The sequence below is a fragment of the Phycicoccus sp. Root563 genome (assembly GCF_001427915.1).
Classification (GTDB): Bacteria; Actinomycetota; Actinomycetes; order Actinomycetales; family Dermatophilaceae; genus Pedococcus.
The window spans coordinates 3255951-3313621 of record NZ_LMGM01000001.1 but is presented as its reverse complement, the minus strand read 5'-3'; the positions used below and the strand labels follow the sequence as shown (position 1 = coordinate 3313621).

Sequence of the window (57671 nt, the reverse complement as noted above, 5' to 3'; positions counted from 1 at the left end):
TCGCACCGTGGATCGCCTCGCACCGCGACGTCAACGCCATCGACCTGGCCGGCGCGGCCGAGGCCGAGGGTGTCGTCTGGGGCGACCTGGAGCTCGCTGCCGCCGAGAACCTCAAGCGCGTGGTCCGCCCTGCGGGCGAGGGCACCGACGCGGTCGAGCCCGACTGGACCCGCACCCCGGACATGGCGCGGATGACGGCGTTCCTCGAGACCAAGACCGTCTGGCACCCCAAGGGTCGCTGACCTTGACGGCCGACCACCCCGGCGACCACACCGCCGCCCGGGTGGTCGTCCTCGCGGGACCCAGCGGGGCGGGCAAGTCCCGCCTCGCCCAGCGCCTGCACGCCGCGCACGGGTGGCCGATCGTCCGCCTCGACGACTTCTACCGCGACGAGGACGACCCGGCCATGCCGCGCAGCGCCGAGCTCGGCATCGTCGACTGGGACCACCCCGACTCGTGGAACCGCGCGGCCGCCGTCGACGCCCTGGCCACCCTGGTGACGACGGGGTCGGTCCGCACCCCCGTCTACGACATCTCGACCAGCCGGGCCGTCGACTCGACGACCGTCGAGGCCGGCGCCCACGACCTCGTGCTTGCCGAGGGCATCTTCGCGGCCGAGATCATCGGTGACCTGCGCGAGCGGGGCCTGCTCGCGGGTGCGTACTGCGTGCACCACCGGCCCTTCGTGACGTTCGTCCGGCGGCTGGCGCGTGACCTGCGCGAGCGCCGGAAGCCGCCGTGGACGCTGGTCCGCCGCGGCCTGGCCCTGATGCGGGTCGAACCAGCCGTCGTGGCGCGCCAGGAGTCGCTCGGCGCGACCCCGGCCCGTGCCAAGGACCTCGAACCCCTGCTCGCGGCGCTGGCCCGCTGACCGGTCCAACTCCGCACGGCGCCGGGTCCGACTTGGTAGGTTTCGGGGCACGCAGGGGTGGGACCTGTCGAGCGCGGGGAGGGGCACGGCCAGCATGAGCGACACCGACGGCGGAGCCGTCCCGCCGGACCCCTCGACGCCCCTACCGCCGTCGTGGTCGGCCCCCGGTTCGCCCCAGCCCCCTTCCCCTGGAGGCAGCGGGGCGCCAGCCCCTCCCGTGCCGCCCCCGGGCGGACCGACGTATGGCGCGAGCCCCGGGTACGGCGCAGGCGGACCTGCCTTCGGCGCGGGTGCCGGCCAACCGGCATACGGGCCCCCTGCAGGGACGCCGACCGGGACGCCCGGTGCGCCCGCCCCGCACTGGAGCACCGCCCTGACGGCCCACAAGCCGGGGATCGTGGCGCTGCGCCCGTTGGGTTTCGGCGACATCCTCGAGGGCTCCTTCGCGGCGATGCGCCGCAACCCGCGGACGTTCTTCGGCCTCGCCCTGCTCACCTCGCTGGTGATCCTGCTCATCCTGGCCGCGGTCGGAGCGCTGGGGTACCTCGCCGTCACCCAGATCGGCTCCTCGCAGGCCAACGACGTCCTGCTGGCGGTGGGGACCATCGGCGGCTTCACCCTCCTGTTCGTCGCGAGCAGCGTGACCTCCGTGGCGCTCACCGGGATGTTGTCCTACCCCGTCGCCGAGGCCGTCCTGGGGCGCAAGCCGTCCATCGGGGAGACGTGGCGCCGCACCCGCGGGATGCTCCTGCGGCTCGCCGGGCTGACGCTCGTCCTGTTCATCCCGGTGCTCGTCGTCATCGCGGGCCTCGTCGCGGTGGTGATCCTCGCCTTCGACCGGGGCTCCAACGTCCTGGGCACCCTCGGGATCTTCGCCATCCTCGGCACCGCCGTCGCGATGGGGTTCCTCGGCGTCCGCCTCGCCCTGTCGACCCCCGCCCTGGTGCTCGAGGACCTGGGCGCCATCGCCTCGTTGCGGCGCTCGTGGGCCCTGACCCGAGGACGCTTCTGGCGGACGCTCGGGGTGCTCTTCGTCTCGGGACTCATCGTCGGGGTGGTGCAGCAGGTCCTCGGAGTCGGGTTCCAGGTCGTGGGTGGCGCCGTCGGGTTCGGACTCGGTTCGACGATGAGCGGCCAGGCCGGGGAGATCGCGGGGACCGTGGTCGTCCTCGCCTTCACCCTCCTCGGTTCCCTGCTGGCGACCCTGCTGTCCCAGCCGTTCCAGGCCGCGGTCGGCACGCTCCTCTACACCGATGCCCGCATCCGCAAGGAAGGCTTCGACCTGGCCCTGGTCCGGGCGGCGACCGGCGCCAGGGTGTCCGGGTGACCGGTTCCGTCGTGCCGTCCCACGTCGTCGCCCTCCCTGCGCAGCTGGGGACGCTGCCGTCCCGCCTCGGGATCGTGCCGTCGCGGATCGACCCCGGCAACGACGAGGCGCGGACCTGGTTGCGGGACGAGCTGGCGAAGCCCGCCTACCGCGACACCCGCGACCCGCTGCAGCGCGCCGTGGACGCCTTCGAGCAATGGCTGACCGACCTCCTCAGCCGGGCCCACACCCCGTCCAACCCGCTGCCGACGATCGTCGCCGTCCTCGTGGCTCTCGCGCTGGTCGCCCTGGTCGCCTACTCGCTGCGCTTCGTCCGACGCACCGAGCGCCGAGCCGCCGACGGGCCCGGGACGGTGCTCGGTGACGAGCGGCTCACCGCCGCCCAGTACCGTGCGCGCGCCGAACAGGCGCTGGCCGAGCAGCGGCACGGCGACTGCGTCCTCGACGCGCTGCGAGCGATCGCGAGCGGTGCCGTCGAACGAACCCTCCTGGAGGACGCGCCGAGCCTCACCGCGCACGAGATCGCGGGACGCCTGGGCTCCACCTTCCCCGAGCAGGCCCAGGACCTGCGCGCAGCTGCGGACCGGTTCGACGCCGTGGCCTACGGCGACGAGCCGGCCTCGCGCGCCGACGCCGAGGACCTGCTGTCCCTCGACCGGGTCATCGCGGCGGCCCGGCCGCACCGCGCCCAGGTGGAGGCCTCGGCGAAGTCCGTCGTGGGGTCACCGTCGTGACCCTCCACGTCTGGGACCGCGCGGACACCGCAGCCGGTTCGGCCACCCGTCGCCGCCTGCTGTGGGCCGGCGTGCTCGTCGTCGTCGCCGTCCTCGTCGTGACGGCGGTCGTCGTGGGCATCCGGCGCAACGCCCACAAGGGCGAGTCGCTCGACCCGCAGAACCCCGGTCGCGAAGGCGCCCAGGCGCTGGCCTCGGTCCTGCGTGACCGCGGCGTCGACGTCCAGGTCGTTCGCGGCCAGCAGGAGCTCCTCGACGCCCCCGTCGACGCCGGGACGACCGTGCTGGTGACCGGCACCGGCGAGCTCTCCGACCAGACAGCCGCGACCATGGTCGAGCACGTGGCCGGCGCCGGCCGCCTGCTGCTCGTCGCCCCCGGCCAGTTCCTCCTCTCGGCGCTCGAGCTCCCCGTCGATGCCGCAGGTGACGCCGGGATCCCGTCGACCACGACAGCGGGGTGCCCGGTCGACGGCCTGTCGCCGGGTGACCGGGTCGTGCCGGCCCCGCAGACCTATGTCGCGACGGGTTCGGGACCGGTGGGCTGCTTCGCGCACGACGGGTCCTTCGAGCTCGTCGCGGTCCCCGCGAACGGCGATCAGCCCGAGGTCGTGCTGCTCGGCAACGCCGACCTCCTCGCCAACAGCCAGATCACGCAGGAGGACCACGCCGGGGTGGCGCTGCGCCTGCTCGGCCGGGGCGACCGGGTCGTGTGGTACCTCCCCACCTCGCTCGACATCAGCGACGATGACACGACGGCGACCTCCGAGATTCCGCGCGCCCTGGGCCCGCTGGTCTTCCTCTCGGTGTTCGGCCTGCTGGCGTTGATGCTGTGGCGCGGGCGCCGGTTCGGGCCGCTGGTCACCGAACCGCTCCCCGCCGTGGTCAAGGCGATCGAGACGACCCAGAGCCGCGGCCGGTTGTACCGCAAGGCTCGCGACACGCAACGGGCCGGCGGGGTCCTCCGGGCGCGCACGACCAAGCGGCTCGCCGCCTACCTCGGCCTGCCGACCGGGGCCGCGCCGGACGCGGTCGCGCGGGCCGCCGCCACGGCGACCGGACGCGACCCGCGGTCCGTCACCGACCTGTTCACCGCTGCACCACCCACCACCGAGGCGGCCCTGGTCGCCCTCGCCAACGACCTGACCGACCTCGAGAAGGAAGTGCGCCGCGCATGACCGAGCAGCCCCAGCCCACCGAGCCCCCGTCGGCACAGCCGACGAGCCACTCCCCGTATGCGGACCCGGCCTCCGTCGCCGGCCCGTCCGCCACGGCGGACGACCTGGCCCGCGCATCCCTCATGGCAGTCCGGACGGAGGTCGGGAAGGCCGTCGTGGGCCAGGATGCCGCCGTCGCCGGCATCCTCATCGCGCTGCTGTGCCGCGGCCACATCCTCCTCGAGGGGGTTCCAGGGGTGGCCAAGACGCTGCTGGTGCGCAGCGTGGCCGCTGCCCTCGACGTGCAGACCAAGCGCGTGCAGTTCACGCCGGACCTCATGCCCGGCGACGTGACCGGTTCGCTGGTCTACGACAACTCGACGTCGGAGTTCTCGTTCCGTGAAGGACCCGTCTTCACCAACCTGCTGCTCGCGGACGAGATCAACCGCACGCCCCCGAAGACCCAGGCGTCGTTGCTCGAGGCCATGGAGGAGCGGCAGGTCTCCGTCGAGGGCACACCTCGGCCGCTCCCGAGGCCGTTCCTCGTCGCCGCGACGCAGAACCCCGTGGAGTACGAGGGCACCTACCCCCTGCCCGAGGCCCAGCTCGACCGCTTCCTCCTCAAGGCGACGATGCCGCTGCCGCCGCGCGAGGACGAGATCGCCGTGATCACCCGCCACGCCTCCGGCTTCGACCCGCGCGACCTCGCCGCGGCGGGCCTCCGGCCGGTCGCCAGCGCCGCCGACATCGAGGCCGGGGCCGAGCAGGTCCGCCACGTGCAGATCTCGCCCGAGGTTACGGCATACATCGTGGACATCGCCCGGGCGACGCGTCACTCACCGTCCCTCGCGCTCGGCGTGAGCCCCCGTGGTGCCACCGCCCTGCTGGCCACCAGCCGCGCCTGGGCGTGGCTCAACGGGCGGTCCTTCGTCACCCCGGACGACGTCAAGTCGCTCGCGCAGGCGACGCTCGCCCACCGCCTGTCGCTTCGTCCCGAGGCCGAGCTCGAGGGCGTCGCCGTGTCGTCGGTGCTGGACGCCGCCATCGGTTCCGTCCCGGTCCCCCGCTGAGGTCGCTCCCGTGATCGTCAGTGGTCGCCTGGTCGGGCTCGTGCTCGCCGGAGCCGTGCCCGTGCTCGTGCGTCCCGAGACGGGCACGGTGTGGCTGTGGATGGGCATCGTCGTCGTGCTCGTAGCGGTCGACCTCCTGCTCGCGGGGTCGCCCACCGCTGTCGAGCTCACCCGCGTGCCGAGCGCCCAGGTGCGTCTGGGCGACGCGACGACGACCACCCTCCTGGTCACCAACCGGGGGCGGCGCACGTTCCGCGGACGGCTCCGCGACGCCTGGCAGCCCTCGGCCGGTGCAGGAACCAACCGGCACCGGATCATGCTCCCCCCGGGCGAGCGTCGCGCCGTCACGACGACCCTGCGGCCGACCCGGCGGGGCGACCGCCTCGCGGACCGGGTGACCCTGCGTCGCCTCGGCCCCCTCGGCCTCGCCGGTCGGCAGAAGTCGGTCGTCGTCCCCGGTCACGTGCGGGCACTGCCGCCGTTCGCCTCCCGCAAGCACCTGCCCTCACGACTGGCCCGCCTGCGCCAGCTCGACGGGCGCTCGGCCGTGCGCGTCCGTGGCCAGGGCACCGAGTTCGACTCGCTGCGCGACTACGTCGAGGGCGACGACGTCCGCAGCATCGACTGGCGCGCCACGGCCCGCCGCCGCTCCACGGTCGTCCGCACGTGGCAGCCCGAGAAGGACCGTCACATCATCCTCGTGCTGGACACGTCCCGGACCTCGGCCGGCCGGGTCGGCGACGTGCCCCGCCTCGACGCGGCCATGGACGCGGCTCTCCTCCTCGCGGCCCTGGCCTCCCGCGCGGGGGACCGCGTCGACCTGGTCGCCGGCGACCGTCGCGTCCACCGCAAGGTCGTCGGGTCGAGCCGGACGACGCTGCTCGGTGACCTCGTCACGGCGATGGCACCCCTCGAACCCGCCCTCCTCGAGGCGGACTGGAACCTGCTGGCCGCGGAGGTGTCACGGGTGAGCCGGCAGCGCGGACTCGTCGTCCTGCTGACACCGCTGGAGCCCTCGGCCATCGAGGAGTCGCTGCTCGCGCCGCTCGCCGTGCTCGCCGCCCGGCACCGCGTGGTCCTCGCCTCCGTCGCCGACCCGGCGCTCACCGCGATGGTCGAGGGCACCGGCGACTCGACTGTCGTCTACGACGCCGCCGCGGCCGCCCGCACCGTCGCGCTGCGCGAACGCACCGCTGCCGCCCTGGGCCAGCTGGGCGTGGACGTCCTCGATGCCGACCCCGAACAGCTCCCCGTCGCCCTCGCCGACCACTACCTCATGCTCAAGGCCCGCGGCCTGCTCTGAACCCGCGCGTTCCTGTGCCGCAGACCGTGGTCTGGGTACGGTCAGGTGACAGCCACCGAGCACCCGGGGAGAGCAACGGGATGAGACCGCTTCGCTACTCGATCAACATCACCCTCGACGGCTGCTGCCACCACGAGGCAGGGCTCCCGCCGGACGATGAGTCGATGCGTTACTGGACCACCGAGATGGAGCGGGCCGACGCCCTGCTGTTCGGTCGCGTGACCTACGAGATGATGGAGTCGGCGTGGCGCCGGCCGTCCACCGGCGGGTGGCCCGACTGGATGGGCGAGCGGGAGATCGCGTTCGCCGAGGCGATCGACAGGGCCGAGAAGCACGTCGTGTCGAGCACCCTGGGCGGGGTGGACTGGAACGCCGAGCTGGTGCGTGACGACCTGGCGCACGCGGTCCAGCGGCTCAAGCAGGAGCCGGGTGAGGGACTCTTCGTGGGTGGCGTGACGCTGCCCCTGGCGTTGGCAGAGCTGGGACTGATCGACGAGTACGCGTTCCTCGTCCAGCCGGTCATCGCCGGACACGGGCCGACGTTGCTCGCCGGTCTGCGCGAGCGCATCCAGCTCGAGCTCGTGGAGCGACGGGAGTTCCGGTCGGGGGCGGTGGCCCTGCACTACCGGCCCGCGCGGGCCACGGCCTAGCTGCGAGCATCGGAGGCGAGGTCCGCGGCATACGCCGCCTGCGCTTCTTCAGGGACGTCAGCCGGGACGTCAGCCGGAGTGTCAGCCGACAGTGTCAGCAGGGACGTCAGCCGGCGACCGGGGCCATGGCGCCGCGATCGGCCTCGGCGACGTCACCGGTCTCGCCGCGGTGGTGGGCCCACCGGCCGACGGTGAAGACGTAGGTGAAGAAGGCAGCCTCGACGGTGACCCCGATGCCGACCCGCGCCCAGGTGGGCAGCCCCGACGGGGTCACGAACGCCTCGATCAGGCCGGTGAGGAGCAGGAGCACGACGAGGCCGAGGGCGACGCCGAGAGCCGCTCGCCCCTCCTCGGCGAGCGCGCGGACCCGCGTCCGTGCACCGGGTGAGACCCAGGTCCAGAACAACCGCAGCCCCACCCCGGCCGCGACGAACAGGCAGGTCAGCTCGAGCATCCCGTGCGGCAGGATCAGCCCGAAGAACAGCCCGGCCCGGTCGTGGCGGACCATGATCGAGCCGATCACGGCGAGGTTGAGCATGTTGCCCGCGAGCATGAACACCACCGGGATGCAGAACACGCCGAGCGCGATGCAGACCGCCGACAGCCAGAAGTTGTTGGTCCACACGTGCAGCGCGAACGATGTCGCGGCGAACTCGCTGTAGTAGCCCTCGAAGTCGTTGTTCACGAGCTGGCGGATCTGCTCCGGCGAGGCCATCGACGACTCGATCCTCGGGTGGTCGAGCAGCCACCACCCCATGACGACAGCCAGCACCACGTTGACGACCAGGGTGGTGATCCACCACCAGCGCAGGCGGTAGAGGGCGGCAGGGAACGACACGGCGAAGAAGCGGCCGAGGTCGGCCCACGACGCGGTACGGGTACCCGCCGACCGGGTGCGGGCCCGCGCCAGCAGCATCGAGAGGTAGCCGACGAGCGAGGCGTCGGGGGCGGTCGACCGGATCATCGACAGGTGGGTCGCCACCCGCTGGTACCGGTCCAGGATCTCGTCGGCCTCGGCGCCGTCGAGACGTCGCTGGCGCGTCAGCTCCTCGAGCCGCTCCCAGTCCCCCCTGTGGGCTGCCACGAAGGCGTCCAGGTCCACATCGGCCACCCTAGCGGCGCGGCGCGGCTAGGGTGGCCGACATGAGCAGCAGCACCGTGGGGGTCGGTGCCGACGACCTCGTCACCGGCGAGGCGGTCGCCCTCGACCTCCCCCACGCGGGCATCGGTCTGCGCCTCGCATCCGGGCTGCTGGACCTGCTCGTGGGGTACGGGTTGCTCTACGGCCTGCAGCTCGCCGTCGGCTTCCTGATCGGCGGCGCCGACGACGCCATCCAGGCCGCGGTGTCGATCGCGGTCGTCATCGTCGCCTGGGTCGCGGTGCCCACGACGTTCGAGACGCTGACCCGCGGCAAGACCCTCGGGCACCTCGCCGTCGGGCTGCGCACCGTGCGCGACGACGCCGGCCCGATCGGGTTCCGGCATGCACTCACCCGCGCCCTGCTCGGTGTCATCGAGCTGTACTCCTGCGCCGGCGTCCCCGCCCTGATCTGCGCCGGCGTCTCCCAGCGTGGCAAACGACTCGGCGACCTCCTCGCCGGCACCTACGTCGTCCGCGACCGCCACCGGATCAGCCTGCCGCCACCCGTCCAGATGCCGCCGCACCTCGCCTCGTGGGCGCGCACGGCGGACGTCGCACCGCTGCCCGACCAGCTCGCGGTGGCGCTGCGCCAGTTCGTGGCCCGTGCGGCCACCTTCACCCCAGAGGTGCGCGAACAGCTCGGTCAGCGGCTCCTCGAGGAGACCCGCCCGTATGTCGCGCCCGCGCCTCCCGAGGGCAACCACCCGGAGTACGTGCTCATGGCGGTGCTGGCCGAGCGTCGTAGCCGCGACGCCGCTCGGCTCGAGCGGGAGGACGCGCTGCGGGCGCGCATCCTGCCCCCCGACCCGACCGCCTGAGCTCCCTTCCAGTCCGGTTCAGGCCTCGAGGGCTGCGTACCCCGGCTTCACGACGTCCTCGATGATGGCGAGCCGCTCGTCGAAGGGCAGGAACGCCGACTTCATCGCGTTGATGGTGACCCAGCGCAGGTCGTCCAGGGTCCAGCCCGCTTCGTTGACCAGCAGGCCCATCTCGCGCGACATCGACGTGCCGCTCATGAGCCGGTTGTCGGTGTTGACCGTGACACGGAACCGCAACCGCTTGAGAAGAGAGATCGGGTGCAGCGCAATGGATTCCGCAGCGCCGGTCTGGATGTTGCTGCTCGGGCACATCTCGAGCGGGATGCGGGTGTCACGGACGTAGGCCGCCAGCAGCCCGAGGTAGATGTCGGCCGGGTCGGCGTCGAGCGCCTTGGCCGGGTCGTCGGCGAAGGGCTTGTCGTGGACGAGGATGTCATCGACGATGCGCACTCCGTGCCCGAGCCGGTCGGCACCGCACCACTGGATCGCCTCCCAGATGCTCGGCAGCCCGAACGCCTCACCCGCGTGGATCGTGAAGTGGGCGTTCTCGCGCCGCAGGTACTCGAACGCGTCGAGGTGACGGGTGGGCGGGAAACCCGCCTCGGCCCCGGCGATGTCGAAGCCTGCGACCCCGTGGTCGCGGTAGCGGACCGCGAGCTCGGCGATCTCGGTGCTCTTCGCGGCGTGCCGCATCGCGGTCAGCAGGGCGGTGACGCGGATCGGCGTCCCGGCCGCGGCCGCCTCCTTCTCGCCCTCGCGGAAGCCCGCGTTCACGGCCTCGACGACGTCCTCGAGCGCGAGGCCGGCGGTCAGGTGCTGTTCGGGGGCGTACCGGCTCTCGGCGTAGACGACGCCGTCCGCGGCGAGGTCGAGCACGCACTCGCGCGCCACCCGGCGCAGACCGTCGGCCGTCTGCATGACGGCCAGCGTGTGGTCGAACGTCTCCAGGTACCGCACCAGCGAACCCGAGTCCGCACTCTCGCGGAACCACGTGCCGAGGCTCTCGGCGTCCTTCGCCGGCAACGCGTCATACCCGACCTCGTCGGCGATCTCCACGATCGTCTGCGGCCGCAGGCCACCGTCGAGGTGGTCGTGCAGGAGCGCCTTCGGCGCGCGCAGCACGAGGTCCTCGACCGAGCCCGGCTCCGGCGCGACGGTGGTGTCGTCGTTCTTGTCCTTGCGGCCGAAGATCATTCGCCCTCCTCCTCACGGCCGACGGTCTCCGGGGAGAACGCCGGCAGGCACACGGCGACGTACTCGGCCCCGTCCTCGCCCGTGGAGTAGCGGATCCGCTCCCCCGCCCTGGTGATGACGCTCTGGCCGGCCTCGACCCGCAGCCGGCCACCGTCGTGGTCGAGCAGGACCGCCCCCGCGAGGACGAGGGTGATCTCGTCGAACTGCGGTGTCTGGAACGGCTCGCTCCAGTCGGCCGGTGCCTTCATGTGGGCGACGGAGACGGCGTCGGTGCCGGTCGTGACACGACCGACGTGCTCGTCGATGACCTTGCCGCCGGGGACGGGGATGGTCGTGGGCGTGGTGATGAGCTGGGGCACGATGGGTCCTAGGAGATCTTCTCGATGACGAGCGGGAGCAGGTCGGGGCGGCTGCCCTCGGGGGCGATGGTGAACGAACCCTCGAGCGACTCGAGGGCGCGCTCGAAGCGCTCTGGGGTGTCGGTGTGGAGCGTGAGGAGCTTCTCGCCCGCACGGACGGCGGCCCCCGGCTTGGCGTGCATCTCGACGCCGGCGCCGGCCTGCACCGGGTCCTCCTTGCGGGCGCGTCCGGCACCGAGGCGCCAGGCGGCCACGCCGACCTTGAGGGCGTCGAGCTCGGTGAGGACACCGTCGGCCGGGGCGAGGACCTCGTGGGTCTCCCTGGCCACCGGCAGGGTCGCGTCCGGGTCGCCGCCCTGCGCGCGGATCATGGCCTTCCAGGCATCCATCGCCCGGCCGTCCTTCAACGCGTCGGCGGGGTCGACGTCACCACGACCGGCTGCTGCGAGCATCTCGCGCGCCAGGGCCAGGGTCAGCTCGACGACGTCCTCGGGCCCGCCACCGGCGAGCACCTCGACCGACTCGCGGACCTCGAGGGCGTTGCCGGCGGTGAGGCCGAGCGGCACCTGCATGTTGGTGAGCATCGCGACCGTCCTGACGCCGGCGTCGGTGCCGAGGTCGACCATGGTGCGGGCGAGCTCGCGGGCGTCCTCGACGTTCTTCATGAACGCACCGCTGCCGACCTTGACGTCGAGGACCAGCGCGCCGGTGCCCTCGGCGATCTTCTTGCTCATGATCGAGGACGCGATGAGCGGGATCGCCTCGACGGTGCCGGTGACGTCGCGCAGGGCGTACAGCTTCTTGTCGGCGGGGGCGAGACCGTCACCAGCCGCGCAGATGACGGCGCCGACGTCCTCGAGCTGGCGCATCATCTGCTCGTTGCTCATCCCCGCCTGCCACCCGGGGATCGCCTCGAGCTTGTCGAGGGTGCCGCCCGTGTGGCCGAGGCCGCGGCCGGACAGCTGCGGCACCGCGACCCCGCAGGCAGCCACGAGCGGGGCCAGCGGGAGGGTGATCTTGTCGCCGACGCCGCCGGTCGAGTGCTTGTCGGCGGTGGGTCGCGACAGGGACGAGAAGTCCATGCGCTCACCGCTGTTGATCATGGCGTTCGTCCAGCGCGAGATCTCGCGACGGTTCATGCCGTTGAGCAGGATCGCCATGGCCAGGCTGCTCATCTGCTCGTCGGCGACCGCGCCCCGGGTGTACGCGTCGATCACCCAGTCGATCTGGCCGTCGGACAGCTCGCCCCGGCCCCGCTTGGTGATGATGACGTCGACGGCATCGAAGCTCTCGCTCATGGCCTCATCGTGTCAGATCCCTACCGCGACCCGACACGGGGCAAACCTTGCTGGTTCCTGCACGAATGGCCCGGGCCTCACCGCTACCGGGGCGATTCGTGCAGGATCCGGCCCAGTGCGCCGTCAGCCGCGTCCCGGGAAGTGCCGTCGCCACTCCTGTGACCTGACGCGGGCCCGCATGCCACAGGCCCGCATCGCTGCCAGGACCCGTTCCAGGGTCCGCTCCGGGTCGCCGTACACCCCGTTCGCCAGGACGACCACGATCCGCCAACCCTCGGTGTCCAGCTCCTCGCGTCGGGCGACGTCACGCTCCCACTGTCTCGTGCTCTCGGCGTGCTGGCGACCGTCGTACTCGATCGCCAGCCGGTGGTCGGGGTAGGACAGGTCGAAGCGGCGCAGCCACCGCCCGTCCGTTCCGTACTCGATGTGGTTGACGACCGGTTCCGGCAGCCCGGCCAGCACGAGGAGCATTCGCAGCCGCGACTCCATCGGCGAGTCGACACCGGCCCGCACCAGCCCCGCGGCGCGCCTGGCCACCGTTGCCTGGAGACCTCGGCGCCCGCTGGCGGCCGCGACGAGTGCGTCCGGAGACGTGCGTCCACGACGGACGAGCGAGTCGCCGAGTACCACGAGGTCGACCACGGAGAGCTCACCGGTGAGGTCGAGGAACGTGTCCTCCGCGGTCGTGACCGGTATGCCGCCGACCCGAGCCTGGGCCTGTGGACCCGACCGAACCCGCGCCTGGACCTCGCGAAGCCGGAGCTGGCCGTGCGGCACACGTAGGTGGATGCGGTGGTCGGGAGGCACGATGCCACCCAGCAGCACGGCTGCCGTCGACCGGGCGACGACGGAACCGGCGGGCGCAAGCCGTAGCGCGGCCAACGCCCGCACCCGAAGGTCCACCTCGACCCCGGCGCGGACGTACGCGCCGTGCAGGACCCGTTGGACGCGGGGGCCGCGCAGCACCTTGTCGGTCAGGCCCGCGGACCGCGCCTCGGTACGCGTGAAGACGAACGGCAGGCCCTCCATACCGACAGGGTCGCCGACCGAGGCAGAGCCGACCGGCGGTTGTCCACAGGGGCGACCAAGGCCCGATCCTGCACGAATCGCCCCTCTCCGCGGCGGCGAGGGGCGATTCGTGCAGGAACCGGCGTGAGTGGGCCGAGCGACAGCCCGAGCGTCAGGCGGGTGGGGCGGCGATCGAGAGGTTGTCGGGGCCGAACGCCTGGGGCAGGACCTCGCTCATTGGCAGCACGCCCTGGGGGGTGAGGATGAGGCAGGTGGGCCCACCGTTCTCCCACAGCAGCTGGCGGCAGCGACCGCACGGCATGAGCGGTTCACCGTCACGCCCGACGCACGACACCGCGACGAGGCGGCCACCGCCCGTGGCGTGCAGGTGCGAGACCAGCCCGCACTCGGCGCACAGGCCCACGCCGTACGCCGCGTTCTCGACGTTGCAGCCCCAGACGAGCCGTCCGTCGTCCACGATCGCCGCGACCCCGACGGGGAAGCGGGAGTATGGCGCGTAGGCCTTGCCCATGATCTCGATCGCCTTGCCACGCAGGGCGTCCCAGTCGACCTCGTTCGCCACTAGTGACCCTCGCCCTTGCGGTAGATCTGACCGTCGGCCGCCGGCATGCGCAGGCGCTGCGAGGCGAACGCGAGCACGAGCAGCGTGGTGACGTACGGCGTGGTGCCGGTGAGCTCGGCGGGGACGGCGTCCGCGGCGAGGTACCACCAGCCGACGAGGACGCCCACGACGATCGCGAGGACACCCTGCACCATGCGACGGTTGCGCACGACCTGCCAGATGCCGACCGCGATGAGCAGCACCGCGAACAGCAGCAGGAAGGCGTGCACGGTCGCGCCACCGCGCAGCTGCACGGCGTCGGTGTAGCCGAACAGGGCGGCACCGGTGAGCAGGCCACCCGGGCGCCAGTTGCCGAAGATCATGGCGGCGAGGCCGATGTAGCCACGGCCACCGGTCTGCCCGTCGCGGTAGATGCTCGCCGCCACGAGGGCGAGGAACCCGCCACCGAGGCCGGCGAGGCCACCGGAGACGAGCACCGCGAGGAACTTGTAGCGGAGCACGTTGACACCGAGCGACTCGGCGGCCACCGGCGACTCACCGACGGAGCGCAGCCGCAGGCCGAACGACGTGCGCCACAGCACCCACCAGGTGCCGACGAACAGCAGGATCGCGATGATCGTCAGGATCGACAGGTTCGTGCAGATCGCCCGCAGCACCGCGGCGAGGTCGCTGACGAAGAACCAGTGCTTCTTCTCCAGGTCGCCCAGCGCCGGCGAGATCCCGGGCAGCGTGAACGACGGCAGCTCCTTGACCTGCGGCGACTGGGTTGGACCACCGCCGGGCAGGCCGTTGAAGAAGCGGGCGGCGAGGTACTTGGCGACACCGAGGCCGATGATGTTGATGGCGACACCGGAGACGATGTGGTCGACCCCGAAGGTCACGGTGGCGATCGCGTGGATGAGGCCACCGATCATGCCCATGAGGATCGCGCCGAGGACCCCGGCCCAGGGACCCATGTGGTAGCCGAAGAACCCGGCTCCCCAGGTACCGAGGATCATCATGCCCTCGAGGCCGATGTTGACCACGCCCGCGCGCTCGGACCACAGGCCACCGAGGCCGGCGAGGCCGATCGGGACGGCCAGGCCGATGGCCGCGGCCAGGGCGCCCGAGGACGCGATGTCGTTCGCACCGCTGACGACGCGCAGGACGGAGATGACGGCGAGCGCGCCGATCGCGATGACGGCCCACTCGCGGGGCCCGTAGCGACGCTTGCGCCGGGGGCTGTCGGGCACTGTACTGGTGCCGACCTCGAGTCCGGCGGCGCTCATGCCGGGGCTCCTTCCTTGGATGCGGGGGCAGGCCGCTGGGCGGCCAGCTCCCGGGCGACGCGGGTCTGTTCGAGCCGTTTGTCGGCCCGGCGGATCAGCTCGTAGGCGATGACGACGGCGAACAGGATGACGCCCTGGATGATGTTGACGAGCTCCTGGGCGACGTTGGCCTGGATCTGCAGCGCGTTCGACTGGACGTCGAGGAACGCCCACAGCAGCGCGGCGAAGGCGATGCCGACCGCGTTGTTGCGACCGAGCAGGGCGATGGCGATGCCGGCGAAGCCCAGGCCCGACTGGAATGTCGTGCCGTAGTTGTGGTCCTGCCCGAAGAGCAGCGGCATGCCGACCAGTCCGGCGAGCGCGCCCGAGGCGATCATGGCGGTCATCACCATGCGCGGGACCTTCACGCCGCTGGCGACGGCCGCGCTCTCGGAGCGCCCGGTGGCGCGCAGGTCGAACCCGAAGCGCGTCTTCCCCAGCACGAACCAGTAGAGGAACCCGACCAGCAGCGCCAGGATCAGCAGCGTGTAGACGCGGTTGGTGGCACCGGGGATGAGCTTGAAGCCCTCGAGCTGCGAGCTGTCCGGGATGGTCTTGGTCTCGATGCTGTTGCTGCCGGCCTTGCGGTCGGCGACCTTGAGGAGCAACCAGCTCACGATGCCGGTGGCGATCGCGTTGAGCATGATCGTCGAGATCACCTCGGAGACGCCGCGCTTGACCTTGAGGTATGCCGCGATGCTGGCCCACAGCCCGCCGGCCACCATCGCGATGAGGATGCTCACGACGATGTTGAGCCAGCCGGGCAACCACGCCTGGCCGGCGAAGACGGCGGCGGCGAACACGGCGACGCGGTACTGGCCGTCGACACCGATGTTGAACAGGTTCATGCGGAAGCCGACCGCGACGGCGATGGCCGACAGGTAGAACACGGCTGCGGCGTTGACGATGTTGACGGCCTGGCGGGGCTTGGGCACCGCGAGGATCGTCTTCCACACCTCCGCCACGGGGTCGCCGACGGCGACGAGCACGAGCGAGGTGACGACGAAGGCCACCACGAGCGCGAGGACCGGGGCTGCTGCGCTGAGCAGGATCCGGCGCGGGTTGAGGGCCTTCATCGGGTCTGCTCCTTCTCGCCGGCGCCGGTCATGGCGGCACCGAGGTCCTCGGCCGTCACCGCGTCCGGGTCGAATTCGCCGGACAGCTTGCCGCGCAGGATCACGCGGATGGTGTCGGACAGGCCGATCAGCTCCTCGAGGTCCGCGGAGATCAGCAGCACCGCGAGGCCCTCCCGGCGAGCGGCACGGATGTGGTCCCAGATGCTCGACTGGGCGCCGACGTCCACACCACGGGTGGGGTGGGCGGCGATGAGCACCTTCGGGTGGTGGCTCATCTCCCGGCCGATGATGAGCTTCTGCTGGTTGCCACCGGACAGGGAGCCGGCCGTGACGAAGATCGACGGCGTGCGCACGTCGTACTCCCCCACGATGCGCTGGGTGTCGGCCTTGGCCGCGGCGGCGTCGATGAGCTGGCCCTTGACGTTGGGCGACTCGGTCTGGTGGCCGAGGATGCGGTTCTCCCACAAGGGTGCCTCGAGGAGCAGCGCGTGGCGGTGGCGGTCCTCGGGGATGTACCCGACGCCCGCCTCACGGATCTCTCGCGTACCCCAGTCGGAGATGTCGGTGGTCTCGAGGTGCACGGTGCCCGAGGTGGGCTCGCGCATCCCCATGATGACCTCGACGAGCTCGGCCTGGCCGTTGCCCTCGACCCCGGCGATCCCCAGGACCTCCCCGGCGTGGATGGTCAACGAGATGCCGTCGAGCAGCGGGCGTCCCGAGCCGCCGCCCAGCACGAGGTCCTCGACCGACAGCAGGACGCGGTCGGTGACCGTGGACTCCTCCGTGGTGGGCGAGGGCAGCTCGGACCCGACCATGAGCTCGGCGAGCTGGCGGGCGTTGACCGACTTCGGGTCGACGGTGTCGATCGTGGTGCCACGTCGGATCACGGTGATCGAGTCGGCGACCTTGAGGACCTCGTCGAGCTTGTGCGAGATGAACAGGACGGTGAGGCCCTCGTCCTTGAGCTCGGCCAGCTGGTCGAACAGCTCGTCGACCTCCTGCGGGACGAGGACGGCGGTGGGTTCGTCGAGGATCAGGGTCTTCGCGCCGCGGTAGAGCACCTTGAGGATCTCGATGCGCTGACGGGCACCCACCCCCAGCTCGCTGACCAGGGCGTCGGGGTCGACGTCGAGCTTGTAGGCGTCGGAGATCCGCTGGATCTCGCGCCGGGCCTTGTCGCCGATGCCGTGCAGCTTCTCGGCACCGAGGACGACGTTCTCGAGGACGGTGAGGTTGTCGGCCAGCATGAAGTGCTGGAACACCATGCCGATACCGGCGGCGATGGCGTCGGACGGGGAGTGCAGGTTGACCAGCTGCCCACCCACCTTGATGGTGCCCTCGTCCGGGCGCTGCACGCCGTACAGGATCTTCATCAGGGTGGACTTGCCGGCGCCGTTCTCACCCACGATCGCGTGGACCGTGCCGCGGCGGACGGAGAAGGTCACGTCCTTGTTGGCGACGACACCGGGGAAGCGCTTGGTGATGCCCTCGAGCTCGACGGCTGGGGGGCCTGCGTCAGCGGTGGTCCGCGTCAGGGGTGGGGAGGCAGTGATGGCGACACTCCTGGTCCGGGCCCGCAACGGTGCAGGCAGTTTTCGGCGCATGATCTGGCAGACCCGGCATACGGGTCGAGGGGTCGGGCTGGTCGTGCGGGACATGCACACGGCCCGGGTGAGACGCTACCGCGCCGCCCGGGCCGTGTGGACCACCACAGGATCGATCTGGGGGTCGATCAGGGGGTGGTGGGAACCTTGATCTCGCCGGAGATGATCTTCTGCTTGTAGTCGTCCAGCTTGGACTTGATGTCGTCGATCTGGCCACCGGTCGTGGAGTAGTCCACGCCACCGGCCTTGAGGTCGTAGACGTTGTTGCCGGTCTTCTCGGTGCCGTCAGCGGCCGACTTGATGAAGTCGAACACCGCGACGTCGACCTTCTTGATCATCGAGGTCATGATGACGGAGCGGACGTCGGCCGGGGCCGTGAGCGCCTGGTCGGAGTCGACACCGATGGCCAGGCCACCAGCAGCCTTGGCCGCCGTGAAGACACCGCCACCGGAGCCACCAGCAGCGTGGTAGACGATGTCGGCGCCGCCCTGGAACATGCCCTCGGCAGCCGTCTTGCCCTTGGCCGGGTCACCGAAGCCGCTGAAGTCCGGCGGCTGGGTGAGGTACTGGCTGTCGACCTTGATGCTGGGGTTCACGGCCTTGGCGCCCGCGATGTACCCGGCCTCGAACTTCTTGATGAGGGGGACGTTGACGCCACCGACGAAGCCGATGTGCTTGGCCTTCGACTTCAGCGCGGCGGCCGCGCCCACGAGGAACGAGCCCTCGTTCTCGGCGAAGGTGATCTGGTCGACGTTGGCGCCCTTGGAGTCGTCGGACGCGTCGTCGACGATCGCGAAGTGCACGTCGGGGTTGGCCTTGGCGGCCTTGCCCACGGAGGCGGCGTAGGCGAAGCCCACCGCGACGACGTGGGTGTAGCCGGCGTCCACGAGCTGCTGGAGGCGCTCCTCGCGGGCGGCCTCGTTCTCACCGTTGACGGCTGCGGCTTCCTTGACCTCGACACCGAGGTCGCTCTTGGCCTTGTCGAGGCCGGCAGCGGCAGCGTCGTTGAACGACTGGTCGCCGCGCCCGCCCACGTCGTACGCCATACCGACCTTGATGTCGCTCTTCTTCGTCGAGCCCGAGCCCGAGCTCGAGGCGCTGCCGCTGGGCTGGTCGCTGCCCGAGTCACCACATGCGGCGAGCGTCAGTGCTGCCACCGACACGACCGCTGCAACCTTCATCGCGTGACGCAAGGCTGTCTCCTGTTCCTAGGTATGCATGAGGCGCTCTGGTGCGCCACTAGGGCGTGAGGATAGCCGCAAGAACTGCGGCTCCCGTCAGCCTTCTGGCGCAGTTCTTGCAAACCGTTACCGATCCGCGACTGTCCGTCCGGGACCGCTCTTGACCACACCAGCCACAGCAGCACCAGCCAGCAGGCGAGCGCCCTGGACCACCGACGTCTCGTCCACGACGAGGTCGCCCTGGTGCAGGTCGAAGGTCGTACCGCCAGGAGTGCGCGTCCCGAGCCGGGCCATCGCCCCGGGCACCTCACGCAGGTACCACGCGAAGTCCTCGCCGCCGAGGGACTGCGGCGTGCCCACCGCGGCCAGGCCCATCCCCTCCGCCGAGCGGCGGAACACCTCGATGGCCTCGGGCTCGTTGACGACGGGGGGCACGCCCTGGGCGTGCTCGAGCACGGCCGTCACGGCATACGGGGCCACGATGTGCTCCAGCGCCTGGGCGAGCAGGGGGCCGACGCTGGTCCACGCGGTGGCGTCGAGCATGCGAAGGGTGCCGGCGACGGTCCCGCTGGACGGGATCACGTTGGCCGCCTGGCCGGCGTGCAGCTCCCCCCACACCAGCGCGAACGCCGTCCGCGGGTCCAGGCGGCGCGACAGCACGGCCGGCAGCTCGGTGACGACCTTGGCCAGGGCGAAGGTGAGGTCCTCGGTGAGGTGCGGGCGGGACGTGTGGCCACCACGACCGCTCAGGTGGACGACGACCCGGTCGGCGGCGGCGGTGATCGCCCCGTCGCGCAGGCCGACGCTCCCGACGTCCAGGCTCGGGTCGCAGTGGACCGCGAAGATCGCGTCGACGCCCTCGAGGGCGCCCTGGGCGATGAGGTCGACGGCACCGCCGGGGATGACCTCCTCGGCGGGCTGGAAGAGGAGGCGGACCCCGATCCCCCGCTCACGGAGCTGCTCCTCGTGCTCCTTGAGGGCCAGGCCGGCGCCCAGCACAGCTGCTACGTGGACGTCGTGGCCGCACGCGTGGCAGATGCCCTCGGTGGTCGAGGCCCACGCCACCCCGGTGCGCTCCCCCACGGGCAGGGCGTCGAGGTCGGCGCGAAGGGCGACGCGGTAGGCCGGCTGCTCGGCACCGAGGTCGGCGACCAGCCCGGTGACGGGCAGGGCGCGGGTGCGGACGCCGGCACCGCGGAGCAGCTCCTCCACGCGGGCGGTGGTGCGCACCTCGCCTCGGGACAGCTCGGGGTGGGCGTGGACGTCGCGCTGGAGGGCCAGGAGCGCGGGGGCCAGGGCGTCGATGGACTCGCCGAGGTCGGTCAGCAGGTGGTTGTCGCTCATGTCCCGGCGCACTCTACTCGCGGGTCACGGCCCCGCCCGGCCACCCGCGGTCCTTGCGTGGCCCGACGGACCAGGACCCGTCGGATCACTCAACGGCTGCGGGGAGGACCCCGCCGGGGTGCCGTGGGGACCCCGGAATGGCGGGTGGTCGCGCCGGCGTCGGACGGCTCAGAAGGTCTCGCGCGGGACGTACTGGCCCCAGACGTCGCGCAGGGCGTGGCTGACCTCTCCGCCGGTGGCGCGCAGCCGCAGCGCCTCCCTCATGGGGTACAGCAGGTTGTCGGTGCCGCGGGCCGCCTCTCGGACCGCCTCGAGGGCACGCTCGACGGCCTCGTTGTCACGTTCGGCGCGCAGGGCGGCCAGCCGCTCCCGCTGGTCGTGCTCGATCTGCGGGTCGACGCGCAGTGGCTCGTACGGCTCCTCCTCGTCGAGGGCGAAGCGGTTGAGGCCGACGACGGTGCGTTGCTTGTTGTCGATCTCCAGCGCGATGCGGTAGGCCGAACGCTCGATCTCGGACTTCTGGAAACCCTGCTCGATCGCGGCCACGGCGCCGCCTCGGTCCTCGACGGCCTGGATCAGCTCGAGGGCAGCGGCCTCGACGTCGTCGGTCATGGACTCGACGACGTACGAGCCGGCGAACGGGTCGACCGTCTTCGTCACGTCGGTCTCGTAGGCGATGACCTGTTGGGTGCGCAGGGCCAGCCGGGCGGCCTTCTGCGTCGGCAGGGCGATCGCCTCGTCGAAGGAGTTGGTGTGCAGCGACTGGGTGCCACCCAGGACCGCGCCGAGGCCCTGCAGCGCGACGCGGACGAGGTTGACCTCGGGCTGCTGGGCGGTGAGCTGCACGCCGGCGGTCTGGGTGTGGAACCGGAGCATCAGGCTCTTGGGGTTCGTCGCCCCGAACTCCTCACGCATGATCCGCGCCCAGATCCGACGGGCCGCCCGGAACTTCGCGACCTCCTCGAGCAGGGTCGTGCGGGCGACGAAGAAGAAGGACAGCCGGGGCGCGAAGTCGTCGACGTCGAGGCCGGCGGCGATCGCCGCCCGGACGTACTCCTTGGCGTTCGCGAGGGTGAAGGCGATCTCCTGCGCGGGCGTCGCCCCCGCCTCGGCCATGTGGTAGCCGCTGATGGAGATGGTGTTCCAGCGCGGCATCTCCTTGGCGCAGTAGGCGAAGATGTCGCTGATGAGGCGCAGCGACTCCTTCGGCGGGTAGATGTAGGTGCCGCGCGCGATGTACTCCTTGAGCACGTCGTTCTGGATCGTCCCGGCGAGCTTCGCGCTGTCGGCGCCGCTCTCCTCCGCGACGAGCTGGTACATGAGCAGGAGCGTCGAGGCGGGTGCGTTGATGGTCATCGAGGTCGACAGCTCGCCGAGCGGGAGGCCGCCGAACAGGGTGCGCATGTCGTCGATCGAGTCGATCGCCACCCCGACCTTGCCGACCTCGCCGCTCGCGATCGCCTCGTCCGAGTCGTAGCCCATCTGGGTCGGCAGGTCGAACGCGACGGAGAGCCCGCCCGTGCCGTTCGCGACGAGCTCGTGGTAGCGCTCGTTGCTCTCCTTGGCGGTGCCGAACCCGGCGTACTGCCGCATCGTCCAGGGCCGTCCGGTGTACATGTTCGGGTAGACGCCGCGGGTGTACGGGAACTGCCCGGGCTCGCCCAGCTGCTCCGCCGGGTCGAAGTCCGCGAGGTCCTCCGCGCCATACACGGGCTTGATCGGGAGGTCGGACTCGGAGCGGGCTTCGGGGACGTCTGCGGCCATGCTGCGGAGCCTAACGGCGAGGTATGGCGCCCGCCCACGGCCCGTGGCCAACCTCACCAGGGGCGCATGCCGTGCCGGGCCGGTGCCGGGCCGGCCCCGTCAGGCGAGGTCGGCGCGGCGCTGCTCCCACCGCTCGGCGATGCCCTTCATCTCCTCCGTGATGAACTCCAGGAACTCGACGCTCAGGGCGAGCCGGTGGCCGGCGGCCGTCCGTCGCCCACCGACCAGGCCGACACCCTCGCGCAGGCTCGCCGTGATCGGGGCGTAGGTCGCCGCGGAGTTGATCATCACGTCGTGCCAGGCGTCGTCGGACACGACGAACACGTCCCGCCGCGACCCGGGCTCGCGCTCCCGGTGGATCATCCGCGTGGTCTCGAGGTAGCGGACCGCCCCGGAGACGGCGGCGGGGCTCACGGCGAGGGCCTCGCCCAGCTCCGCCGCGGTGAGGGTCCCGGTGTCGCGGGCGAGCAGGCACGCGAAGACGCGGGCGGGCAGGCGGGGGAAGCCCGCGGCCGTCAGGCTCGAGCCGAACCGTTCGACGAACCTCGACCGCTCGTCCTCCCCCACTGCATCGGGAGGCGAACCCGCCCGTGCCGAGCCGTTCCTGCGTGTGACCATGCAGTCACTTTAGAACATTCAGTATTTTCTGAAAACTGTGTACCGTGGACACCATGACCACCGTGATCCACGCGGCCGGGCTGCGCAAGGAGTTCGGCCGCACCAGAGCACTCGACGGGCTCGACCTGGAGGTCCAGCAGGGCGAGGTCCACGGCTTCCTCGGCCCCAACGGTTCGGGGAAGTCCACGACCATCAGGGTCCTGCTCGGTCTGCTGCGGGCCGACGGCGGCGACGTCAGCCTGCTGGGAGGCGACCCGTGGAGCCAGGCCGCGACCCTCCACCGCCGTCTCGCCTACGTCCCCGGCGACGTGGCCCTGTGGCCCAACCTCACGGGAGGAGAGGTGATCGACCTGCTGGGTCGGTTGCGCGGCCAGGCCGACGACCGCCACGCCGGGGGCCGGCGTGCGGAGCTGCTCGAGCGCTTCGACCTCGACCCCACGAAGAAGGGCCGCGCCTACTCCAAGGGCAACCGCCAGAAGGTGGCCCTCGTCGCGGCCCTGGCCTCCGACGCCGAGCTCCTCATCCTCGACGAGCCCACGTCCGGACTCGACCCCCTCATGGAGGAGGTCTTCCGCGAGTGCATCCGCGAGGTCCGGGACGAGGGCCGGACCGTGCTCCTGTCGAGCCACATCCTCAGCGAGGTGGAGCACCTCTGCGAGCGCCTGACGATCATCCGCGCCGGCCGCACCGTGCAGACCGGCAGCCTGGCCGACATGCGGCACCTGTCGCGCACCACCGTCGACGTCGAGCTGGACCGCGCCCCGGTCGCCCTCGAGTCGGCCCCCGGGGTGCACGACCTGCGGACGGAGGGCCGGCGAGTGCACCTCAGCGTCGATCCCGACGAGCTCGGCAGCGTGATGAACCTGTTGACGCAGTGCGGGATCCGTCGCATCACCAGCGCTCCCCCGAGCCTCGAGGAGCTGTTCATGGACCTCTACCGGCGCCCCGCCGACACCGCTCGCGAGGTCGGAGCACGGCCATGAGCCCCTCCGGCACCGGGACCCTGCTGCGGCTGGCGCTGCGGCGCGACCGGGTGCTGGCCCCGGTGGTCGTGCTGCTGCTGGGTCTCACGGCGTGGAGCACTGCGGCAGCGACCGTCGCCCTCTACCCCGACCCTGCGCAGGTGACCTCGGCGGCCGTCGCCGCCAACGCCTCGCCCGCCCTCGTCGCCCTGTACGGACCGGTCCACGCGTCCCTGGGGTCCCTGGCCAGCCTCAAGATGCTCTCGACCGGCGCCGTGGCCATCGCGCTGGCGGCCGTGTTCCTCCTGCGCCGCCACACCCGCACCGAGGAGGAGACCGGCCGCGTCGAGCTGCTCGGGGCCGGGGCCCTGTCACGGCACGCACCCCTCACCGCGGCGGTCCTGCACACCACGTTGGTGGTGCTGCTCGCCAGTGCGCTCTGCGCCCTGGGGTATGCCGCCTCCGGCCTGCCCGTCGCGGGCTCGGTCGCGTTGGGGCTGGCTTGGCTGGTCGCCGGCCTCGCGTTCACCGGGATCACGGCGGTGGCCGTGCAGCTCACCTCGAGCGCACGGACCGTCGCCGCCATCGCGGGAGGTGGTGTCGCGGCGGCATACCTGCTCCGTGCGGTGGGTGACGCGGCCGGCGACGGGCCGGCGCGCGTCCTCGTCTGGCTCTCCCCGCTCGGATGGGCCCAGCAGGTCCGCCCGTACGCCGGGGAGCGCTGGTGGGTGGGGCTGCTCGCCCTGGCGTTCACTGCGGCCACCACGGCACTCGCCTACGTCCTGCGCAGCCGTCGCGACCTCGGGTCGGGCCTCTTCGCGGACCGTGCGGGACCGGCCCACACGACGATGGGCTCGCCGCTCGCGCTGGCCTGGCGGCTGCAGCGCTCCGCCATCGTCGGCTGGTCGCTGGCGCTCGTCCTCATGGGAGCGGTGCTGGGCGGGTTCGCCTCGAGCGCCGCCACGCTGCTCGACTCGCCACAGGCGCGGGACATGATCCGCAGCCTCGGGGGCACCGGGTCCCTGACGGACGCGTTCATCTCCGCGGAGTTCGGCATCATGGCCGCGGTCGTGGCGGGCTTCGGCGTCGCGGCAGCACTCCGCATGCTGGGCGAGGAGACCTCCACCCGCGCGGAGCTGACCCTGTCGACGGCGACGTCTCGGTGGTCCTGGCTGATGAGCCACGTCGGCCTTGCCCTGGTCGGCAGCGCCGGGATCCTGGCCCTGCTCGGCGCCGGGGCCGCCGCCGCGGACGGGGCGACCCGCGGTGACCTCGGCGACTCGTTCGCCCGGGTCCTCCCGGCGGCGCTCGTGCAGGTGCCACCCGTCTGGGTCGTCATCGGCGTCGCCGTGCTGCTCTACGGCACCGCCTCGAGGCTGGCCGTCGGCGCCTGGGTGGTTCTCGCCGGCTGCCTGGTCATCGGCCAGCTCGGCGAGCTGCTCGCCCTGCCGACGGCAGTGCAGGGCCTCTCACCGTTCCGGCACGTGCCGATGCTGCCCGGTGCTGCGTTCGACCCGACGCCCGTCGTCGCGCTGGTGGCCGTCGCGGGGATCCTGGTCGTCGTCGGCGGCAGCCTGTTCCGCCGGCGCGACCTGCACTGATGATCCTCGGCACTCCTAAGTGAGGTCGGTGCGGCCCTGCGCCTTGAGGGCGTCGACGACGCCCTTGACGTCCTGGGCTCGTTCGCGAGACATGACGAGCAGCGCATCCGGGGTGTCGACGACCACGACGTCGTCGATGCCGACGAGCGCGACGACCCGGTCCGTCCCCGGCACCACGACACCGGTCGAGTCGAGGACGCGCACGCGCTCGGCGTCCCCGAGCACGCGAACCCCCGGCAGGCCGTCGGCATCCGTGAGCAGCGAGCCGAGGGACGCGAAGTCGCCCACGTCGTCCCAGCCGAACCCCCCGGGCACCACGGCGACCCGACCCTCGGCGGCAGCAGGCTCGGCGACGGCGTGGTCGATGGCGATCTTCTCCAGGCCCGGCCAGACCTCTTCGAGGCGGGAGGGGTCTGCGGCCAGGGTGCGCAGACCGGCAGCCAGCTCAGGGTGCCACCGGCCGAGGAGGTCGAGCAGCACCGAGGCCCGGACGACGAACATGCCGGCGTTCCAGCGGAACCGGCCGGTGGCGAGGTAGGCCTCCGCCCGCTCGCGGTCCGGCTTCTCCACGAACTGCGCCACCGCATGCGCCGGGCCGTCACCGAGCACCTCACCCAGCTCGACGTAGCCGAAACCCGTTGCGGCATGGGTGGGCTCGATGCCGATGGTCACGACATGACCGTCGGCCGCGGCGTCCACGGCCGCGGAGACGCACTCGCGGAACTGCGCCTCGTCACCGATGACGTGGTCGGCGGCGAACGAGCCGAGGACCGCCTCCGGGTCCCGGGCCTCGAGCACCGCTGCGGCCCAGCCGATGGCGGCCATCGAGTCGCGCGGCGAGGGTTCGGCGAGCAGCTGGTCGGCGGGCAGCCCCGGCAGCTGGCGAGCCACGGCCTCGGCGTGCGCCACCCCGGTGACGACGAGCACCTGCGGACCGGTCAACGGCTCCAACCGGTCCCAGGTGGCCTGCAGCAGCGAGCGCCCGGTGCCCGTGAGGTCGTGCAGGAACTTGGGCGACCCGGCGCGCGACAACGGCCAGAGCCTCGTCCCTGCCCCGCCTGCCGGGATGACGGCCCAGAAGTGCTCGTTCGACATGGCGCGAACGCTAGCCCACGGCCACCACGGCCCCTGGTGATCACCCTGCGCTCACCTGACACACCCCCGGGCGTCGCCGTCCCCTCACCCGCGGTCCGCACGCTGGTGGTGTGCGCATCGCCATCGTCACCGAGTCGTTCCTCCCGAACCTCAACGGCGTCACGACCAGCGTCTGCCGGGTGCTCGAGTGCCTGCGCGACGGCGGGCACGAGGTCGTGGTCATCGCCCCTCGGCCGGCACCGTCGAGCTGGGCCGGGTACCCCGTGCACGCCGTGGCCTCCGTCCCCGTCCGGCAGTTCCCCGTCGGACTGCCGACCGGCGAGGTCGAGGCCCTGCTGCGCCGCTTCGCCCCGGACGTGGTCCACGTCGCCTCGCCGTTCGTCCTCGGGGCCAGCGCGCTCGGCGCGGCGGCCAGGCTGGGCGTCCCCTCGGTCGCGGTCTACCAGACCGACATGCCCAGCTACCTCGGCCAGCACGCCCCACGCGCGCTCGGGCGCGGTGCGGCGACCGCTGCCTGGCGCTGGGTGCGACGGGTCCACGATCTCGCCGACCTGACCCTGGCCCCCTCGTCGGCGGCGCTCGCCGAGCTGGAGGCGCACGGCATACCGAGGGTGCGGGGCTGGGCGCGCGGCGTGGACGCGGCGACGTTCCGCCCGGAGTGGCGCACCGACGCCGGCACCCGCGCCCTGCGCCGCAGCCTCGCCCCCAGTGGTGAGGTGCTCGTGGGTTACGTCGGTCGGCTGGCACCCGAGAAGGAGCTGCACCGGTTCGCCTCCCTCGCCGGGCTCCCGGGAGTGCGGGTCGTCATCGTCGGCGACGGGCCGAGCCGCGCGGACGACTCGGCCCTGCTCGGGGCCGCCGGCCTCGATGTCGTCCTCCTCGGGCGGCGCGAGGGGGACGACCTGGCGAGGGCGTATGCCGCGTTGGACGTGTTCGCCCACACGGGGACCAGGGAGACCTTCGGGCAGACCCTCCAGGAGGCGGCCGCGACCAGCCTGCCGGTCGTCGCACCGGCACGGGGTGGACCGCTTGACCTGGTCGACCACAGCCGCACCGGCCTGCTCTTCGACCCCGACGACCCTGCAGCGCTGCGGGAGGCGGTCGCCCACCTCGCCGGTGACCGGACCAAGCGCGAGGCGATGGGAGCCGCCGGCCGGCTCCGGGTCGAGGGCCGGTCGTGGTCCGCCCTTACCGACGAGCTGGTCGGCCACTACGAGTCGGTCCGCCGGGCTGCGGTCCCCGCCGCCTGACCACCTCGCAGGGGTCGTCGGGTACCCGCCGGTAACCCCTCCTGTCTGGTTTCTCACAGCAGGGCCGTGCGCGCTCCACCTGCACGTACGGATAACCTGACGGTCGACGTACGGACAGCCAGGCCCAGCCATGTTCTGGTGCAGCTGCCGTGACAACTCTGCTTCGAAAGGGACGCGCAGTGGCGCAGGCAGCCAACGGGACCCTCTACCGCGGCCGTGAAGGCATGTGGACGTGGGTGGCCCACCGCATCAGCGGCGTACTGATCTTCCTCTTCCTCTTCGCGCACGTGCTCGACACGGCGCTGGTCCGGGTCTCCCCGGAGGCCTACAACGAGGTCATGGACGCCTACAAGAACCCCGTCGTGGGGCTCGCCGAGGCCGGCCTCGTGGCGGCGGTGATCTTCCACGCGCTCAACGGCCTGCGGATCATCGCGGTGGACTTCTGGGCCAAGGGCCCCAAGTACCAGAAGCAGATGTTCTGGGCCGTCCTCGTCGGGTTCGTGGTGCTCTTCGCGCCGTTCGCGATCCGCCACCTGACCATCGTCTTCACGCACTGAGAGGGCGGATCATGAGCACCACCACCAACTACCACGCCGGTCCCGACGCGGTCTCCGCGAAGACGTCGCGCTACCGCCGCGTCTCCAAGGGCCGGGGCAACTTCGAGCTGTGGTCCTGGGTCTTCATGCGTGCCAGCGGCGTCCTGCTGCTCGTCCTGGTCTTCGGGCACCTCTTCGTCAACCTCATGCTGGGCGAAGGCATCCACGGCGTTGACTTCGCGTTCGTCGCCGGCAAGTGGGCCAGCCCGTTCTGGCAGACCTGGGACATGCTGATGCTGTGGCTCGCGGAGCTGCACGGCTTCAACGGGGTCCGCACGATCATCAACGACTACACCGAGAAGGACCGCACCCGCTGGATCCTCAAGGGGCTGCTGGTCGCGAGCGCCCTGCTCGTCCTGGTCCTCGGCACGCTGGTCATCTTCACGTTCGACCCGTGCCTCGACCCGTCGTCCACCCTGTCCGTGTGCACGGCACGATGACCCCGCAACACCGAAGGAACCAATCCTGATGCAGACGCACAAGTACGACGTCGTCATCGTCGGTGCCGGCGGCGCCGGGATGCGCGCGGCCCTCGAGTCCTCGACGCGCACCCGCACCGCGGTGCTCACCAAGCTCTACCCGACGCGGTCCCACACCGGCGCGGCCCAGGGCGGCATGTGCGCCGCCCTCGCCAACGTCGAGGAGGACAACTGGGAGTGGCACACCTTCGACACCGTCAAGGGCGGCGACTACCTCGTCGACCAGGACGCGGCCGAGATCATGTGCCGCGAGGCCATCGACGCGGTCATCGACCTCGAGAAGATGGGCCTGCCGTTCAACCGCACGCCCGAGGGCAAGATCGACCAGCGCCGGTTCGGGGGCCACACCCGCAACCACGGTGAGGCCGCGGTGCGCCGTTCGTGCTTCGCCGCCGACCGCACGGGTCACATGATCCTGCAGACCCTCTACCAGAACTGCGTCAAGCAGGGCGTCGAGTTCTTCAACGAGTTCTACGTCCTCGACCTGCTCATGAACACCGGCGCGGACGGCGTCGAGCGTGCTGCCGGCGTCGTGGCGTACGAGCTGTCCACCGGCGAGATCCACGTCTTCCAGGCCAAGTCGATCGTGTTCGCCACGGGCGGCACCGGCAAGGTCTTCAAGACCACCTCGAACGCCCACACCCTCACCGGCGACGGCATGGGTGTGGCCTTCCGCCGCGGGATCCCGTTGGAGGACATGGAGTTCTTCCAGTTCCACCCGACAGGCCTGGCCGGCCTCGGCATCCTGCTCTCGGAAGCCGCTCGCGGCGAGGGCGGCATCCTGCGCAACGCCGACGGCGAGCGCTTCATGGAGCGCTACGCCCCCACCATCAAGGACCTCGCGCCGCGCGACATCGTCGCCCGCTCGATGGCCAACGAGGTGCGCGAGGGCCGCGGCGCCGGGCCGAACAAGGACTACGTCCTGCTCGACCTCACCCACCTCGAGCCGGCCCACATCGACGCCAAGCTCCCCGACATCACCGAGTTCGCCCGCACCTACCTCGGCGTCGAGCCGTACACCGAGCCGGTGCCGGTCTACCCGACCGCGCACTACGCGATGGGCGGGGTGCCGACGAACGTCGAGACCGAGGTGCTGCGCAACAACACCGACGTCGTCCCCGGGCTGTACGCCGCCGGCGAGGTCGCCTGCGTGTCGGTGCACGGCTCCAACCGCCTGGGCACCAACAGCCTGCTCGACATCAACGTGTTCGGCCGCCGCGCCGGCATCGCCGCCGCGGAGTATGCCGCGAACGCCGCGTTCGTGGAGCTGCCGGCCAACCCCTCCTCGCTGGTCGACGGCATGGTCGAGGGCATCCGCGGCAGGGCCACCGGTGAGCGGGTCGCCGACCTCCGCAAGGAGCTGCAGGAGACCATGGACCGCAACGTCCAGGTGTTCCGCACGGAGGCCTCCATGAAGGAGGCCCTCGGCGTGATCGAGGAGCTCAAGGAGCGCTACGCGAACGTCGTGGTGCAGGACAAGGGCAAGCGGTACAACACCGACCTGCTCGAGGCCGTCGAGCTCGGCTTCCTCATCGAGCTGGCCGAGGTCATCACGATCGGCGCCCTGGCCCGCAAGGAGTCCCGCGGCGGTCACTTCCGTGAGGACTACGAGGCCCGCGACGACGTCAACTTCATGCGGCACACGATGGCCTACCGCGCGCCCGTCGCCGGCGAGGGCTTCGGGGCGGACAGCCCGCTGTTCTCGGACGAGGTGCGCCTCGACTACAAGCCCGTGACCGTGACCCGCTACCAGCCGATGGAGCGCAAGTACTGATGACTGCCACTGTCGAAGAGAAGACCGAGGGCAAGGTCGGCGCCGTGCCGACCTTCACCGTGACCATCCGCGTCGCGCGCTACAACCCCGAGGCCGACACCGAGCCGCACTTCGAGGACTACCAGGTCACGGCGCACGCGACCGACCGCGTGCTCGACGCCCTGCACCAGATCAAGTGGGAGCAGGACGGCTCCCTGAGCTTCCGGCGTTCGTGCGCGCACGGCGTGTGCGGCTCGGACGCCATGCGCATCAACGGCAAGAACCGGCTCGCCTGCAAGACGCTCATCAAGGACGTCAACCCCGACAAGCCGATCACGGTCGAGGCGATCAAGGGTCTTCCGCTCGAGAAGGACCTCATCGTCGACATGGAGCCGTTCTTCGACGCCTACCGCGAGGTCATGCCGTTCCTCGTGACCACGGGCAACGAGCCGACCCGCGAGCGCATCCAGAGCCAGAAGGACCGCGACCGGTTCGACGACACGACCAAGTGCATCCTGTGTGCCGCGTGCACGACGAGCTGCCCCGTCTTCTGGAACGACGGCCAGTACTTCGGCCCGGCCGCGATCGTCAACGCCCACCGCTTCATCTTCGACAGCCGTGACGAGGGTGGCAGCCAGCGCCTGGAGATCCTCAACGACAAGGAGGGCGTGTGGCGCTGCCGCACCACCTTCAACTGCACCGACGCCTGCCCGCGCGGCATCCAGGTGACCCAGGCGATCCAAGAGGTCAAGAGGGCACTGCTCACGAGCAGGTTCTAGGGCACACTCTTCGCGTGCCCCGACGACGTGCGTCCGCCGCCGCTGCCAGCCTCGTGCTGGCGGTCGGCGGCGCCGTCGTGTTCGGACCCACCGCGCCCGCGGTCGCCGGAGCGCCGGCCAGCGCCCCGGCGTCCCGGGGTGGGCTCACGTCGGCGCAGGTCGCCGCGGCGAAGCCCAGGCCCTCACCCAGCCCCCCGAAGCTCCCGGTCCCCAGGGCGTCGGTGCGTCCCGAGCTGTCGATCGGCGGGCCCAGGCTGGCCAGCACCGGTCTGGTCACCGACCTCCCTGCCGGGGTGCCTGCTCCCCCGGCGCTCAAGAACGTCGCCTGGCTGCTCGCCGACATGGACACCGGTGAGGTCGTCGCCGCCAAGGCACCGCACGCCCGCCTCCTGCCGGCCAGCACCCTGAAGACCCTCACCGCCCTGACGCTGATCCCCAAGGTCGGGCCGGACCGGGTGATCACGGCCACCGCTGCCGACGCGAACGCGGACGGCACCCGCGTCGGGATCGTGCCGGGTGCGACCTACACCTCGCGCCAGCTCTTCGAGGCGCTGCTCATGTCCTCCGGCAACGACGCGGCCTACGCCCTCGCCGGGGCCGGGGGCGGGCGGGCCGCGACGCTGGCGGCGATGAACGCCAAGGCGCGCTACCTCGGCGCCCACGACACGGTGGCCAAGGACCCGTCCGGGCTCGATGTCCGCGGCCAGACGTCCAGCGCCTACGACCTGGCCCTGATCGGGCGGGCCGCGATGCAGCTCCCCGAGTTCCGCCGCTACGTCACGACCAAGCAGGCGCAGTTCCCGGGACGCACCGACCCGAAGACCAAGAAGCGTGCGACCTACGTCATCAACAACCACAACAAGCTGCTCTACAACTACGACGGCACGATCGGCATCAAGAACGGCTACACCGTGGCGGCCCACCGCACCTTCATCTCGGCGGTCACCCGGGGTGGGAAGACCTACCTGCTGACCGAGATGTACGGCCTCGACGGGTCCTGGCGACCGCAGGCCGCGATGTACGACTGGGCGTTCCGGTACGGCTCCAGGGCGCGCCCCGTCGGCACCCTCGTCGCGCCGGGCACGGTGACCGCCCCTCCACGGCTCCCGCCGCTGAAGGACAACTCGACGGTGGCTCCCCTCGACGCCCCGCAGGACCAGGCGTCGCGCGCCACCGCGGCCGCGGCTGCCCTCCCCCGAGGGATCGACCACACGTCCGCACCCTGGGTCGGCATCGGCACCCTCGCGGTCATCGCGGGGCTCCTGCTGTGGCTGGGCTCGCGGGCAGCCTCGGCCCGCCGCCGCCGCGACGCCCGCCACTGACGTGCTGCACCTGCGCCTCGCCGTCCCGGGCGACCTGTCCGAACAGGTCCTGGCCGTCCTCGAACCCGACGACGCCGTCTGCAACCTCGCAGTCACGCGCGGCGGCAGCCTCAAGCCCGTGGGCGACCTCGTGGAGGCCGACATCGCCCGCGAGGCCACCGACGCGGTGCTCGGCCGGTTGCGCGACCTCGGGTTGCACGACCGGGGCGGCATCACCATCCTCACCATCGAGGCAGCTCCCTCGCGCAACGCCGTCGCGGCCGAACGCCACGCACCGGGTGCGCCCGACGACGCCGTCGTGTGGGACGCCGTGCTGGACGGCGCGGAGGGACAGTCGCACGGGTCGTGGTCGTACTACGCCTTCCTCTGCCTCGCCACGCTGATCGCGTCGGTCGCCGTGGTCACCGACTCGGCGATCCTCGTCGTGGGGGCCATGGTCGTGGGGCCGGAGTTCAGCGCGGTGGCTGCCCTGGCGGTCGGGCTCGCCCTCGGCCGGCCCCGGCTGTCGCTCCGCGCCATGGGCCTGCTCGTGCGCGGGTTCGCCCTGGCCATCGCCGTGACCACCCTGCTGTCGCTCCTCGCGGTGGCCGTCGGCTGGTTCGACGCGTCGACGGTGGCCGCGCCGCGCCCGCTGACCGGCTTCATCTGGCGCCCCGACCACTGGTCGGTCGTGGTGGCGGTGCTGGCCGGTGCGGCCGGGGTGCTCTCGACGACGGCCGGGCGCAGCAACGCGCTCGTCGGGGTGTTCATCTCGGTGACGACGGTTCCCGCCGCGGGCGACTTCTCCGTGGCGCTGGCCACCGGGGCGTGGAGCCAGCTCGGCGGCGCCGCGGCCCAGCTCGGCATCAACCTGCTCGGCATGACCGTCGCCGGCGTGCTGACCCTGCTCGCCCAGCGAGCCCTGTGGGGCCGCCTGCACCGACGGCGTCAGCCCACCCCGGCGTGAGCCAGGCCAGCTGACCACCGTGACGGGGTGGACCCCGGCTCGGTCAGCGGCGGCGGACGAGCGCCCGTATGCCGCGACCGAGCGACCCGACCGCGACCGCACCGACCGCGCCGAGCACCGCACCGGCGGCCACGGACGTCCGGTCCGCGGCGCGCTGCCCGAAGGTCGGCAACCCCGCGTCGGTACGCTCCCGGACGCTGTCCACCGGCTCCGGCGCAGGGCCCTCGATGAGCTTGTCCTTCTGCGCCGTGGTGAGCCCCTCGGTCGCGTGGTCGACGTCGTTGGCGGCCCACGCGGCGGCGACGAGCATGACGCGCGAGATGATGTTGAGCCACAGGAGCAGGCCGACGACGAGGGCGATCGAGGCGAAGAGCGGGTTGTTCGTGGTCCCGGCGATGAGCCGTGACCCGGCGACCTTCAGCACGGTCAGGCCGATGCCCCCGAACAGGGCGCCGTTGCGCAGCGCGGGCCACGGCATGGCGACCCCGCTGAGGACCCGCAGCATGAGGGCGACCAGACCGGTGTCGAGCACGACCCCGATGAGGAACCCGACGACGCCGACGATCCACGTCTGCGACCCCAGGCCGATCCACGACGACACCGTGTGGGTGATCCCCCCGGCGACGACGGTCACGGCTGCCGAGACCAGCACGCCCAGCCCGAGGACGACCATGACGCCGAGGTCGCGCAGCTTGAGCATGATGGGGTTGCCCGGCTCGCCGGGGACGCCGAAGACCGAGCGGATGCCGTCACGCAGCGCCGAGAGCCACCCCAGTCCGGCGAGCACCAGGCCGGCCAGGCCGACGAGGCCGGTGATGGTCAGGGCGTTCTTCTCGGGGATCGTGATCGGGATGATCCCCTTCTTGGTCTGCTCGTCGTACACGAACCCCGGGAGCGTCTGGTCGACGTACTGCCGCACGTTGTCGAGCAGGTCGGGCCGGTCGCGCAGCACGATCCCGCCGATGGTGAACGCGAGGGCGACCGCCGGGAAGATCGAGAAGAAGGCGAAGTAGCCCACCCCGCCGGCGAGGACGTTGCCCCGGGCGTCGCCGTAGCGCTTCCACGCCTGCCACGCGGTGGTGGCCTGCAGACGGGTCCACCACTGCTTGAGGGTCTGCACGCTCGTCAGCCGCCCAACGCGAAGGAGCGGACCGGGCGCCATACGCCGTCGGTGCCGTGCTCGTAGAGGTGGAACTGGTCGACGACGAACTCGCACTCGAAGTCGGAGAGCTCGCCGAAGGCCCGGTCGAGGGCCTCCTCGGGCACGTGGTGCGCCACCGTGACGTGCGGGTGGTAGTGGAACTCCAGGGTCCGGTCGAGCGGACCGCGGCGGATGGCCTTCTCCAGGAGCTCGCAGTCGGCCAGGCCGCCGGACACCTGGACGAAGACCACCGGGGAGATCGGCCGGAAGCTGCCGGTGCCGCGCAGCACCATCCGGAAGGACTCCTTGTCGGCGGCGACCTCCTCGAGGTGCTTCACCGCGACCGCGAGCTCCTCGTCGCCGACCCCGGTCGGGGGCAGCAGCGTGACGTGGGTCGGGATCGAGTCGGCGAGCGGGTCACCGAAGGAGGCCCGCTTGGCCTGGAGCATCTCCGCGTACGGCGAGGGGATGGCGATCGAGACGCCGATGGTGGGCACTGATCGACCCTATCGAACGCTCGGGAGCAGACCCACTCGGTCGCGGACCCGCGCCATGGTGGTCCGGGCGACCTCCCGTGCGCGGTCGGCGCCGTCGGCGAGGATGCGGTCGAGCTCGGCCGGGTCGTCGAGCAGCTCGGACATCCGCTGCTGGAACGGCGTCAGCGCGTCGACCACCACGTCCGCGACCTCCTTCTTGAGGTCGCCGTAACCACGGCCCGCGAACGAGGCGGCCACGTCCTCGACGGACTGGCCGGAGAGCACCGAGTGGATGACGAGCAGGTTGGACACCCCCGCCTTGGCCTCGGGGTCGTAGCGCACCTCGGCGTCGGTGTCGGTGACCGCGGAGCGGATGTTCTTGGCGATCCGCGCCGGGTCCTCCATGAGGTCGATGAGGCCCTTCGGGGAGGACCCCGTCTTGCTCATCTTCGAGGTGGGGTCCTGCAGGTCCATGATCTTGGCCGAGCCCTTGACGATGTAGGGCTCGGGCACGACCAGGGCCTCGCCGAACCGGTGGTTGAACCGCTCGGCGAGGTCACGGGTGATCTCGAGGTGCTGGCGCTGGTCCTCCCCCACCGGGACGTAGGCCGCGTCGTACATGAGGATGTCGGCCGCCATGAGCATGGGGTACGTGAGCAGCCCGACGTTGGCGTTCTGCCCCTTGGCCGTCTTGTCCTTGAACTGGGTCATCCGCCGGGCCTCGCCGTCGGCGGTGAGGCAGTTCATCACCCAGCCGAGCTCGGCGTGCTCGGTGACGTGGCTCTGGCAGAAGACCGCGGAACGCTTCGGGTCGACCCCACCGGCGAGGAACTGCGCCGCGGTGACGCGGGTGCGTTGGCGCAGCACCGCGGGGTCGGTGGGGACGGTCAGCGCGTGGAGGTCGGCGACGAAGTAGAAGGCGTCGAACTCGTCCTGCAGCTTCACCCAGTTGACCAGCGCCCCGAGGTAGTTGCCGAGGTGCAGGGAGTCACTGGTCGGCTGCATCCCGGACAGGATCCGGGGCAGCGCAGCGGGAGCGGGGGACGCAGACATGCCCGCCATTGTGTCAGGTGAGGTGGAGCAGGAATCCCTGGGCGGGGTCGAGCACCGGGAGCGCCAACCCGACCCGAGCGAGGACCGCGCCACTGACGCCGATCCCGTCACCGAGGGCCTGCTCCCACCACTGCGGACCGCGCACCTGGGTGACGGCGGGCAGGCCCGCCTCCGCCCGCACCCGCACCGTGTAGGTGCGCTCGGGGTCGAGCCCCGGGAGGGTGAGCAGGCCCGGCCGGACAGCTGGACCGGTGACGGTCCGCACGACGCTGTATGCCGCCTGCCCACCGTCCGCGGAGACGGTCCCCGTCACGAGCAGGCCCTGCTCCTCGGGGAGGTCGGCGCGCACGAGGTCGCCGGTGTGCAGCAGCGGGCGCAGCTCGCGGTACAGCGCGGACCAGGCGCGCAGGCTCTCCAGCTCCTCCGGGCTGCAGGTGGTGATGTCCCACTCCAGCCCGGCGTGGCCCTGCAGGGCCAGCAGCATGCGGAACGACAGGTCCAGGGTGCGGTGCGTCGTGTGGGCGGTCGCCGGACCGACGTGCGTGCCCATGAGCTCGGCGGGCACGAGCAACGAGGTCCACCGCTGGATGGCGGCCCGCTCGAGGGCGTCGTTGCAGTCGCTGGTCCAGATGCGGTCGGTCCGGGCGAGGACGCCGAGGTCGACGCGGGCACCACCGCTGGAGCAGGACTCGATCTCGAGGTCGGGGTGGGTGGCGCGCAGCCGGTCGAGCAGGGCGTAGAACGCCTCGGTCTGCAGGTGGACGGCAGGGCGGTCGGTGCCCGTGGCGTCGGACCGCACGGCCTCATGCAGGTCGCGGTTGTGGTCCCACTTGATGAAGTCGATCCCGAGCTCGGAGACCAGGGCGCTGATCTGGCCCTCGACGTGCGCCGCTGCGTCGGGGTTCGCGAGGTCGAGGACGTGCTGGTGCCGTGACGGGCGCGGCAGTCCGGCGCGCGGCCCCAGCACCCAGTCGGGGTGTGCCCGGACGACGTCGGAGTCGACGTTGACCATCTCCGGCTCGAACCAGAGGCCGAACTCCAGCCCGAGGCCCTTGACGTGGTCGACGATCGGCGCGAGACCCTGCGGCCACATGTCGGTCGACACCACCCAGTCGCCGAGGCCGCTGTGGTCGTCGCGACGGCTGCCGAACCAGCCGTCGTCGAGCACGAAGCGCTCGACGCCGATGGAGGCGGCGGTGTCGGCCAGGGCCTTGAGGCGGTCGAGGTCGTGGTCGAAGTAGACGGCCTCCCAGGTGTTGAGGACCAGGGGCCGGGGTTCGTTGGTGTGCAGTGCGGTCGCGCGCTGGCGACGGTGCAGGCGGCGCGAGATCCCGTCCAAGCCGTCGGCAGAGTGCACGAAGACGACGTCGGGCGCCGTGTAGGTCTCCCCCGCGGCGAGACGCACCTCGCCGGGTTCGAGCAGCTCGCCGCCACCCAGGACGGCGGAGTGGACGCCCGCCCCCTCGGGCAGCCGCTCGACCAGGTGCTCGTGGTTGCCGCTCCAGGCGACGTGGACCGACCAGACCTCGCCGGTGCGGAAGCCGAAGCCGGGCGTGCCGACGGTGAGCAGCAGGGTCGCGTCGTGGCCGGTACGACCGCGGCGTGAGGCACGCAGGTGGGTGCCGTCCTGCAGCGTCGAGCGCTGCGGTGAGCGCTCTCGGCACCAGCGACCGGTGAGGTCCAGGACCTCGGTGGCCCTGCTGGGCAGCGGCAGGATGGCGCGCAGCGCGCCGAGGTCGAGGGGGGTGGCGGCATCGCTTCCCTCCCCGACGTTCGTCACCGAGCTCGACACCCGGAGCACACCGTGCTCGTCCAGGGACCACGTGCCCCGCACTCGAGTGGGGCCGTCGACCGCCGTGACGGTGAGCGAGCGCTCGCCGTCCTGCTCGGTCGTGACCACCCAGCGAGGGGCGGCCGAACCACCGGCACGGTGTGCGGCATACGCCGGGGTACCGAGCCAGCCGTCGCCGCCCGTGGGGAGCACGGTGAGGGGCCACGGTTCGTCGAGGGCGTTGTGGGCCACGGGGCCGGTGGTGACGGTGGCCAGCTGGCCGGCCACCCCGTCAGGGAGGTCGCTCCCCCAGTGCAGCACACGGGGGAGCGCGCCCTCGGGGAGCTCGACGACCAGGCAGGTGCCTGCGGACCGGAGGGTGGTGGTGGGGATGGTCATCCCTTGGTGGCTCCCAGGGTGAGGCCTGCGACGAACTGCTTCTGCAGGAGGAAGAACACGAGGAGGGTGGGCAGGGCGATCACGACCGACCCGGCCGCCACGAGGTTGTTGTCGGTGAAGAACTGGCCACGCAGGTTGTTGATCGAGCTCGTCACGGGGAACTTGTCGCCGGACTGGAGCAGGACCGTCGCCCAGAAGAACTCGTTGTAGATCCAGGTGACCTCGAGCGTCGCCAGCGCTGCGAGCGGCGGCCGGCACAACGGCAGGGTCAGCGTGAAGAACTGGCGCAGGACGCCGGCTCCGTCGATCACGGCCGACTCGTAGAGCTCGCGCGGCAGCGTCTTCATGTAGTTCGAGAGGACGAAGGCGCAGAAGCCGGTCTGGAACGCCACGTTGACGAGGATCAGGCCCCAGTAGGAGTTGAGCAGGGTGCCCGAGTCGCTGAACCAGAAGGGCACCTCGATGGCGCGGAACATCCGGTAGACCGGGATGAGCAGGGCCTGCGGGGGAAGCAGGTTGGCCGCGGTGAACATGCCGAGCAGCGCGAGGTTGAACTTGAACGAGAAGCGCGACACGACGAAGGCCACGCAGCACGACAGGAACAGAGTCAGCAGCACCGCCGGGATGGTGATGTAGGCGGAGTTGAGCATCGTGTGGGAGAAGTTGGCCTGCTGCCAGGCGTTCTTGTAGTTGTCGAGGGTGAACCCGCCGAAGGACATGTACCCGTTCTTCGCGGTGTACGCGTAGTCACGGAAGCTGCCCAGCAGGGCGTAGCCGACGGGGAAGATCCAGACCAGGGCGACGATGGCCAGGAACACCTGGATGCCACGGTTGCGCTGCTTCTTCGCCCCGCTCGACTCGGCCCGCCGGCTGGCGAGCGGGTTCTTGGACCTGGGGACCGAGACCAGTGGAAGGTCGCTTCCGGCAGTCATCGCTGCTCCCTCATGACGATGCGTAGATAGATGACGATGAAGATCGAGGAGATGACGAGCATGAAGGTGGCCAGCGCCGAGCCGAAGCCGATCCGGCTGGCCTCACCGACGATGTTGCTCGTCACCAGGGTCGAGATGAGCTCGAGCCCGTTGCGCCCCTTGTTGATGACCCACACGAGGTCGAAGGCCCGCAGCGACTCGATCACGGTCACGACCAGGACGATGATGTTGATCGGGAACATCACCGGGAAGACGACCCTGAAGAAGGTCTGGCGCTCACTGGCGCCGTCCACCTTGGCGGCCTCGCGCAGCGTCGGGTCGACGCCCTTCAGCCCGGCCAGGTAGAGCAGCATGATGTAGCCGACGTGTCGCCAGCTCGACGCGATCAGGGCGGCCCAGAGGTTGTACCGCTGGTCGCCGTACCAGTCGATGCTGCTGCCCGTGACGCTGTTGATCAGGCCCTGGTCGCGGCTGTAGATGAGCTGCCAGATGAAGCCGACCAGGGCGAGGGACAGCACGACCGGGAGGTAGATGGCGGTCTGGTAGACCCGCGAGCCACGTACCTCCCGGTCGAGCAGGACGGCGAGGAACATCCCGATCGGGGTCGCGATGAGGAACATCACCGCGAGCCAGATCAGGTTGTGCTGCAGCGCCGGGACGAACGGCGGGTAGATCGTCAGGACGTCCGTGTAGTTCTTCAGGCCGACGTTCTTCGCCGAGGAGATCGGGCCGATCCCGTCCCAGTTCGTGAAGGACAGCAGGACCGACCCGATCGCCGGCACCCAGACCAGCCACAGCACCAACAGCGTCGGAACCGCGATCATCAGGCCGACCACCACCCGGTCGACAGGTGTCAGGTGGTCGATTCCCTTGTACTTGCGTGCCACGGGAGCTCCTCGGTGGGCGGGCGTCGTCGTCGTCGTCGTCGACGTCGGCGTGGTCGGTGCGTCAGCTCGCGAAGATGCTCTGCTTCTGCTTCTCGATGCCGTTGACGAGCCCGTCGATGTCCTTCGGGTTCTTGAGGAAGGACTGGATGGCCGGGATCATCACCGTGGAGGCGAAGTCCGGACGGGTGTCGCGGTCCATGAACTGCGCGATGGACTTGGCCTGGCTGACGAACTCCACCGACTTCTTCTGCAGCGAGGTGTATGCCGCCTGGTCGGCCTTGTCGTTCGTCGCGATGACGCTGGGGTCGGCCTTGACGACGATGTTCTGCGCGTCGGCGGAGCCCACGTAGGCGAGGAGCTTCTTGGCACCGGCCTCGTTCTTCGGACGCTTGGCCATCATGTAGCCGTCGATGGGCGCCTCGATGGCGTCCGCGCCGACGTTCGAGTCGATCTCGGGGAAGTTGAAGAACGTCAGGTCCTCCTGCTCCGCGCCCTTGCCGAACTGTTGGGCCACGAACGACCCGAGCAGGTAGGTGCCGGCCTTCTTCTGCTGGAGGGCCTGGGCGGCCTCCTGCCAGGTGCGACCGAGGGAGTCGGCCTGGTGGTAGTCCAGCAGCCCGGCCCAGGTGTCGAAGACGGCCTTGACCTTGGGGCTGTTCCAGGCTTCCTTGCCGGCCATCAGGTTGACGTGGAAGTCGTAGCCGTTGACGCGCAGGTTCAGCTGGTCGAAGGTGCCCATGGCGGGCCAGCCGTCCTTGTCGCCGAAGGCGATCGGGACGAGTCCGTCCTTCTTCATCTGCGTGCCGAGGGTCTTGAACTCGTCGAGGGTCTTGGGCTCGGTGTAGCCGTACTTCTCGAAGACGCTCTTGCGGTAGAACATCGCCCACGGGTAGTAGGTCGAGGGGACGAAGTACTGCTTGCCGTCGTCGCCGGTCGAGGACTTCTTGAGGGCGTCGGACATCCCGGCACCGGACAGGTCCTTCCAGACGTCGGAGACGTCGCCCGCGAGGCCCTTGGAGGCGAAGAACCGCATCCGGTAGCCGGCGAACCACATCCACACGTCGTCGGGCGAGCCCTGGAGGTAGTTGTTGATGTTCTCCTGGAAGGAGTTGTGGTCGATCGTGTTGATCTTGGTCGTCAGGCCGGAGTTGGCCTTCTGGAAGGCGTCCATGACCGACTGGATGGCCGCCTTCGGCACGGCGTCGGACTGGTTGGAGCCCACCGTCACGGTGCCGGTCGCGGCACCGCCGGAGGAAGAGGAGCCGCTGCCGCCGCCACCACACGCCGCGAGGAGCGAGGGGGCCGCGAGCAGGGTGCCGGCGCCCAGGGCGCCGCGCAGCAGGGTCCGACGGCTGACACCGCGGACAGAGGCAGGAACGAGGCTGGCGAGGTACTCGGCCTCAGAGGTCGGGCGGGTCATGACGGGTCTCCTTTGACACGGGTTGCACCGGCGCGATGGCCGAACCCATCATCCGACAGATTCGATCAAAAACCATCAACAAGTCCCGAGGATGGGCCTAGGAACCAACACCTGTCAAGAGTCTGGTCATCACGAAATGGTCGCGCATCCATCTGCCCTCCACCTAGCGGACGCCTCGCCCTCCGCGCACAGGCAGATGACGAATTCGGCTCAACCACGCCATACAGGCAGGACACAGGCTGTCGATCGAGGCGTCGGCTTCCCAGCCCACCCGGCGGAAGGGGCCACGGTCCGGAGGTCCTCCACGCGAGGCTGCAGCCATCTGTTGGTTTTTGTTGACATCTTCATCAAACCGGCGCAACACTGTCCGCCATGCGTTCATGGCCGAACCGTCGGATCGCCCTGGGTGGCGACTACAACCCCGAGCAGTGGCCGCGCGAGGTCTGGTCCGAGGACATGGAGCTCATGCGCGAGGCCGGGGTCTCCTTCGTCACCCTGGGGGTCTTTTCCTGGTCGTGGCTCGAGCCGGCGAAGGGCGAGTACGACTTCGCCTGGCTGGACGACATCATGGAGCTGCTCCACGCGAACGACATCGCGGTGGACCTCGCGACGGCGACGGCGACCCCTCCTCCGTGGCTGTCCGCCGCGCACCCGGAGATCCTGCCCGTCGACCACGAGGGGCACACCCTGTGGCCGGGCAGCCGCCAGGCCTGGTGCCCGAGCTCGCCCGTCTACCGCGACTACGCCCTCGCGCTCACGACTCAGCTGGCCCAGCGGTACCACGACCACCCCGCCCTGGCCATGTGGCACGTCTCGAACGAGTACGCCTGCCACAACATCCCCTGCTACTGCGACACGTGCGCGGCCGGTTTCCGCGTCTGGCTGGGTCGCCGCCACGAGACGCTGGAGCGACTCAACGACGCCTGGGGAACGGCCTTCTGGAGCCAGCGCTACACCGACTGGGAGCAGGTCCTCCCCCCGCGGCTGACCACGACGTTCGCCAACCCCACGCACGTGCTCGACTACAAGCGGTTCCAGTCCGACACGCTGCTGGACTTCTTCCGCAGCGAGAAGGCCATCCTCGAGGACCTGTCGCCCGGCATCCCCGTGACGACGAACTTCATGACGCTCGCGCACTTCGACCACCTCGACTACCACCAGTGGGCCGCCGAGCAGGACGTCGTCAGCACCGACCACTACGTGGTCGCGGCCCTCGAGCACCCGCAGGCCGAGCTGGCCTTCAGCGGTGACATCACCCGTGGCCTGGCCGGTGGCCGGCCGTGGCTGCTGATGGAGCACTCGACGAGCGCCGTGAACTGGCAGCCCGTCAACCCGGCGAAGCTCCCCGGCGGCACGCTGCGTGACAGCCTCGCCCACGTCGCCCGTGGCGCCGACACCCTCGGCTTCTTCCAGTGGCGTCAGTCGCTGTCCGGCTCGGAGAAGTTCCACTCCGCCCTCGTCCCCCACGCCGGCCGCGACAGCGCGCGCTTCCGCGAGGTCGTGGAGCTCGGTCAGGTCGCCGAGCGGCTCGGCGAGCTGCTCGGCTCCCGGGTCGAGGCGGACGTCGCCATCCTCTGGGACTACCAGGCCCAGTGGGCCGCCCACGGTCCGGCGATGCCGTCCAGCGAGCTGAGGTACCCCACGACCGCCCACGCGGTGCACCGCGTGCTGCGCGACCGCGGCATCACCGCGGACGTGGTGCACCCGAGCGCCGACCTCACGGCATACAAGGTCGTCGTCGTCCCGACGCTCTACCTCGTCACGGACGAGCACGCGGCAGCGGTCGCGGCGGCCGCGGAGGCCGGCGCGCAGGTCCTCGTCACGTTCTTCTCCGGCATCAGTGACAGCGACGACCACGTCCGCCTCGGGGGCTACCCGGGGGCGTTCCGCGACCTGCTCGGGGTCCGCGTCGAGGAGTTCTTCCCGCTCCTGGCGGACCAGCAGAGCATGCTCGAGGGCGGGGGCACCGGCACCCTGTGGAGCGAGGACGTCACGGCCGTCGACGCCGAGGTCCTCGACCGGTATGCCGCAGGTCCCCTCACGGGTCGGCCCGCCGTGACCCGGCGCCGCACGGGGACGGGCGCGGCGTGGTACCTCAGCACCCTCCTCGACGACGACGCGCTCGGCAGCCTCCTCGACCGCCTCACCGAGGCCGGCGGGGTCGCTCCCGCGGCAACGGTGCCGCCCGGTGTCGAGGCCGTCCGGCGTCGTGGCGAGAATGGCTCCTGGCTGTTCCTCGTCAACGACACGACGACCGACCAGCAGGTTCCCGTGACCGGGCACGACCTGGTCGCCGACCGCCCCTTCACCCCCGGGACCCCGCTCGCGGCGGGCGCCGTCGCCGTCATCAGGGAGGCCTAGTTGCTCGCCAGCCAGCGTCGCGCCACCATCCTCGGCCTCGTCGAGGACAACGGTGCGGTGCGCGTGTCCGAGCTCGTCGACCAGCTCGGCGTCTCGGACATGACGGTGCGGCGCGACATCGAGCAGCTGGCCACGGAGGGACTCGTCGAGCGCGTGCACGGTGGCGCACTCGCGGTCGGGAGCAGGAGCAGCGAGGAGCCGGGCTTCACCGCGAAGTCCGCCCTCATGCAGTCGCAGAAGAACGCCATCGCCCAGGCCGCCGCCCAGCTCGTCGAGCCGGGCGCCGCCATCGGCATCTCGGCCGGCACGACGACCTACGAGTTCGCCCGTGCCGTGCGCTCCGTCCCCGACCTCACCGTCGTCACCAACTCGGTGCCGGTCGCCCAGCTGCTGCACGAGTCCGGGACCCCCGGGCAGACGGTCGTCCTGACCGGTGGTGTCCGCACCCCCTCCGACGCGCTGGTCGGGCCGGTCGCGGTCGCGGCGCTGCGCATGCTGCACGTCGACCGGTTGTTCCTCGGTGTGCACGGCATGGACGCCCGGGCCGGCCTGACCACCCCCAACCTCGTCGAGGCGGAGACCAACCAGGCGCTGGTCCAGACCGCGCGCCAGGTCTGCGTCCTCGCCGACCACACCAAGTGGGGCACGGTCGGGCTCAGCACGATCATCCCGTTGTCGTCGGTCGACCTCCTGGTCACCGATGCAGGTCTCGGCCAACGGGCCCGCACCGCCGTGAGCGAAGCCGGGGTCGAGGTGGTGCTCGCCACCCCCGGCGTCGTCCGCACGGCCCGCACGAGCAGGAGCCACGCATGACGGTGCGGCGCACGAGCCGGCGGCTGGCCGACGGACGCGAGATCATCTACTTCGACGACTCCCCCGACGCGCCCGAGCGCACCGCCGAGGACACCCGCCCCCTCGGGGACCGGGCCGCCTCGGGCGAGATCCGCTACGACGCCCTCGTCGGCGACTGGGTAGCGGTGGCAGGCCACCGCAGCAACCGCACCTTCCTGCCCCCGAAGGACGAGTGCCCCCTGTGCCCCACCGGCACGGGCAGCGTGCCGTCGGAGGTGCCCGAGGCGGCCTACGACGTCGTGGTCTTCGAGAACCGCTTCCCCAGCTACGCCCCCGTCTCGGCGCACTCCCACGCGGAGCAGGAGGACGGCGACCTCATCCAGAGCAGGCCGGCCCTCGGCCGGTGCGAGGTCGTCTGCTTCACGAGCGACCACGAGTCCACGTTCGCCGACCTCACCCCCGATCGTGCGCGCACGGTCGTCGACGCGTGGGCCGACCGCACCGCGGAGCTCGGCGCCGTGGCCGAGGTGGAGCAGGTGTTCTGCTTCGAGAACCGCGGGCAGGAGATCGGCGTCACCCTGCACCACCCGCACGGCCAGATCTACGCCTACCCCTACCTGCCCGAGCGCAGTAGGACGATCCTCGAGCAGGCCACCGCGCACCACGCCCGCACCGGCCGGCTCCTCGGGGCCGACATCCTCGCGGCCGAGCTGCACGCCAAGGAGCGCGTGGTCATCGACACCGAGCACTGGGCGGCCTACGTCCCCTACGCCGCCCGCTGGCCGGTCGAGGTGCACCTGGCCCCCCACCGCGACGTGCCCGACCTCGCATCGCTGACCGACGACGAGCGCGACGACCTCGCCCGCGTCTACCTCGACCTGCTGCGCCGCCTCGACCGGTACTACGTCGCCAAGGACGGCGCGCCGATCCGGCTGCCGTACATCGCCGGCTGGCACCAGGCGCCGGCCAAGCAGGGGCGGGACGTCTCGCGCCTGCACCTCCAGGTGATGTCGGTCCTGCGCTCGCCCAAGAAGCTCAAGTACCTCGCCGGTTCCGAGTCCGGCGTCGGTGGCTGGGTGAACGACGTGCCACCGGAGCGCATCGCGGCGCGTCTGCGCGAGGTCGCCCCGTGACGGGGCCGGACACCGCGGCCCGCCTGTTCCGCGACACCTTCGGCGAGGAGCCGGACGGTGTCTGGTCGGCGCCCGGACGCGTCAACCTCATCGGCGAGCACACCGACTACAACGGTGGCCTGTGCATGCCCATCGCCCTCCCCCACCGGACGTATGCCGCGCTGCGGCGCCGCGACGACCGTCACCTGCGGATCGTCTCGGCCCAGGGCGACGGCGTGGTGGAGCTCGACCTGGACGACGTCGGCCCCGGCAGCCCACAGGGGTGGGCGGCGTACGTCGCCGGCGTCCCCTGGTCCCTTGAGCGGGCCGGCCACCCGGTGGGTGGGTTCGACGTGGCGGTGGAGGGCCGCGTGCCCCTCGGCGCCGGGCTGTCCAGCTCGGCAGCGCTCGAGTGCGCGGTCGCGGCAGCCCTGAGCGACGTGTTCGACCTCGTCCTGCTCGACTCCCCCGCCGGTCGCGTCGACCTCGCCGCCGTCTGCGTGGAGGCCGAGAACACCGTGGCCAAGGCGCCGACCGGCGGCATGGACCAGTCGGCCTCGCTCCTCGCCCAGCAAGGGCACGCGCTGCTGCTCGACTGCCGTGACTTCTCGACCGAGCAGGTGCCGTTCGACCTCGCCGCGCACGACCTGGCCCTGCTCGTCGTCGACACCCGTGCCGTCCACGAGCTGGTCGACGGGCAGTACGCCGAGCGTCGCGACTCGTGCGAGCAGGCGGCCCGCGAGCTCGGGGTCGAGACCCTGCGCGACGTCGACGTCGCAGACCTCGATGCGGCCCTGGAGCGCCTCTCCTCCGACCTGCTGCGTCGTCGCGCGCGGCACATCGTCACCGAGATCGCCCGGGTGGAGCAGGCGCGGGAGGCGCTGCGCGCTGACGACTTCGCCCGCCTCGGCGAGCTCTTCCTCGCCTCGCACGACTCCATGCGCGACGACTTCGAGATCTCCGTCGACGAGCTCGACACCGCCGTCACGTCGGCCACGTCGGCCGGCGCCCTGGGCGCCCGGATGACCGGCGGCGGGTTCGGCGGGTCCGCGATCGCCCTGGTGCGCCGCGAGTCCGCCGACGAGGTCCGGGCGGCCGTGGAGAAGTCGTTCGCCGACAAGGGGTTCCGGGCCCCGGAGTGCTTCGTCGTGTCCGCTGCCGGCCCGGCCGGGCGCGACCTCTAGACGGCGGGTCGCGTCCGACTGCCCCTGGCTCGGACGCGACCTGCTCCCCATCACGGCCATGTGCGCCGGATCCGTCACGAATCGCCCCTGCCCGACGAGGACCGGGGCGATTCGTGCAGCAAACGGCACCGATCGCCCCGCCGCCGCTCGCGCCGAACGCCCGCGCCGTCCGGCGGCCGCGGCCGGGGCCTGCCGTCAGCCGAGGTCGTAGTCGACGGTGACGGCCGCGTGGTCGGACCAGCGCTGCTCGTAGGACGCCGCGCGTCCGACGGTGGCCCGCACCGCCCGTCGGGCGAGGGGACGGCTCGCCAGCTGGTAGTCGATGCGCCACCCCGAGTCGTTGTCGAACGCCTTCCCCCGCCAGGACCACCAGGTGTACGGCCCGGGCCCCGGCCCGTGCAGGTCGCGATGGACGTCGACCCACGCCCCGTCCGCGAACCACTCGTCGAGGTGGGCCCGCTCCTGCGGAAGGAAGCCCGACTTCGTGAGGTTGCCCTTCCAGTTCTTGAGGTCGTGCTCGTGGTGGGCGACGTTGAGGTCGCCGGTCACCACGGCGAGCCGGCCGGCGGCGGACCACTCGCGCAGACGCGACCCCATGGCGTCGAGGAAGCGCAGCTTCTCCGCCTGGCGCTCGGTGCCCGCCTCACCGGTGTGGACGTACGTCGACGCCACCGTCACCGTCCCGGACGGCGTGGCGAGGTCCACCTCGACCCAACGGCCGGCCCCGTCGAACTCCGCGGCGCCGACCGTCGTCGACACCCGCGCCTGCGGTTCCCGGCTCAGGACGGCCACCCCGGCGCGTCCCTTGGCGGCAGCCTCCGTGTGGGCGACGTGCCAGTCGCCGAAGCCACCTTCGGCCAGGCACTGCGCGAGCTGGTCGTCGCTCGCCCGGACCTCCTGGAGGCACAGGACGTCCGCCTCCTGCTCGGCCAGCCACGCCACACCCCCGCGCCGGGCGGCGGCCCGAATGCCGTTGACGTTGGCCGTGATCAGACGCATCCAGCCATTCTGCCGACTGCCTCACACCTCGATTCGACCGCCCCCGGCCCGTCCCCACGCATAGGGTGACGCCATGGCCGACGAGTCCGCATCCACGACCAGCACGACCCCGCACACGCCCGAACCGGGCGAGACGGTGACGACGTCCACGGACACCACGACCGTGACGACCGCCCCGGCACCGCCCAAGGACGACCTGGTCGAGACCCAGCACACCCTCGTGATCGGGCGCCGTCGCCTGCGCTACACCGCGACCACGGGTCGGGTGGTGCTGCGTGAGGAGGTCTTCGAGGACCACGTCTTCAAGGGCCACCACGCCAAGGCGGAGCTGAGCATCACGTCATACGTGGTGGACACCCCGGGGACCACCCAGCGACCGGTGACGTTCGCCTTCAACGGCGGCCCGGGCTCGGCCTCGGTCTGGCTGCACCTCGGGCTGCTCGGGCCGCGGCGGGTCGACTCCGGCGACGCCCTCGCCCTCACCCCGCCGCCGTACGGCCTGCTCGACAACCCGCAGTCGCTGCTGGCGGTGTCGGACCTCGTCTTCATCGACCCGGTCTCCACCGGCTACTCGCGCGCGGTCGAGGGCGGCAAGGCGAACGACTACCACGGCTTCACCGCCGACATCGAGAGCGTCGGCGAGCTGATCCGGCTGTGGACGACCCGCCACAACCGTTGGCTGTCACCGAAGTTCATCGCCGGCGAGTCCTACGGCACGGTCCGTGCGGCCGCCCTGGCGGAGCACCTGCAGACGCGCCACGGCCTCTACCTCAACGGGCTCATGCTCATCAGCTCGGTGCTCGACCTCGCCACCGTGGACTTCGAGTTCAGCAACGACCGCGCCCACGTCGACTACCTCCCGACCTACGCCGCGACCGCGCACTTCCACGGCAAGCACGGGCGCAAGTCGCTCCAGACCGTGCTCGCGGAGGCGGAGGAGTATGCCGCCCGCGACTACCCGTGGGCGCTGTCCCGTGGCTCCCGGCTGACCTCGGAGGAACGGGCCGAGCACGTCACCCGGCTCGCCGCGCTGACCGGCCTCTCCGAGGCGTACGTCGACAGGGCGGACCTGCGGATCGAGCACGTGCGGTTCTTCACCGAGCTGCTGCGCGACCAGCAGCTCTCCGTCGGGAGGCTCGACAGCCGGTTCACCGGCCCGCTGGCCGCGGGCAACGCGGAGACGTGGGACGCCGACCCCTCCATGGACGCGATCCTCGGGCCCTACGCGTCGGCATGGAACCACTACGTCCGCGACGAGCTGGGCTACAGCAGCGACCTCCCCTACACGGTGCTCTCGCCACTGGCCTCGAAGGACTGGTCCTACAAGGAGTTCGAGGGCAAGCCGGTCGACGTCAGCGCCCAGCTGGCGCGCGCGATGCGGGCCAACCCGCACCTCAAGGTGCACGTGGCCTACGGGTACTTCGACGGAGCCACGCCCTACTACGGCGCCCAGGACGTCGTCGCGCACCTGCAGGTCCCCGTCTCGCTCCACGACAACCTCGAGCACGCCTACTACGAGGCCGGTCACATGATGTACGTCCACGAGCCGTCCCGGCTGCAGCAGAGCGCGGACCTCGCGGACTTCGTCACCAGGGCCAGCGGTCGGTCCTAGCGTCGGCGTGTCCCTCACCGTCCTGGCCCTCGGTGTCGGCGTCACCGTCGACGTGGGCGGCGACCGGGCCCAGGAGCTGCACGCAGCCCTCGCCGGACGATGGGCACCCTGCGTCGCTCCCCCCGGGACCGACGTCGTGGCGCGGGTCGGAGCGGTGCTCGACAGCGACCCTGCCGTCGGTGCGGCCGCCGAGGCTGGCGGGCTCGCGAGCCGACCGCGCCTGGACGACCTGCTGCAGGTCATCACCCGTGAGGTGACGGTCGCCGCCATCGACGCCGTGGGCGGGGACCACGTGCTGCTGCACGCTGCCTGCCTCGCCGACAGGGACACCGGCCGCGCGACGGCGTTCGTCGCGTCCGGGGGCACGGGCAAGACCACCCTCGCCCGGACGCTCGGACCGGGCCGCTGGTACGTCACCGACGAGACCGTCGCCGTGCGGTCGGACGGCACCGTGGTGCCCTACCCCAAGCCGTTGTCGCTGCGACGGTCCCCCGCGAGCGACCACAAGGACGAGACCTCACCACGGTCGCTGGGGCTCGACCCCGCCCCTGCCGCCGCTCGGCTCCCGCTGGCCCAGGTCCTCCTGCTCGAGCGGGAGGACGGTCCGCCCGGCCACCTCCACGTGTCACCGCTGGGGACCCTGGACGCCATCGACGCCTTGGTCCCCCACACCTCGCACCTCCTCGACCTCGACGAACCACTGCACCGGCTGGCCGCCCTGCTCGAACGCATCGGCGGGGCCGCGCGGGTGAGCTACTCGGAGGCGGCCGACCTCGCACCCCTCCTGGAGGCTGCGACGTGAGCGGCGGCCCACGCCATACCGGGGTCCGCGTCCGAGCCGTCCCGCCGAGGGAGCGGCTCGACCGCGACGGTGAGGCGATCGCGCTGGTCGGCACCTCGGTGCTGCGGCTCTCGGCCGTCGCCGTCGCCGTCCTCGACGGGTGCGCCGACACGTGGACCGACCCGGCTGAGCTCTCGGCGATGCTCCGCGCGCGGTTCGGGGCCCCCGACGGCGACGCCGACGTGGCCCTGCGGTCGCTGGTGGAGACGCTGGCCGGAGCAGGCCTGCTGGAGCTGGCGTGACGGCTCGTCGCCCGGTGGGTCCGCCCAGGACGCGGCCTGCCGCACGCCGGGTGGAACCCGTCGTGCCGACACCCCCGGCCGTCGCCTGAGCTGGCCCCCCGACCGTCCTCAGCCGCCCCCAGCGGCCGAGGACGGTCGTCCAGTGCGGAGTCCTCGACAACTTGCGATCCCGAGCCCCTGCGGCCCGCTCTGCACACCTGAAACGTAAAGGAACGACAGGTTTTGCACCAGTGTTCGGTCAAGTCGGGTGGTGCGCGTTTCCCGGGTCGTGAGCATTGCCGCTTTCGTGCAGTCGAACGGCTGAGTCCCACCTCGTCCGAACGGATGAGACCACGTCCATCCCGCCGCCCCACCGCCCACGGACGGGTCTTGCCCCGGTTGCCCGGTGCCTCCACCATGGAACGACCCGGGGGGCCTCCGACGCACCCCCATGCACCCAGGAGCGTCCGATGCGCACTCCCCCACTCCCGTCCCGGCTCGGCGCCGAGGCGCTCGGCACCTTCTGGCTCGTCTTCGGGGGCTGTGGCAGTGCCGTCTTCGCGGCGAAGTACCTGGCCCCCGACGTCCCGTCCGGCCAGTCGGTGCAGCTCGGCATCGGCTTCCTCGGCGTGGCCCTGGCGTTCGGGCTCACCGTGATGACGATGGCGTATGCCGTCGGGCACGTGTCCGGCGCGCACTTCAACCCCGCGGTGACCATCGGCGTCGCCGTGGCCAAGCGGTTCCCCTGGGCCGAGGTGCCGGCCTACGTCGTGGCCCAGGTGGTGGGCGGCCTGCTCGCCGGGCTGGCCCTGTGGGGCGTCGCGCGGGGCTCGGCAGGGTTCAAGGTCACCGGCAACCTGGCCGCCAACGGTTATGGCGACCACTCCCCGGGCGGGTACACCCTCGTCGCGGTCCTCGTCGCCGAGGCCATCCTCACCGCGTTCTTCCTCTACATCATCCTCGGAGCCACCGACGAGCGGGCGCCCGTCGGGTTCGCGCCCATCGCCATCGGCCTGGGCCTGACGCTGATCCACCTCATCTCCATCCCGATCAGCAACACGTCGGTGAACCCCGCCCGCTCCACCGCCGTGGCCTTCTTCAACGGCAACGGCGCGCCCGGACAGCTCTGGGCGTTCTGGGTCGCGCCCATCGTCGGCGCCGCGATCGCCGGGGCGACCTACCACCTCGTCACCGGCATCGACCGTCGCGACGAGGACATCACCGGCATGGTGGAGCCCGAGGACGCCCCCTCGCCCACCTGATCCCGACGCAGCCGTCCCGAGACGGCCACGGCCCACCCCATCGGGTCCTGGACGGTTCGATAGCCTGAGCAACGCTGCGCACGAACGCTGCGAGCACGACGAGCCCAGGGAGAGAGCCGCCGACATGGCCAAGATCATCTACACCCTCACCGACGAGGCGCCGATGCTGGCGACCTACTCCTTCCTGCCGGTGATCGAGGCCTTCGCGTCCACCGCGGGCGTCGACGTCGAGACCCGTGACATCTCCCTGTCGGGGCGCATCATCGCGGCCTTCGACGACCTCCTCCCCGAGGACCAGCGCATCGGCGACGCCCTCGGCGAGCTCGGGCAGCTCGCGACCACGCCCGAGGCCAACATCATCAAGCTCCCCAACATCTCGGCCTCCCTGCCGCAGCTCAAGGCAGCCATCGCCGAGCTCCGGTCGCAGGGCTACGACCTCCCCGCCTACCCCGACGAGCCGAGCAACGACGCGGAGAAGGACGCCCGTGCGCGGTACGACGGCGTCAAGGGCAGCGCAGTCAACCCCGTCCTGCGCGAGGGCAACTCCGACCGCCGGGCGCCTGCCGCCGTGAAGAACTACGCGCGCAAGCACCCGCACTCCATGGGCGCCTGGAGCCCCGACTCGCGCACCTCGGTGGCCACCATGGGCTCCGACGACTTCCGGTCCAACGAGCAGTCGGTCGTCCTCCCCACCGCTGACACCCTGACCATCCAGCTGGTCACCGACGCCGGCACCACGGTCCTCAAGGAGGGCCTGAAGGTCCTCGAGGGCGAGGTCGTCGACGCCACGGTGCTGAGCGCCGCCGCCCTCGACGCGTTCCTCACCGAGCAGATCGCCAGGGCCAAGGCTGACGGCGTGCTCTTCTCCGTGCACCTCAAGGCCACGATGATGAAGGTCTCCGACCCGATCATCTTCGGCCACGTCGTGCGGGCGTTCCTCCCGGACGTCTTCTCCCGGTATGGCGCCGAGCTCGCCGCTGCGGGCCTGTCCGCGAACAACGGCCTCGGCTCGATCCTCGACGGGCTCGACGCCCTCCCCGAGGGCACCCGCGACGAGGTCCGTGCGGCGATCCAGCAGGGTCTCGCCGACGGCCCGAAGCTCGCGATGGTCAACTCCGACAAGGGGATCACGAACCTCCACGTCCCGAGCGACGTCATCGTGGACGCCTCGATGCCGGCCATGATCCGCACCTCCGGCCACATGTGGGGCCCGGACGGCGAGGAGGCCGACACCCTCGCCGTCATCCCCGACAGCTCCTACGCCGGCGTCTACCAGGCCGTCATCGACGACTGCCGCGAGCACGGCGCCTACGACCCCACGACGATGGGCTCGGTCCCCAACGTCGGCCTGATGGCGCAGAAGGCCGAGGAGTACGGCAGCCACGACAAGACGTTCGAGATCGCCGAGGCGGGCACCGTCCAGGTCGTCGACAGCTCCGACGAGGTGCTGATGTCGCACGACGTGCAGCCCGGTGACATCTGGCGCGCCTGCCAGACCAAGGACGCCCCGATCCGCGACTGGGTCAAGCTCGCCGTCACTCGTGCCCGCGCCTCGAAGACCCCCGCGGTCTTCTGGCTCGACGCGACCCGTGCGCACGACCGCAACCTCATCGCGAAGGTCGAGGCCTACCTGCCCGAGCACGACACCGACGGGCTCGACCTCCAGGTGCTCTCGCCGGTCGAGGCGGCCAAGTTCTCCGTCGAGCGCATCCGCAAGGGCGAGGACACCATCTCCGTCACCGGGAACGTGCTGCGTGACTACAACACCGACCTCTTCCCGATCCTCGAGCTCGGTACCAGCGCCAAGATGCTCTCGGTGGTGCCGCTGATGAACGGTGGCGGCCTCTTCGAGACCGGCGCCGGTGGCTCCGCCCCGAAGCACGTGCAGCAGCTGCTCCAGGAGAACTACCTGCGCTGGGACAGCCTCGGCGAGTTCCTGGCCCTGGCCGAGAGCCTGCGCCACATGGCCACGACGACCGACAACGCGCGCGCCGCGCTGCTGGGCGAGGCGCTCGACAAGGCGACCGAGCGGCTGCTCAACGAGAACAAGGGCCCGGCCCGCAAGGTCGGCCAGATCGACAACCGCGGCAGCCACTTCTACCTCGCGCTGTTCTGGGCGAACGAGCTCGCGCAGCAGACCGAGGACGCCGCGCTGGCCGAGGCGTTCGGCCAGGTCTCCAAGACCCTCACCGAGCAGGAGGACGCCATCAACGCCGAGCTGCTCGCCGTCCAGGGCCACCCCGCGGACATCGGTGGCTACTACCGCCCGGACGAGGCCAAGGCGTCGGCGGTCATGCGCCCGAGCGCCACGTTCAACGAGGCGCTCGCCGCCCTGCGCTGAGCCACAAGGGCTGACGGGCCCGAGAGGCCGGTGCCGCAGGGGGATTCCCTTGCGGCACCGGCCTTTCCCGTCACGTCACGTCAGGTCAGGTCAGGTCAGGGAGCGTCTGTTCCCCTGGCCCGTTCCTGCTCGACGGTCGCCTCGAGGTCGGTGAGGCGGTGCCGCTGCTGGAGCGGACGCGCCATACGGGGGTTGCCCTCCAGGCGGTCGGCGGTGCGGTCCAGGTAGGCCCAGTAGCCGGCGGTGAACGGGCAGGCGTCCTCGCCGACCCTGACCGTGGGGCGGTAGCGGCAGCCTCCGCAGTAGTCCGACATCCGGTTCAGGTACGCGCCGCCGGACACGTAGGGCTTGGTCGTCATGGCGCCTCCGTCGGCGTACTGGCTCATGCCGACGACGTTCGCGGGCATGACCCAGTCGTAGCCGTCCACGAACCGCGTCTGGAACCACTCGGTCAACGCGTCGGGGTCGTACCCGCGCTCCGCCGCCCAGTTGCCGAGCACCATGAGCCGCGGGATGTGGTGCACCCACCCCCGGTCGCGCACACCGGCGAGGACGTCCTTGAGGCACGCGGCCTCCACCGCGTCGGCATCGAGCTCGTCGAACCACCGTGGCAGCGGCTCGCGGGCCGCGAGCGCGTTGCGGCTGCGGTACTGGCCCCCGAAGTGCCAGTAGAGGTGCCAGACGTACTCGCGCCACCCGACGACCTGCCGCACGAACCCCTCGACCGAGGCCAGCGGTGCGTCACCGTCGTGGTACGCGCGGACCGCCCGTTCGGCGACCTCCACGGGGTCGAGCAGCCCGAGGTTGAGGGGCACCGACAGGAGGCTGTGGGCCATCGCCCAGTCGCCGCGCAGCATGGCGTCCTCGTGCGGCCCGAACGCCCCGAGCCGGTGCGTGACGAACCGGTCGAGCGCCGCGAGCGCCTCGCGGCGGGTCACGGCGAACAGCCGCGGACCGTCCCTCCCCACGGTCACCAACCCGTCGTCGCGCTCCCACCGGTCGAGGTCCTCCCTCACCTGCGCGTCGACGTCGTCCTCGCGCGGCCGGTATGGCTCGGGCACGTCCAGGCGGTCCGCCCCCTTGGGCGGTGGCTCCCGGTTGTCCTCGTCGAACGACCACCGACCACCGACCGGGGTCCCGTCCCCCTCGACGAGCAGGTCGAGCCGCTGTCGCTGGAAGCGGTAGAAGTCCTCCATCCGCAACCGTCGCCGGTCACCCGCCCAGCGCTGGAAGTCTCTGCGGGGCAACGAGAACCCCGGTGTCGGGTCGACGGCCTCCACCCGGCCCGTCTCGAGCTGACGGGCGACGAAGTCGGCGGCGCTCCTCGAGGTCGGCTCGTAGACGCGGACGGGTTCGCCGAGCTCGCGCAGGGCCTGGCCGTAGGTGGCGGTGCGCAGGAGGACTGCCGAGTCGCCCGGCTCCGCCGCGCGGTGGCGCAGGGCGGACAGGACGAGGTGCAGCTTCTGCCGGTGGTAGCGGCGCCGGCCCAGGGCCTCGCGGCTCTCGACCAGCAGGACCCCGTCGCGGCCCACGTCGAAGTGCGGGCCGAGCTGGTCGGCGAACAGCCAGCGCCGCGTCACGGGTTCCCCACCGGCATCGTCACCCAGCCAGTCTGGGCGACCGCGCGTGCTGCGGCGAGCCGGGCGGTCCGGTGCCACGCCGCATACGGTGGCTGGGTGGACCCAGTCATCGGCGGCACCCAGACCTCGCACGTCCACGCACCGCCCGAGGTCCTGTGGCAGGTGGTGACCTCGGTCGGTGGGGACACCGGCTGGTTCACGCCCGAGGCCGTCTGGGCGGCACGCTGCGGGGTGGACCGGGTCCTCGGTGGCCCCGGCCGCCGCCGGGTGCGGCCGGACCGGCCGTTGCGTCTCGGCGACAAGGTCGACTTCTGGACGGTGACGGCGATCGAGGCGGGCCGGCACCTGGTGCTGTCACCGGACACCCGGCTGCCGGGCAGCGCGTTCCTCGAGCTGGACGTGGCGCCGGACCGGGACGGCTCCCGGCTCACGCTGCGGCACGGGTTCGTCCCCGACGGGGTGGCCGGTCGCCTCTACGGTGAGGCGACCCGCCTCGGGGACGTCGCGCTCTACGCCTGGATGCACCGACGGATGGTCCTCGCTGCCGAGGACCTCGCCGGCTGAGGGTCCCGCCGACCCAGGACCTCGGCCGACGAGCGCGGGTCAGATCGCGCGCATCCGGTTGTTGCGCGGCTGGTGCTCGACCTCGGCCAGGCCCAGCTCCTCGAGCAGAGGTGGCAGGTACATGCCGACCCGGCCGCGATAGCCCTTGCGCAGGCCGTACCACCCGCCCAGCGGGTTGCCCTCCGAGCGGGCCCAGGCCTCGACGGTCCCGTCCTTGGCCGGCTTCTGCTCGTCGGCCGAACCCAGCGGCACCCAGTCACCCTGCTCCCGCAACCAGGCGTGCAGGTCATCGATGACACGGGCGTCGTAGGTCAGACGCGTCGAACCGACCTGGCAGACCAGCTGGGGCGGGTCGGTGTCGTCGTCGCGGTACATCGTGTAGTCACCGCTGCCCGGTGGCGTCCTGAGCGTCCACGGGTCGTCCTTGGTGCCAGCACCCATCACGTCCACCTTCGTCCTCGGTCATGCGCCTGATCGTCCACCCGATCGACCACCCGATCGACCAGTCCAGTTCTACTCCCCTCCGGGGCTCCCGGGGTCGCCCAGGGCGAGCTTGAGGCCCTCGTGCGACCTGGCGAACCCCAGCCGCTCGACGTAGAACCGCTGGGCGTCGGTGCGCCGCTTGTCCGTGGTCAGCTGGACGACCGCACAGCCCCGTCGCCGGGACTCCTCGATCCCCCAGCGCAGCATGGCCTCCCCGAGGCCATGGCCGCGCTGGGAGGCGGCGACGCGCACCGCCTCGACCTGGCTGCGCCACGCACCCCCGCGCGACAACCCGGGCAGGAAGGTCAGCTGCATCGTCCCCACCACGGTGTCCCCCGACTCCAGGACGACGAGCACGTGGCCCCGGTCGGCGTCGATCGCGTCGAAGGCCGCGAGGTACCCCGTGAGGTCGTGGCCGTCTTCGCGACCGGCGCCGATCTCGTCGTCGGCGAGGAGGTTCACGATGGCCGGCACGTCGGTCCGGACGGCTCGGCGCAGGACCACCTCGCCGGCGCCGGCGGGCAGCGTCGCGAGCGGGCGCCGGGCTGGATCCCCCGGGCCGGGAACGGCGGCATACGGGTCCCCGGTCGTCCCTGCGGCACTCGTTGGCTCGTCGGTGTCGAACCACGTGGTGCCGTCGAAGGCCAGGGCCCGTTCGAGTCGGACGCGGGCCCGGTCCATGAGCGGCTCGGGCAGGGCGTCCACGGCGAACCAGCCCACCTCCAGCGACTCGTCGTCGTTGACCCTCGCCTCGCCGGAGAGGTGGCGGGCGAGGAAGCACAGGTCGAGGTACTGCGCACGGTCGCCGTTGGGGTAGCCCTGCTCCGGCAGCGTCCAGACCGAGGTCAGTGCCTCGATCCTGGCGACGACACCGGTCTCCTCCTCGATCTCGCGGGCGAGGCCCACCGCAGGCTGCTCGCCGGGCTCGAGGATGCCGCTCACCAGGGCCCACTGGCCGTTGTCGGCGCGGCGGCCGAGGAGCACCTCACCGCGGTCGTTGCGCACGACGGCAGTGACGCCGGTGAGCCAGAGGAGGTCGGTGCCGACCTTGTC

At 71.5% G+C, this 57671-nt stretch carries 53 protein-coding genes (2 of these 53 cut by a window edge); 28 read left to right on the top strand and 25 right to left on the bottom strand.

From position 1 onward, the window contains the following. The 8 genes from ASD62_RS15770 to ASD62_RS15735 form a co-directional block, all read left to right on the top strand. Positions 1-242, top strand: partial view of an aldehyde dehydrogenase family protein gene (locus ASD62_RS15770; RefSeq protein ID WP_056917457.1) — the 3' portion only. Its footprint begins 673 nt before the window's first position; the window shows 242 of its 915 coding nt (coding positions 674-915); the start codon falls outside the window, past its left edge; the stop codon is at positions 240-242. Positions 243-244: 2 nt separating this feature from the next. Beyond that, positions 245-871 carry a uridine kinase gene (locus tag ASD62_RS15765; protein ID WP_056916762.1) on the top strand — a complete coding sequence of 209 codons (627 nt, stop codon included), beginning with the start codon at positions 245-247 and terminating at the stop codon, positions 869-871. A 217-nt stretch (positions 872-1088) separates the two neighbouring features. Further along, complete coding sequence (locus ASD62_RS15760; protein ID WP_200956899.1) at positions 1089-2198, top strand: glycerophosphoryl diester phosphodiesterase membrane domain-containing protein; 1110 nt, start codon at positions 1089-1091, stop codon at positions 2196-2198. Further along, complete coding sequence (locus ASD62_RS15755) at positions 2195-2932, top strand: DUF4129 domain-containing protein (RefSeq protein ID WP_056916760.1); 738 nt, start codon at positions 2195-2197, stop codon at positions 2930-2932. Before ASD62_RS15760 ends, ASD62_RS15755 begins: the two co-directional genes overlap by 4 nt. Continuing rightward, a complete protein-coding gene (locus ASD62_RS15750; protein WP_056916759.1) occupies positions 2929-4107 on the top strand; it encodes a DUF4350 domain-containing protein in 1179 nt (392 codons plus the stop codon). Before ASD62_RS15755 ends, ASD62_RS15750 begins: the two co-directional genes overlap by 4 nt. Beyond that, complete coding sequence (locus tag ASD62_RS15745) at positions 4104-5156, top strand: MoxR family ATPase (protein ID WP_082580867.1); 1053 nt, start codon at positions 4104-4106, stop codon at positions 5154-5156. The genes ASD62_RS15750 and ASD62_RS15745 overlap by 4 nt, the downstream gene beginning before the upstream one ends. A gap of 10 nt (positions 5157-5166) precedes the next feature. Then, complete coding sequence (locus tag ASD62_RS15740; RefSeq protein WP_056916758.1) at positions 5167-6459, top strand: DUF58 domain-containing protein; 1293 nt, start codon at positions 5167-5169, stop codon at positions 6457-6459. Between the two features lie 80 nt (positions 6460-6539). Then, complete coding sequence (locus ASD62_RS15735) at positions 6540-7109, top strand: dihydrofolate reductase family protein (protein WP_056916757.1); 570 nt, start codon at positions 6540-6542, stop codon at positions 7107-7109. Positions 7110-7215: 106 nt separating this feature from the next. On the opposite strand, the gene ASD62_RS15730 is transcribed toward ASD62_RS15735, so the two are convergent. Then, a complete protein-coding gene (locus ASD62_RS15730) occupies positions 7216-8211 on the bottom strand; it encodes a stage II sporulation protein M (RefSeq protein WP_056916756.1) in 996 nt (331 codons plus the stop codon). A 41-nt stretch (positions 8212-8252) separates the two neighbouring features. Between ASD62_RS15730 and ASD62_RS15725 the strand changes: the two genes are divergently transcribed. Next, positions 8253-9068: an RDD family protein gene (locus ASD62_RS15725; RefSeq protein ID WP_056916755.1), complete on the top strand. Its 816-nt coding sequence runs from the start codon at positions 8253-8255 to the stop codon at positions 9066-9068. An 18-nt stretch (positions 9069-9086) separates the two neighbouring features. Here ASD62_RS15725 and ASD62_RS15720 read toward each other — a convergent pair whose 3' ends face one another. From ASD62_RS15720 to ASD62_RS15665, 12 genes are all read right to left on the bottom strand, one after another. Next, positions 9087-10262, bottom strand: coding sequence for an adenosine deaminase (locus ASD62_RS15720; protein WP_056916754.1), 1176 nt, complete (start codon positions 10260-10262; stop codon positions 9087-9089). Then, positions 10259-10621, bottom strand: coding sequence for a cupin (locus tag ASD62_RS15715; RefSeq protein ID WP_056916753.1), 363 nt, complete (start codon positions 10619-10621; stop codon positions 10259-10261). Before ASD62_RS15715 ends, ASD62_RS15720 begins: the two co-directional genes overlap by 4 nt. Positions 10622-10629: 8 nt before the next feature. Then, positions 10630-11919 (bottom strand): thymidine phosphorylase, encoded by a 1290-nt coding sequence (locus tag ASD62_RS15710; RefSeq protein WP_056916752.1) that lies wholly within the window; start codon positions 11917-11919, stop codon positions 10630-10632. Positions 11920-12042: 123 nt separating this feature from the next. Further along, complete coding sequence (locus ASD62_RS15705) at positions 12043-12948, bottom strand: endonuclease domain-containing protein (RefSeq protein WP_056916751.1); 906 nt, start codon at positions 12946-12948, stop codon at positions 12043-12045. Positions 12949-13099: 151 nt separating this feature from the next. Continuing rightward, the gene (locus ASD62_RS15700; protein WP_056916750.1) at positions 13100-13510 is read right to left on the bottom strand and encodes a cytidine deaminase; all 411 of its coding nucleotides are present in this window, start codon (positions 13508-13510) and stop codon (positions 13100-13102) included. Next, the gene (locus ASD62_RS15695; RefSeq protein ID WP_056916749.1) at positions 13510-14778 is read right to left on the bottom strand and encodes an ABC transporter permease; all 1269 of its coding nucleotides are present in this window, start codon (positions 14776-14778) and stop codon (positions 13510-13512) included. The genes ASD62_RS15700 and ASD62_RS15695 overlap by 1 nt, the downstream gene beginning before the upstream one ends. After that, positions 14775-15893, bottom strand: coding sequence for an ABC transporter permease (locus ASD62_RS15690; protein ID WP_056916748.1), 1119 nt, complete (start codon positions 15891-15893; stop codon positions 14775-14777). The genes ASD62_RS15695 and ASD62_RS15690 overlap by 4 nt, the downstream gene beginning before the upstream one ends. After that, positions 15890-17497 carry an ABC transporter ATP-binding protein gene (locus ASD62_RS15685; protein ID WP_082552999.1) on the bottom strand — a complete coding sequence of 536 codons (1608 nt, stop codon included), beginning with the start codon at positions 17495-17497 and terminating at the stop codon, positions 15890-15892. The genes ASD62_RS15690 and ASD62_RS15685 overlap by 4 nt, the downstream gene beginning before the upstream one ends. A gap of 128 nt (positions 17498-17625) precedes the next feature. Next, positions 17626-18678 carry a BMP family protein gene (locus ASD62_RS15680; RefSeq protein ID WP_082552998.1) on the bottom strand — a complete coding sequence of 351 codons (1053 nt, stop codon included), beginning with the start codon at positions 18676-18678 and terminating at the stop codon, positions 17626-17628. Between the two features lie 126 nt (positions 18679-18804). Then, on the bottom strand, positions 18805-20022 hold the full coding sequence (locus ASD62_RS15675; RefSeq protein WP_056916746.1) for an amidohydrolase: 1218 nt from the start codon (positions 20020-20022) through the stop codon (positions 18805-18807). Between the two features lie 168 nt (positions 20023-20190). Then, positions 20191-21786, bottom strand: a complete 1596-nt coding sequence (locus tag ASD62_RS15670) for a methylmalonyl-CoA mutase (protein ID WP_056916745.1) — start codon at positions 21784-21786, stop codon at positions 20191-20193. 99 nt (positions 21787-21885) lie between these two features. Next, a complete protein-coding gene (locus ASD62_RS15665; protein ID WP_056916744.1) occupies positions 21886-22404 on the bottom strand; it encodes a GbsR/MarR family transcriptional regulator in 519 nt (172 codons plus the stop codon). A gap of 53 nt (positions 22405-22457) precedes the next feature. Here ASD62_RS15665 and ASD62_RS15660 point away from each other — a divergent pair, with 53 nt between their 5' ends. Then, positions 22458-23387, top strand: coding sequence for an ABC transporter ATP-binding protein (locus ASD62_RS15660; RefSeq protein ID WP_056917454.1), 930 nt, complete (start codon positions 22458-22460; stop codon positions 23385-23387). Further along, positions 23384-24967 carry an ABC transporter permease gene (locus tag ASD62_RS15655; RefSeq protein WP_056916743.1) on the top strand — a complete coding sequence of 528 codons (1584 nt, stop codon included), beginning with the start codon at positions 23384-23386 and terminating at the stop codon, positions 24965-24967. Before ASD62_RS15660 ends, ASD62_RS15655 begins: the two co-directional genes overlap by 4 nt. 15 nt (positions 24968-24982) lie before the next feature. Here the strand turns inward: ASD62_RS15655 and ASD62_RS15650 are convergent, their stop codons facing one another. Beyond that, positions 24983-26062, bottom strand: coding sequence for a mannose-1-phosphate guanylyltransferase (locus tag ASD62_RS15650; RefSeq protein WP_056916742.1), 1080 nt, complete (start codon positions 26060-26062; stop codon positions 24983-24985). Positions 26063-26172: 110 nt separating this feature from the next. Between ASD62_RS15650 and ASD62_RS15645 the strand changes: the two genes are divergently transcribed. From ASD62_RS15645 to ASD62_RS15615, 7 genes are all read left to right on the top strand, one after another. Then, on the top strand, positions 26173-27312 hold the full coding sequence (locus ASD62_RS15645; RefSeq protein WP_056916741.1) for a glycosyltransferase family 1 protein: 1140 nt from the start codon (positions 26173-26175) through the stop codon (positions 27310-27312). 179 nt (positions 27313-27491) lie between these two features. Further along, entirely contained in the window at positions 27492-27869 is a 378-nt protein-coding gene (gene sdhC / locus ASD62_RS15640; protein WP_157581507.1) for a succinate dehydrogenase, cytochrome b556 subunit, read from the top strand. Positions 27870-27880: 11 nt separating this feature from the next. Then, the gene (locus tag ASD62_RS15635; RefSeq protein WP_056916740.1) at positions 27881-28348 is read left to right on the top strand and encodes a succinate dehydrogenase hydrophobic membrane anchor subunit; all 468 of its coding nucleotides are present in this window, start codon (positions 27881-27883) and stop codon (positions 28346-28348) included. 28 nt (positions 28349-28376) lie between these two features. After that, entirely contained in the window at positions 28377-30161 is a 1785-nt protein-coding gene (gene sdhA, locus ASD62_RS15630) for a succinate dehydrogenase flavoprotein subunit (RefSeq protein WP_056916739.1), read from the top strand. Beyond that, positions 30161-30919, top strand: a complete 759-nt coding sequence (locus ASD62_RS15625; protein WP_056916738.1) for a succinate dehydrogenase iron-sulfur subunit — start codon at positions 30161-30163, stop codon at positions 30917-30919. Before sdhA ends, ASD62_RS15625 begins: the two co-directional genes overlap by 1 nt. A 14-nt stretch (positions 30920-30933) precedes the next feature. Beyond that, positions 30934-32241 carry a D-alanyl-D-alanine carboxypeptidase family protein gene (locus ASD62_RS15620; protein WP_056916737.1) on the top strand — a complete coding sequence of 436 codons (1308 nt, stop codon included), beginning with the start codon at positions 30934-30936 and terminating at the stop codon, positions 32239-32241. Position 32242: 1 nt separating this feature from the next. Continuing rightward, the gene (locus tag ASD62_RS15615) at positions 32243-33187 is read left to right on the top strand and encodes a DUF389 domain-containing protein (RefSeq protein WP_056916736.1); all 945 of its coding nucleotides are present in this window, start codon (positions 32243-32245) and stop codon (positions 33185-33187) included. Between the two features lie 43 nt (positions 33188-33230). Here the strand turns inward: ASD62_RS15615 and ASD62_RS15610 are convergent, their stop codons facing one another. The 7 genes from ASD62_RS15610 to ASD62_RS15580 all read right to left on the bottom strand — a co-directional run bounded on the left by ASD62_RS15610 (position 33231) and on the right by ASD62_RS15580 (position 41266). After that, entirely contained in the window at positions 33231-34307 is a 1077-nt protein-coding gene (locus ASD62_RS15610) for a YihY/virulence factor BrkB family protein (protein WP_157581506.1), read from the bottom strand. 5 nt (positions 34308-34312) lie between these two features. Continuing rightward, entirely contained in the window at positions 34313-34825 is a 513-nt protein-coding gene (locus ASD62_RS15605; RefSeq protein ID WP_056916734.1) for a 2'-5' RNA ligase family protein, read from the bottom strand. Positions 34826-34834: 9 nt separating this feature from the next. Next, positions 34835-35866 (bottom strand): tryptophan--tRNA ligase, encoded by a 1032-nt coding sequence (trpS, locus tag ASD62_RS15600; RefSeq protein ID WP_056916733.1) that lies wholly within the window; start codon positions 35864-35866, stop codon positions 34835-34837. 4 nt (positions 35867-35870) lie between these two features. Beyond that, positions 35871-38027 carry an alpha-galactosidase gene (locus tag ASD62_RS15595; protein ID WP_056916732.1) on the bottom strand — a complete coding sequence of 719 codons (2157 nt, stop codon included), beginning with the start codon at positions 38025-38027 and terminating at the stop codon, positions 35871-35873. Further along, positions 38024-38959: a carbohydrate ABC transporter permease gene (locus ASD62_RS15590; protein ID WP_082552997.1), complete on the bottom strand. Its 936-nt coding sequence runs from the start codon at positions 38957-38959 to the stop codon at positions 38024-38026. Before ASD62_RS15590 ends, ASD62_RS15595 begins: the two co-directional genes overlap by 4 nt. Further along, complete coding sequence (locus ASD62_RS15585; protein ID WP_235529116.1) at positions 38956-39846, bottom strand: carbohydrate ABC transporter permease; 891 nt, start codon at positions 39844-39846, stop codon at positions 38956-38958. The genes ASD62_RS15590 and ASD62_RS15585 overlap by 4 nt, the downstream gene beginning before the upstream one ends. Before the next feature lie 61 nt (positions 39847-39907). Continuing rightward, complete coding sequence (locus ASD62_RS15580) at positions 39908-41266, bottom strand: ABC transporter substrate-binding protein (RefSeq protein ID WP_056916731.1); 1359 nt, start codon at positions 41264-41266, stop codon at positions 39908-39910. A gap of 372 nt (positions 41267-41638) precedes the next feature. Between ASD62_RS15580 and ASD62_RS15575 the strand changes: the two genes are divergently transcribed. From ASD62_RS15575 to galK, 4 genes are read left to right on the top strand one after another with little or no spacing between them, the layout of a single operon-like run. Next, positions 41639-43627, top strand: a complete 1989-nt coding sequence (locus ASD62_RS15575; RefSeq protein WP_056916730.1) for a beta-galactosidase — start codon at positions 41639-41641, stop codon at positions 43625-43627. Further along, complete coding sequence (locus ASD62_RS15570) at positions 43628-44440, top strand: DeoR/GlpR family DNA-binding transcription regulator (protein ID WP_056916729.1); 813 nt, start codon at positions 43628-43630, stop codon at positions 44438-44440. Further along, entirely contained in the window at positions 44437-45552 is a 1116-nt protein-coding gene (gene galT / locus ASD62_RS15565) for a galactose-1-phosphate uridylyltransferase (protein WP_200956898.1), read from the top strand. The genes ASD62_RS15570 and galT overlap by 4 nt, the downstream gene beginning before the upstream one ends. Continuing rightward, positions 45549-46715, top strand: coding sequence for a galactokinase (gene galK / locus ASD62_RS15560; RefSeq protein ID WP_056916728.1), 1167 nt, complete (start codon positions 45549-45551; stop codon positions 46713-46715). The genes galT and galK overlap by 4 nt, the downstream gene beginning before the upstream one ends. Before the next feature lie 195 nt (positions 46716-46910). Here the strand turns inward: galK and ASD62_RS15555 are convergent, their stop codons facing one another. Beyond that, positions 46911-47714, bottom strand: coding sequence for an exodeoxyribonuclease III (locus ASD62_RS15555; protein ID WP_056916727.1), 804 nt, complete (start codon positions 47712-47714; stop codon positions 46911-46913). A 73-nt stretch (positions 47715-47787) separates the two neighbouring features. On the opposite strand from ASD62_RS15555, the gene ASD62_RS15550 reads away from it, so the two are divergent. The 5 genes from ASD62_RS15550 to ASD62_RS15530 all read left to right on the top strand — a co-directional run bounded on the left by ASD62_RS15550 (position 47788) and on the right by ASD62_RS15530 (position 53991). Next, the gene (locus ASD62_RS15550) at positions 47788-49326 is read left to right on the top strand and encodes a S10 family peptidase (RefSeq protein WP_082580866.1); all 1539 of its coding nucleotides are present in this window, start codon (positions 47788-47790) and stop codon (positions 49324-49326) included. A 7-nt stretch (positions 49327-49333) separates the two neighbouring features. Beyond that, positions 49334-50128, top strand: a complete 795-nt coding sequence (locus ASD62_RS15545; RefSeq protein WP_056916726.1) for a hypothetical protein — start codon at positions 49334-49336, stop codon at positions 50126-50128. After that, entirely contained in the window at positions 50125-50409 is a 285-nt protein-coding gene (locus ASD62_RS15540; RefSeq protein WP_056916725.1) for a PqqD family protein, read from the top strand. Before ASD62_RS15545 ends, ASD62_RS15540 begins: the two co-directional genes overlap by 4 nt. A gap of 449 nt (positions 50410-50858) precedes the next feature. Next, positions 50859-51650 carry an aquaporin Z gene (aqpZ, locus tag ASD62_RS15535; RefSeq protein ID WP_056916724.1) on the top strand — a complete coding sequence of 264 codons (792 nt, stop codon included), beginning with the start codon at positions 50859-50861 and terminating at the stop codon, positions 51648-51650. A gap of 124 nt (positions 51651-51774) precedes the next feature. Further along, positions 51775-53991, top strand: a complete 2217-nt coding sequence (locus tag ASD62_RS15530) for an NADP-dependent isocitrate dehydrogenase (RefSeq protein ID WP_056916723.1) — start codon at positions 51775-51777, stop codon at positions 53989-53991. Positions 53992-54086: 95 nt separating this feature from the next. Here ASD62_RS15530 and ASD62_RS15525 read toward each other — a convergent pair whose 3' ends face one another. Further along, positions 54087-55649, bottom strand: coding sequence for a cryptochrome/photolyase family protein (locus ASD62_RS15525; protein WP_235530728.1), 1563 nt, complete (start codon positions 55647-55649; stop codon positions 54087-54089). Positions 55650-55667: 18 nt separating this feature from the next. Between ASD62_RS15525 and ASD62_RS15520 the strand changes: the two genes are divergently transcribed. Beyond that, positions 55668-56135: a DUF2867 domain-containing protein gene (locus ASD62_RS15520; RefSeq protein ID WP_162254775.1), complete on the top strand. Its 468-nt coding sequence runs from the start codon at positions 55668-55670 to the stop codon at positions 56133-56135. A gap of 39 nt (positions 56136-56174) precedes the next feature. Here the strand turns inward: ASD62_RS15520 and ASD62_RS15515 are convergent, their stop codons facing one another. Both ASD62_RS15515 and ASD62_RS21035 read right to left on the bottom strand, forming a co-directional pair. Beyond that, positions 56175-56576 (bottom strand): DUF6855 family protein, encoded by a 402-nt coding sequence (locus ASD62_RS15515; RefSeq protein ID WP_056916720.1) that lies wholly within the window; start codon positions 56574-56576, stop codon positions 56175-56177. Positions 56577-56648: 72 nt separating this feature from the next. Further along, on the bottom strand, positions 56649-57671 hold the 3' portion of the coding sequence (locus ASD62_RS21035; protein WP_369818803.1) for a GNAT family N-acetyltransferase. The gene runs 33 nt beyond the window's last position; only the last 1023 of its 1056 coding nucleotides appear in the window; the start codon falls outside the window, past its right edge; it ends in the stop codon at positions 56649-56651.

Excerpts from the sequence above, each read along its gene's own strand:
- ASD62_RS15745 (WP_082580867.1), top strand. The coding sequence starts at position 4,104 with ATGACCGAGCAGCCCCAGCCCACCGAGCCCCCGTCGGCACAGCCGACG.
- ASD62_RS15735 (WP_056916757.1), top strand. The coding sequence starts at position 6,540 with ATGAGACCGCTTCGCTACTCGATCAACATCACCCTCGACGGCTGCTGC.
- ASD62_RS15725 (WP_056916755.1), top strand. The coding sequence starts at position 8,253 with ATGAGCAGCAGCACCGTGGGGGTCGGTGCCGACGACCTCGTCACCGGC.
- ASD62_RS15720 (WP_056916754.1), bottom strand. The coding sequence starts at position 10,262 with ATGATCTTCGGCCGCAAGGACAAGAACGACGACACCACCGTCGCGCCG.
- ASD62_RS15710 (WP_056916752.1), bottom strand. The coding sequence starts at position 11,919 with ATGAGCGAGAGCTTCGATGCCGTCGACGTCATCATCACCAAGCGGGGC.
- ASD62_RS15705 (WP_056916751.1), bottom strand. The coding sequence starts at position 12,948 with ATGGAGGGCCTGCCGTTCGTCTTCACGCGTACCGAGGCGCGGTCCGCG.
- ASD62_RS15695 (WP_056916749.1), bottom strand. The coding sequence starts at position 14,778 with ATGAGCGCCGCCGGACTCGAGGTCGGCACCAGTACAGTGCCCGACAGC.
- ASD62_RS15690 (WP_056916748.1), bottom strand. The coding sequence starts at position 15,893 with ATGAAGGCCCTCAACCCGCGCCGGATCCTGCTCAGCGCAGCAGCCCCG.
- ASD62_RS15685 (WP_082552999.1), bottom strand. The coding sequence starts at position 17,497 with ATGCGCCGAAAACTGCCTGCACCGTTGCGGGCCCGGACCAGGAGTGTC.
- ASD62_RS15680 (WP_082552998.1), bottom strand. The coding sequence starts at position 18,678 with ATGAAGGTTGCAGCGGTCGTGTCGGTGGCAGCACTGACGCTCGCCGCA.
- ASD62_RS15675 (WP_056916746.1), bottom strand. The coding sequence starts at position 20,022 with ATGAGCGACAACCACCTGCTGACCGACCTCGGCGAGTCCATCGACGCC.
- ASD62_RS15670 (WP_056916745.1), bottom strand. The coding sequence starts at position 21,786 with ATGGCCGCAGACGTCCCCGAAGCCCGCTCCGAGTCCGACCTCCCGATC.
- ASD62_RS15665 (WP_056916744.1), bottom strand. The coding sequence starts at position 22,404 with ATGGTCACACGCAGGAACGGCTCGGCACGGGCGGGTTCGCCTCCCGAT.
- ASD62_RS15660 (WP_056917454.1), top strand. The coding sequence starts at position 22,458 with ATGACCACCGTGATCCACGCGGCCGGGCTGCGCAAGGAGTTCGGCCGC.
- ASD62_RS15655 (WP_056916743.1), top strand. The coding sequence starts at position 23,384 with ATGAGCCCCTCCGGCACCGGGACCCTGCTGCGGCTGGCGCTGCGGCGC.
- ASD62_RS15650 (WP_056916742.1), bottom strand. The coding sequence starts at position 26,062 with ATGTCGAACGAGCACTTCTGGGCCGTCATCCCGGCAGGCGGGGCAGGG.
- ASD62_RS15635 (WP_056916740.1), top strand. The coding sequence starts at position 27,881 with ATGAGCACCACCACCAACTACCACGCCGGTCCCGACGCGGTCTCCGCG.
- sdhA (WP_056916739.1), top strand. The coding sequence starts at position 28,377 with ATGCAGACGCACAAGTACGACGTCGTCATCGTCGGTGCCGGCGGCGCC.
- ASD62_RS15625 (WP_056916738.1), top strand. The coding sequence starts at position 30,161 with ATGACTGCCACTGTCGAAGAGAAGACCGAGGGCAAGGTCGGCGCCGTG.
- trpS (WP_056916733.1), bottom strand. The coding sequence starts at position 35,866 with ATGGCGGGCATGTCTGCGTCCCCCGCTCCCGCTGCGCTGCCCCGGATC.
- ASD62_RS15595 (WP_056916732.1), bottom strand. The coding sequence starts at position 38,027 with ATGACCATCCCCACCACCACCCTCCGGTCCGCAGGCACCTGCCTGGTC.
- ASD62_RS15590 (WP_082552997.1), bottom strand. The coding sequence starts at position 38,959 with ATGACTGCCGGAAGCGACCTTCCACTGGTCTCGGTCCCCAGGTCCAAG.
- ASD62_RS15580 (WP_056916731.1), bottom strand. The coding sequence starts at position 41,266 with ATGACCCGCCCGACCTCTGAGGCCGAGTACCTCGCCAGCCTCGTTCCT.
- ASD62_RS15575 (WP_056916730.1), top strand. The coding sequence starts at position 41,639 with ATGCGTTCATGGCCGAACCGTCGGATCGCCCTGGGTGGCGACTACAAC.
- galT (WP_200956898.1), top strand. The coding sequence starts at position 44,437 with ATGACGGTGCGGCGCACGAGCCGGCGGCTGGCCGACGGACGCGAGATC.
- ASD62_RS15555 (WP_056916727.1), bottom strand. The coding sequence starts at position 47,714 with ATGCGTCTGATCACGGCCAACGTCAACGGCATTCGGGCCGCCGCCCGG.
- ASD62_RS15550 (WP_082580866.1), top strand. The coding sequence starts at position 47,788 with ATGGCCGACGAGTCCGCATCCACGACCAGCACGACCCCGCACACGCCC.
- aqpZ (WP_056916724.1), top strand. The coding sequence starts at position 50,859 with ATGCGCACTCCCCCACTCCCGTCCCGGCTCGGCGCCGAGGCGCTCGGC.
- ASD62_RS15530 (WP_056916723.1), top strand. The coding sequence starts at position 51,775 with ATGGCCAAGATCATCTACACCCTCACCGACGAGGCGCCGATGCTGGCG.
- ASD62_RS15515 (WP_056916720.1), bottom strand. The coding sequence starts at position 56,576 with ATGGGTGCTGGCACCAAGGACGACCCGTGGACGCTCAGGACGCCACCG.